This window comes from Pseudomonas sp. TWI628, from assembly GCF_039673865.1.
Taxonomy (GTDB): domain Bacteria; phylum Pseudomonadota; class Gammaproteobacteria; order Pseudomonadales; family Pseudomonadaceae; genus Aquipseudomonas.
Window position 1 is genome coordinate 113465 of the sequence record NZ_JBDJMM010000016.1, and the last position, 40470, is coordinate 153934.

Sequence of the window (40470 nt, forward strand, 5' to 3'; positions counted from 1 at the left end):
TCACCTTTACCCTGGGTGGCGGGGCGGTGGGGGTATGGTGGGGGCTGGCGTTGGGGCTGGCCTGCGCGGCGGTGGCACTGACCATTGGCTTCGAGTGGCGGATGAAGCGGTTGCTGGGCAAGGCCGGGGTTGGGGCTGCTGTTTCGGCCTGACTTGAGGGCCCTTCGCGGCGTCGAACCGCCGCGAAGAGGCCCTAGAGGGCGACTTCGAGGGGGCGGTCAGACGCCTGCAGCAAGTAATCGATCAACTCCCCCACCGGCAGCGGCTTGCTGACCAGGAACCCTTGCACCTGGTCGCAGCCAAACCCGCGCAGCAAGTCCATCTGCTCCTGGCTTTCCACGCCTTCGGCCACCACTTCCAGGTTGAGGTTGTGCGCCAGGTTGATCATGGCGTGCACCAGCTTGCGGTTCTCTTCGCGCATTTCCATCCCGGCGACGAAGCTGCGGTCGACCTTGAGCAAGGTGATCGGCAAGCTGTTCAGGTGCACGAACGACGAGAAGCCGGTACCAAAGTCGTCCAGCGAGAAACGCACCCCCAGCCGCCCGAGGGCATCCATGGTCTGGCGCACCAGTTCGTTGCGGCGCATTACCGCGGTTTCGGTCAGTTCGAATTCCAGCCAACGGGCATCCACACCGTGCTCGATGATCAGCCGGCTCAGGGTGGCCAGCAACTGGCTGTCCTGGAACTGGCGGAAGCTCAGGTTCACCGCCATGTGCAGCGGCGCAAGCCCCTGCTCGCGCAGCGCCTGCATGTCGCGCAGGGCACGGGAAATCACCCAGTAGCCCAGCGGCACGATCAGCCCGCTCTGTTCGGCCAGCGGCACGAACTCGCTGGGCGGCAGCAGGCCGCGCTCGGCATGGCGCCAGCGCACCAGGGCCTCAAGGCCGACGATGCGCCCATCGGCCAGGTTCAGCCGCGGCTGGTAGTGCAGCTCCAGTTCGTCGCGGCGCAGCGCCCGGCGCAGCTCGCTTTCGAGGTCGGCCAGGCTGCGTGCATTGCGGTTGATGCGTTCGTTGAACACGTGGAAGGTGCAGCCCTGGCTACCCTTGGCCTGGCGCATGGCGATGTGCGCATGCCACATCAACGGGTCGGGCCCGCCCTGGGCACGGGCGTGGGCCAGGCCCAGGCTGCAGCCGAGCAACAGGCTTTCGCCATCAATCCAATAGGGTTCGGCCAGCGCCTCGACGATGCGTTCGGCAATCCATTCGGCGCGGTTGGCATCGCGGCGGGTGTCGATCAGCAGGGCGAATTCGTCGCTGCCCAGGCGCGCCAGCTGGTCACCGGCCTCCAGCTGCTGCTTGAGGCGCGCCACCACCTGCAGGATCAGGCGGTCGCCGCACTGATGGCCGAGGGCGTCATTGACATGGCGGAAGTTGTCCAGGTCCAGATGGCCGAGGGCCACGCCGCGGCCTTCGTTCTCTGCCAGGCGCGTGGTCAGCAGGGCCTGGAAACCCTGGCGATTGGCGATGCCGGTCAGTGGGTCCTGCTCGGCCAGGCGCTGCAAGGTGGCCACCAACACACCGCGCTCACGCACATGGCGCAACGAACGGCGCAGGGCATCGACGTTGAGCTGGTCGCGTACCAGCCAGTCACTGACGCCCGTGGGCGAAGTGTCTGGTTCATGGTCGAGCAGCAGGATGGTCGGCAGCTCACAGCGCCCAGGCGCGGGCTGCAACGCCGGCGTTGCCAGCACCACGGCCTGGCGGTCATTGCTGAACAGGGTATCGACCGCCGCCCAGTTCGGCGCGGTCAGCAGTACTGCGGTACCGTCCAGCGGTAGCAGACACTCGCGTAGCAAGGCGGCCCATTCCGGCTCATCAGCCAACAGCAGCAAACGCAGAGGTTCGACAGGCGTGGACAAGCGGGCTCCTTAAAGGCTCGAAAGGTATAGCGTTGGATGTCGGACATGCTACTGCATAAATGAAAATGATTTTCACTTTTAGACATATCCTTTGCCTACAGTGCCTCCCGTCGCATTTTGACGTGCATCCTGCGGGAAAGTCGTCCAACCGGCAATTACGATTTTTTCGGTGAATAGCATTAGTTTCGCTAATGCTTATCCCTGAACAAAAGTCTGACTCAAACGTCAGACGGTCGCGCCACAAGTGGCCCATGCCTGTTAGAATGCGCGGCTATTTTCTGGCGACCCCCGGTTTCTAGCATGTCCCGACTCAATCCCCGGCAACAGGAAGCCCGTGACTACGTCGGCGGCCCTCTATTGGTGCTCGCCGGTGCGGGCTCCGGCAAGACCAGCGTGATCACGCGCAAGATTGCCCACCTTATCCAGAACTGCGGTATCCGTGCTCAGTACATCGTGGCGATGACCTTCACCAACAAGGCCGCCCGCGAGATGAAGGAGCGGGTCGCCACCCTGTTGCGTCCGGGGGAAGGCCGGGGCCTGACGGTGTGCACGTTCCACAACCTGGGCCTGAACATCATCCGCAAGGAGCACCAGCACCTGGGCTACAAGCCAGGCTTCTCGATCTTCGACGAGTCCGACATCAAGGCGCTGCTGTCGGACATCATGCAGAAGGAATACTCCGGCGACGACGGCATCGACGAGATCAAGAACATGATCGGTGCCTGGAAGAACGACCTGATCCTGCCCGCCGAAGCCCTGGAAAAAGCGCGCAACCCGCGCGAGCAGACCGCCTCCATCGTCTACACCCACTACCAGCGCACGCTCAAGGCGTTCAACGCCGTGGACTTCGACGACCTGATTCTGCAACCGGTCAAGCTGTTCCAGGAGCATCCTGAAGTGCTGGAGCGCTGGCAGAACCGCGTGCGCTACCTGCTGGTGGACGAATACCAGGACACCAACGCCAGCCAGTACCTGCTGGTGAAGATGCTGATCGGCATGCGCAACCAGTTCACCGTGGTGGGCGATGACGACCAGTCGATCTACGCCTGGCGTGGCGCGCGCCCCGAGAACCTGATGCTGCTCAAGGAGGACTACCCCTCCCTGAAGATCGTCATGCTCGAACAGAACTACCGCTCCACCAGCCGTATCCTGCGCTGCGCCAACGTGCTGATCGCCAACAACCCGCACGCGTTTGAAAAGCAGCTGTGGAGCGAGATGGGCGTAGGCGACGAGATCCGCGTGATCCGCTGCAAGAACGAGGACGCCGAGGCCGAGCGCGTGGCCATGGAGATCCTCACCCTGCACCTGCGCACCAACCGCCCGTACAGCGACTTCGCCATCCTCTACCGCGGCAACTACCAGGCCAAGCTGATCGAACTGAAGCTGCAGCACCACCAGGTGCCGTATCGCCTGTCGGGCGGCAACAGCTTCTTCGGCCGCCAGGAGGTCAAGGACCTCATGGCCTACCTGCGCCTGCTGGTGAACCCGGACGACGACAACGCCTACCTGCGGGTGATCAACGTGCCGCGCCGGGAAATCGGCTCGACCACCCTGGAAAAGCTCGGCAACTACGCCACCGAGCGTGGCATCTCGATGTACGCCGCCAGCGAGGAGCTGGGCCTGGGCGAGCACCTGGATGCCCGCTACACCGAGCGCCTGCAGCGCTTCAAGCACTGGCTCGACGGGGTGCGCCACAAGGTCGCCCTGGAAGACCCGATTGCCGCGCTGCACGAGATGATCCGCGACATCGACTACGAGAACTGGATCCGCCAGCAGACCGCCAGCGACAAGGCGGCGGAGTTCCGCATCAGCAACGTCTGGTTCCTGGTCGAAGCGCTGAAGAACACCCTCGAGAAGGACGAAGAGGGTGACATGACCATCGAGGACGCCATCGGCAAGCTGGTGCTGCGCGACATGCTGGAGCGCCAGCAGGAAGAGGAAGAAAACGCCGAAGGTGTGCAGATGATGACCCTGCACGCCTCCAAGGGCCTGGAATTCCCTTACGTGTTCATCATGGGCATGGAGGAGGAAATCCTCCCCCACCGCTCCAGCATCGAGGCCGACACCATCGAAGAGGAACGCCGCCTGGCCTACGTGGGCATCACCCGCGCGCGCCAGACCCTGGCCTTCACCTTCGCCGCCAAGCGCAAGCAGTACGGCGAGATCATCGACTGCACGCCAAGCCGGTTCCTCGACGAACTGCCACCGGACGACCTGGCCTGGGAAGGCCTGGACGACGCGCCGGTCGAGGTGAAGGCCGCACGCGGCAACAACGCCCTGGCCGATATCCGGGCGATGCTCAAACGCTGATCAACCATTACTCTTTAACTCTGCCGCTTTTAGCGGCCACCTTTGTTACATCGAGGAATACACAGTGGAAGCACTGCATCAGAAGATTCGCGAAGAAGGCATCGTGCTTTCCGATCAGGTTCTCAAAGTCGACGCGTTTCTCAACCACCAGATCGACCCGGCGCTGATGCAGCTGATCGGTGACGAATTCGCCCGCGTGTTCGCCGATGCCGGCGTGACCAAGATCGTCACCATCGAAGCCTCGGGCATCGCCCCGGCGGTGATGACCGGCCTGAAGCTGGGCGTACCGGTGATCTTCGCGCGCAAGCACCAGTCGCTGACCCTGACCGAGAACCTGCTGACCGCCTCGGTGTACTCCTTCACCAAGCAGACCGAGAACACCGTGGCCATCTCGCCGCGCCATCTCAACAGCAGTGACCGCGTGCTGGTGATCGACGACTTCCTGGCCAACGGCAAGGCGTCGCAGGCGCTGATCTCGATCATCAAGCAGGCCGGTGCGACCGTTGCCGGCCTGGGCATCGTCATCGAGAAGTCGTTCCAGGGCGGCCGTGCCGAGCTGGACAGCCAGGGCTACCGCGTTGAATCGCTGGCCCGGGTGAAGTCGCTGGAAGGCGGTGTGGTCAGCTTCATCGAGTAAGCCCACACGCGATCTCTGTGGGAGCGGGTAAACCCACTCCCACAGAGGACGGTGTGCCTTCAGGTTGGTTTTGCGGCCTGCAAGCCCGCCAGCAACAACCGCTGGTAAAGCTCTTCCTTCAACCCCTTCGGCTTCTCCAGCTGCATCCGCACCAGGTGCGCCTCATACCCCTCCGGCCCCGGCGCTTCCAGTGCCGCCTTGCCAAGCTCCAACACTTCGCCCAGCTTGAACTTGCTCTTCAACCAGTTCAGCGCCCGCAACAGGTCGCGTTCCTCTGCCGTGAAATCCGTACCCAACGGATACTCCGGGAACAACCGCCCATGACGCGCCTTGATCGCTTCCAGCCGCTCAGGCGTATTGTCGGTAAACCGCGCATCCAGCTGAAAGTCGCGCGCCAGCTTGCCGGCACGCTTGGCCTGCTCCATCAATTCACCCTGGAACCGCGAATCACTCACCGCCAACAGCCGCGCAATCACTTCGCTGTCGGTCTGCCCACGCAGGTCGGCGATCCCGTACTCGGTCACCACGATATCGCGCAGGTGCCGGGGAATGGTGCAGTGGCCATAGTTCCAGAACAGGTTGGAAGTCACCTCACCACCCGCCTCACGCCAGCTGCGCAGCAGCAGGATCGAGCGCCCGCCCTCCAGCGCATGGCCCTGGGCGACGAAGTTGTACTGCCCGCCCACCCCGCTGAGCACCCGCCCGTCTTCCAGCTGGTCGGCTACCCCGGCGCCGAGCAGGGTCATGCCGAACACCGTGTTGACGAAGCGCGCATCGCGGCGCTGGCGGCGCTTGAGGTCTTCCTGCCCGTACAGTTCGTTGATGAAGCTGATGCGGGTCATGGCGAAACGGGCACGCTGCTCCAGCGGCATCTCGCGCAAACGCTGGTAGAACGCCTGCGGACCGAGGAAGAAGCCACCATGCACCAGCACACCTTGCTCATCCGCCGGGCGCCGCACCACACCCGCCTCGGCCAGCGCCAACAGGCCGTTGACGAACATTTCGCTGCAGCCGTACAAGCCTTGGGCAAAGGCCTCCAGCCCCCCTTCTCGCTCGATCAGCGCCTGCCAAGGGCCAACCTCCAGCTCGTCGAGCAAAGCCCGGTAGCCCTCGTTGTCGCCCTGGCGCGCCAGCAACGCTGCCGCCAGCGCATCACCCATGGCGCCAATGCCGATCTGCAGGGTGCCGCCATCGCGCACCAGCGAACTTGCATGCAAACCGATGCAGTGGTCCTGGGTGGTGACCGGCATATTCGGGGTAGAAAACAGCCGGCGCTGCTCCGCTTCGTCGATCAACAGGTCGAACGCATCAATCGGCAGCTCCGCATCGCCCGGCATGTAGGGCAACTCGCTGTGAACCTGGCCGAGCATGAGGATGGTTTCCCCTGCCGCACGCCGCTTGGCGATCATCGGCTGCAGGTCGAGGGTGATGTCGGGGTTGCAGGCCAGGCTCAGGTGAACGGGCTTGTCCGGCGTGGCAGCGACCAGCTGGGCGACCAGGTTCAGGCCCTTGGCGTTGATGTCACGCGCGGCGTGGCTGTAGTTGCTGCTGATGTAGTCCTGCTGGGCGGTTTCGCTGTGCAGCAGGCTGCCGGGTTGCATGAAGAACTGCTCGACGCGGATGTTCGGCGGCAGGCTGTCGTTGCGCAGGTCGGCGAGGTAGGTGAGCTCTTCGTAGTCGGCGAACACGCGCTTGACGAAGGGTTCAAGGAAGCGCCGTTGCAGGCCGTCGCCCAGGGGTGGGCAGCCCAGGGACAGGGCGGTATAGATGGTCAGTTGACGCTCAGGGAGTTCGCGGACCCGAGCGTACAATGCGTTGACGAACGCGTTGGGTTTGCCCAGGCCCAACGGCAGGCCCATGTGGATGTGGGCTGGCAGGCGGGAGAGAACATGCTCTACTGCCTGGTCGATGGAGCAGAGGTGCATCGGGGCCTCCTGAATCTTCCATGGGGTCAGGGGTTGGACATGGCCTCAAGGGGGTTGGTTGCTTTAGCCGCGAAAGGGCCGGCACAGGCAACCCAAAAACAAAGCCCGCCAAAGAAGGCGGGCCTTGTGCAATTCATCTGGGGCTCAAAGCCCGGACATCTTCTTGATGGCCCCTTTCAGGTCATCATCCGAGCAGTCCGCGCAGGTGCCCTTTGGCGGCATGGCGTTCAGGCCGGTAATAGCCTTGGCCAGAATCCCGTCCAGGCCGCCCTGATGGTCAGCGCGCTCTTTCCACGCGGCCGTATCGCCAATCTTCGGTGCCCCCAGCAAGCCGGTACCGTGGCAGGCGTTGCAATGCTTGGCAATCACCTCATCCGGGGTCTTGGCCCCACCGCCGCCTGCTGCGGCGGCCACTTCCATGCCCTTGCATTCCTGGCCCTGCACGCATACCTGGCCGACCGGCTCAAGGCGTTTGGCAAGCTCATCGTTGGTCGCTGCGGTTGCGCTCATTGCCCAAAGGGCGAATACGGCTGCTGGTACGGCCAGCATCTTCTTGATTTGGTTCACGCGAACACCCTCATGGTGGCTAATCACGCCCGCGGCCACGGTAATGCGAGCGTTGAAAAGTATAGCGGGAACCCGGAAACCGTGGAACGACCCTACTCAGGAAAGGGGTATTGCCGAAGCAATGCACTGCGCTGGATCAAAAGTTCGAAGGGGTAGCCGCGCTGATCAGCCGCGCAGGCGCGTCGAACGGGTTGCGGAAGCGGTGCGGGCGAGTGCTTTCGAAGTAATAACTGTCGCCCGCTTCGAGGACGAATATCTCGTTGCCCACCACCAGTTCGAGCTTGCCCTCGAGCAGGATGCCGGTTTCTTCACCATCATGGGTGAGCATCTCGGCGCCGGTGTCGGCACCCGGTGGATAGACCTCGGTGAGGAAGGCGATAGCGCGGTTGGGGTGCGACTTGCCGACCAGCTTCATGGTCACTGCGCCGTCGGAGATGTCGATCAGCTCATGGGCCTTGTAGACGATCTGTGCCGGGCTTTCGGCCTCCAGCTCCACCGAAAAGAATTCGACCATCGACATGGGGATGCCGCTAAGCACCTTGCGCAGCGAGCTGATCGAGGGGCTCACGCTGTTCTTCTCGATCATCGAGATGGTGCTGTTGGTCACCCCCGCGCGCTTGGCGAGTTCCCGCTGGGACAGGCCCTTGAGCTTGCGGATGGCTTGCAGTCGTTCGCCGACGTCCAAAGCTTGCGCCTCCTGAAACGGTGAGATGGCGGGGTGAATGTGAACGATATCATGGCAATGCCGTTCAGTATTTACAACACACCGCCCCTCAAGCTGTCCGCTTCGGCGCCTTATTCGCCGTAATAGTCCAGCGGCACGCGTTTCAGGTTGCAGAAGATCTGGTAGGGAATGGTCCCAGCCTGCATGGCCACATCACTGGCCAGCACCTGCTTGCCCCACAGCTCGACCGGGCTGCCGACAGTGGCTTCGGGCACGTCGGTGAGGTCGATGCAGAGCATGTCCATCGACACGCGGCCAATCAGCTGGCTACGCTTGCCGGCGACCATCACCGGCGTGCCAGTGGGCGCGTGGCGCGGGTAGCCGTCGGCATAGCCCATGGCGACCACACCAACGCGGGTCGGGCGCGGGCTGACGAACTTGGCACCGTAGCCTACCGGCTCACCGGTAGGCAACTCGCGCACGCTGATGACGCGCGATTGCAGGGTCATCACCGGCTGCAGGCGTGCGGCCTGGGGCTGGTCGGCTTCGAAAGGGCTGGCGCCGTACAGCATGATGCCTGGGCGCACCCAGTCGCTCGGGGCCTGCGGCCAGGCCAGTACGCCGGGCGAATTACGCAGGCTGCATTCGGCGGCCAGGCCTTCGCGGGCAGCGTTGAACACGGCGATCTGCTGGGCGGTGGCGTCGGCCTCCGGCTCGTCGGCGCGGGCAAAGTGGCTCATCAGCACGATGCGCGAAACCTTGCCGCTGGCCAGCAGGCGCTGGTAGGCGTTGTGGTAGTCCTTGGGGTGCAGGCCGACACGGTGCATGCCGCTGTCGAGCTTGAGCCAGATGGTCAGCGGCTTGTGCACCTGGGTCTGCTCGATGGCTTCGAGCTGCCACAGCGAATGCACCACACACCACAGGTCGTGCTCGGCGATCAGCGCCAGCTCGCTGGCTTCGAAAAAACCTTCAAGCAGCAGCACCGGGGCCTTGATGCCGGCGGCGCGCAACTCCAACGCTTCTTCGATGCAGGCCACAGCAAAGCCGTCGGCTTCGGGCTCCAGGGCCAGGGCACAACGCACGGCACCATGGCCGTAGGCGTCGGCCTTGACCACGGCAAGGGCCTTGGCACCGGACAGTTCACGGGCCAGGCGATAGTTATGGCGGAGGGCTTGCAGGTCGATCAGGGCGCGGGCGGGACGCATGGCGGCTGCCTTATGGTGATTCACAGGTTGAAAACGGTGTTGGGCTCTTCGCGGCTAAAGCCGCTCCTACAGGGATCGCACACACCTGTGGGAGCGGCTTTAGCCGCGAACAGGCCGGTACAGGCGACCTTACTGCTGGTGGGCAGGCGCGGCCTGGCCGTGCTTGGCGACTTCCGGGCTGTTGCCATACCGGGAGATGTCCAGGCCTTCGGCGCTGATCTGCGGCTTCTTGCGCGCAATCAGGTCGGCCAGCAGGCGGCCGGAACCGCACGCCATGGTCCAGCCCAACGTACCGTGACCGGTGTTGAGGAACAGGTTGCGGAACGCGGTGGCACCCACGATCGGCGTACCGTCCGGGGTCGCCGGGCGCAGGCCGGTCCAGAAGCTGGCCTGGCTCAGGTCGCCGCCGCGAGGATAAAGGTCGTTGACGATCATCTCCAGCGTTTCACGTCGACGCGGGTTCAGCGACAGGTCAAAACCGGCGATTTCAGCCATGCCGCCCACGCGGATGCGGTTGTCGAAACGGGTGATCGCAACCTTGTAGGTCTCGTCGAGAATGGTCGAGGTCGGCGCCATGTCGGCATTGGTGATCGGCACGGTCAGCGAGTAACCCTTGAGCGGATACACCGGAGCCTTGATGCCCAGTGGCTTGAGCATCTGCGGCGAGTAGCTGCCCAGGGCAAGCACATAGCGATCGGCGGTTTCCAGCTTGCCGTCGATCCATACGCCGTTGATGCGGTCACCGGCGAAGTCCAGGCGCTGGATGTCCTGACCGAAGCGGAATTCCACACCCAGATTCACGGCCATTTCAGCGAGCTTGGTGGTGAACAGCTGGCAGTCGCCGGTCTGGTCGTTGGGCAGGCGCAGGGCACCAGCAAGGATGTCTTTCACCCCGGCCAGGGCCGGTTCGACACGGGCGATGCCATCGCGGTCGAGCAGCTCGTAAGGCACGCCAGACTGTTCGAGCACGGCGATGTCTTTGGCCGCGGCGTCCACCTGGGCCTGGGTGCGGAACAGCTGGGTAGTACCCAGGCTACGGTTTTCGTAGGCAATACCGGTTTCGGCACGCAGCTCGTCGAGGCAGTCACGGCTGTACTCGGACAGGCGCACCATGCGCTCCTTGTTCACCGCGTAGCGGCTGGCGGTGCAGTTGCGCAGCATCTGCGCCATCCACAGGTACTGGTCGACATCACCGGTCAGCTTGATGGCCAGGGGCGCGTGGCGCTCCAGCAGCCACTTGATGGCTTTCAGCGGCACGCCTGGGGCGGCCCAGGGCGAGGCATAGCCGGGCGAGATCTGGCCTGCGTTGGCGAAGCTGGTTTCCAGGGCCACTGCCGGTTGGCGGTCGACCACGGTCACCTCGAAGCCTTGCCGGGCCAGATAATAGGCACTGGCGGTACCGATCACACCGCTACCAAGTACCAATACTCGCATCGTTCATCCCTCGCACGCGGCGCACCGCTATTTTGTTGATATGGCATTGATGCGCGCAGTATAAGAATCTGAGACCAGTGCAATTCACTATATAAAAGCCTATTATTGGCGAGAATTCTCGGCAAAATCGCCTTTCACGGAGGGGCATCCCCTATGAGAACCCAGCACCAGAGCAAGCGTGAACTGGACAAGATCGACCGCAACATCCTGCGCATCCTGCAGAATGACGGGCGAATTTCCTTCACCGAACTGGGCGAGAAAGTCGGGCTGTCCACCACCCCCTGCACCGAGCGCGTACGCCGCCTGGAGCGCGAGGGCATCATCATGGGCTACAACGCCCGGCTGAATCCGCAGCACCTCAAGGGCAGCCTGTTGGTGTTCGTGGAAATCAGCCTGGACTACAAGTCCGGCGACACCTTCGAGGAGTTCCGCCGTGCGGTGCTCAAGCTGCCCCATGTGCTGGAGTGCCACCTGGTGTCCGGCGACTTCGACTACCTGGTGAAAGCGCGCATTTCGGAAATGGCCTCGTACCGTAAGCTGCTCGGCGACATCCTGCTGAAACTGCCACACGTGCGCGAGTCGAAGAGCTACATCGTGATGGAAGAGGTGAAAGAGAGCCTCTGCCTGCCTATCCCGGACTGAGGCTAGACCAGCACCTGGCGAGTGCTGGCAATGAACTGGTGGACCAGTTGCTCGGCTTCGGGCTCGATCATCGGGTCCGGGCCACGACCGCGCGGGCAGGCCATGCGTGGCGTGGTGCCGAACAGGCGGCAGATCATCGGCCGTTCTTCATAGACGGTGCAGCCGTTGGGGCCCAGGTGCACGCAGTTGAGGTGCTCTAGCGCGGCGTCCTGTTCGGCCTGGGTCTTGCGCGGCAGGCGGGCCATCTCTTCGGACGAAGTGGTGACCGGGCCGCAGCAGTCGTGGCAGCCGGGCTCGCATTCGAATGAAGGAATGAGTTCGCGCAGGAAGTGGATCTTGTGACGGTTGCAGGACATGGCCGGATAAACAAATGAAATTTAAATCAGGCTGAATTATAAGGCCAATTATCAGGCCACGGCTTATTCTGCCACTTTCAACACAGCAACAGGACTTCGCCCATGATCCACAGCGCGCAGCACGCCGCCTCCTATTACGCCGCCAGCAGCGCGCCCCACCCGGACCATTCCTTCCTGCAAGGTGAGCACAGCGCTGACGTGTGTATCGTCGGCGGGGGCTATTCGGGGCTGAACACGGCCATCGAACTGGCCGAGCGCGGCTTCTCGGTGATCCTCCTGGAAGCGCGCAAGCTCGGCTGGGGCGCCAGCGGGCGCAATGGCGGCCAGCTGATTCGCGGCGTCGGCCACGGCCTGGAGCAGTTTGTTCCGGTGATCGGCGAGGAAGGCGTACGCAGCATGAGGCTGATGGGCCTGGAAGCGGTGGAGATCGTCCGCGAACGGGTCGAGCGCCACGCCATCGCCTGCGACCTGACCTGGGGCTACTGTGACCTGGCCAACAAACCCGACGAGCTGAAGGGCTTTGCCGAGGATGCCGATGAACTGCGCAGCCTGGGCTACCGCCACGAACTGCGCCTGGTCGGCAAGGACGACATGCACAGCGTGGTGGGCTCCGATAGCTATGTCGGCGGCCTGATCGACATGGGCTCGGGCCACCTGCACCCACTCAACCTGGCCCTGGGTGAGGCGGCTGTGGCCAGTCGCCTGGGCGTCAAGCTGTTCGAGCAGTCCGAGGTCACGCGCATCGACTACGGCCCTGAAGTGCAGGTGCACACCGCCCAGGGCCGGGTGCGGGCCAAGACCCTGGTGCTGTGCTGCAACGCCTACCACAACGACCTCAACCGCGAGCTGGGCGGCAAGGTGCTGCCAGCCGGCAGCTACATCATTGCCACCGAGCCACTCAGCGAAGAACGCGCCCATCAGTTGCTGCCGCAGAACATGGCCGTGTGCGACCAGCGCGTGGCGCTGGACTACTATCGCCTGTCGGCCGACCGCCGCCTGCTGTTCGGCGGTGCCTGCCACTATTCCGGGCGCGACCCCAAGGACATCGCGGCCTACATGCGGCCGAAGATGCTCAAGGTGTTCCCACAGCTGGCAGACGTGCGCATCGATTATCAGTGGGGCGGCATGATCGGCATTGGCGCCAACCGCCTGCCACAGGTCGGCCGCCTGGCCAGCCAGCCGAATGTCTATTACGCCCAGGCCTACTCGGGCCACGGCCTCAACGCCACCCACCTGGCCGCACGCCTGCTGGGCGAAGCCATCAGCGGCCAGGAAAGCGGGCGTTTCGACCTGTTCGCCAAGGTGCCGCACGTCACCTTCCCCGGCGGCAAGCACCTACGCTCGCCAATATTGGCCCTGGGGATGCTCTGGCATCGGCTCAAAGAGCTGGTTTGAGGCCCCGGATTCCTAGTCTCTCCAGAAGGGTTTGCGCCCCTCGGTACGCGCCTGCTCCCAGCTCAGCCCGATATCCCGCAGCTGCTCATCATCCAGCTGCAGCAGGGCCCGGCGGGTGTGCCAGCGATGCAGCATCAGCCCCCAACGCCCGAGCCCTGCCGGTGCGTTGAAAACCTTGGTCTGCTGCCCGGCGTCCAGTTCCTTGGCCAACAGTTGCAAGCGCACATCGCTCATGCCACCCATCGCTGCTCTCTCCCATTCAGTGTGTAACCGTAGAGAAAGCATGCGCGGCGACAGGCCCGGCAATACAGACCCAATACAGGCTTATTATTCCCATACAGAATTGGCCGTCTGACGCCTGAATGCTGTATTTTCCACGCAACTGTACTGGTCGCTTCCTACAAGAAGCGTAGGAGTATGCCGTGACCCTCTACCTGAACCTCGCCGAACTGCTCGGTGCGCGCATCGAACAAGGCCTCTACCGCCCCGGCCAACGCCTGCCATCGGTACGCGCCCTGAGCGTGGAGCACGGCGTCAGCCTGAGCACCGTACAGCAGGCCTACCGCATGCTCGAAGACAGCGGCATGGTCTCGCCACGCCCCAAGTCCGGCTACTTCGTCAGCGACCACCGCCACCTCCCTGCCCTGCCCGCAGTCAGCCGCCCGGCCCAACGCCCGGTGGATATCTCGCAATGGGAACAGGTACTCGAACTGATACGCAGCACCCCACGCCAGGACGTGATTCAGCTTGGCCGCGGCATGCCCGACATCGACAGCCCGACCCTCAAGCCGCTGCTGCGCAGCCTCGCCCAGCTGAGCCGGCGCCAGGATATGCCGGGCCTGTACTACGACAACATCCACGGCAACCTGGGCCTGCGCGAGCAGATCGCCCGGCTGATGCTCGACTCCGGCTGCCGTCTGGGCCCGGCCGACCTGGTGGTGACCACCGGCTGCCACGAGGCGCTGTCGTGCAGCATCCGCGCAGTGTGCGAGCCGGGCGATATCGTCGCGGTCGACTCGCCGAGCTTCCACGGTGCCATGCAGACCCTCAAGGGCCTGGGCATGAAGGCCCTGGAGATTCCTACCGACCCGGTCAGCGGTATCAGCCTCGAAGCCCTGGAGCTGGCGCTGGAGCAATGGCCGATCAAGCTCATCCAGATCACCCCGAGCTGCAACAACCCGCTCGGCTACATCATGCCCGAGGCGCGCAAGAAGGCCCTGCTGAGCCTGGCCCAGCGCTACGATGTGGCAATCCTCGAAGACGATGTGTATGGCGACCTGGCTTACACCTACCCACGCCCGCGCACCCTCAAGTCGTTCGATGATGACGGCCGCGTGCTGCTGTGCAGTTCGTTTTCCAAGACCCTCGCCCCGGGCCTGCGCATCGGCTGGGTCGCCCCCGGCCGCTACCTGGAACGGGTGCTGCACATGAAGTACATCAGCACTGGCAGCACCGCCAGCCAGCCGCAACTGGCGATCGCCGACTTCATCGCCGCCGGCCACTACCAGCCCCATGTGCGGCGCATGCGCAGCCAGTACCAGCGTGGCCGCGACCTGATGAGCGACTGGGTGACCCGGTATTTCCCGCCCGGCACTCGGGTCAGCCGGCCCCAGGGCGGCTTCATGCTGTGGGTGGAATTGCCCGAACATTTCGATACGCTGCGGCTGAACCGCGCTTTACTGGAGCAGGGTGTGCAGATTGCCGTGGGCAGCATCTTCTCGGCCTCGGGCAAGTTCCGCCATTGCCTGCGCATGAACTTCGCCGCGCGGCCAACGTCGCAGATCGAAGCGGCCGTGCGCAAGGTCGGTGAAACCGCCCTTCGTCTACTGGATGAAGACCACACCGAGGCGTAACTTTGCGCCGCCTTTCGTAGTCCAACCCGTTAGCGCTTTGCCGTACAGGACGATCCACCCTTGAGCCTCCAGCGAGCCTTGCCTCTGCTGCTGATGCTGCTGCTCGGCCTCAATGGCTGCGCCAGCGTCGGCACGCCCCGCGAAACCAGCCAGGCGCTACCCGCCAGCGAATCGGCCTTCGGCCGTTCGGTGCTGCGCCAGGCCGCGCCCTATGACGGGCGCTCAGGCTTTCGCCTGCTGCCCAACAGCAACGAGGCTTTCCGCGCCCGTGCCGAGTTGATCCGCAACGCCCAGGCGAGCATCGACCTGCAGTACTACATCGTCCACGATGGCCTGAGCACCCGCGCCCTGGTGCACGAACTGCTGCGTGCAGCCGACCGCGGCGTACGCGTGCGCATCCTGCTCGACGACACCACCAGTGATGGCCTGGACACCATCATGGGCACCCTCGATGCCCACCCGAATATCCAGATCCGCGTGTTCAACCCGTTGCACCTGGGGCGCAGTACCGGCGCGACACGTGCTGTCGGCCGCCTGTTCAACCTGTCGCGCCAGCACCGGCGCATGCACAACAAGTTGTTCCTGGTGGACAACAGCATGGCCATCGTCGGCGGGCGCAACCTGGGTGACGAGTACTTCGATGCCGAACCCAACCTCAATTTCACCGACATCGACCTGCTCGGTGTCGGCCCGGTGGCCGAGCAACTGGGGCACAGCTTCGACCAGTACTGGAACAGCGCCCTGAGCCGGCCGATCACCGACTTCCTCTGGCAACCCCCGGACGCCGACGACCTGCGCGCCAGCCGCCAGCGCCTGGAAGTATCCCTGGCCCAGGCGCGGGTCCAGCGCCAGGCTTTGTACGACCGGCTCATGTCCTATCAGACGCAGCCGCGCCTGGATGTATGGCGCAACGAGCTGATCTGGGCCCACGCCCAGGCACTATGGGATGCACCGAGCAAGGTGCTGGCCGAAGATGAGCCCGACCCACACTTGCTGCTGAGCCAGCAACTGGCACCGGACCTGGCCAGCGTGCAGCGCGAGCTGATCCTGATGTCGGCGTATTTCGTACCGGGCGAGCCGGGCCTGCTGTACCTGACCGGCCGGGCCGACGCCGGGGCTTCGGTGAAGTTGCTGACCAACTCGCTGGAGGCCACCGACGTGCCCGCGGTGCATGGCGGCTATGCACCCTACCGCCGTGCGCTGCTCGAGCACGGCGTACAGCTGTTCGAATTGCGTCGTCAGCCGGGTGACCCGACGCCAGCACGGTTGAGCTTCCATGGCAGCAGCTCCGACTCGAGCCTGCACACCAAGGCCATCGTGTTCGACCGGCGCAAGACCTTCATCGGCTCGTTCAACTTCGACCCCCGCTCGGTGCTGTGGAACACCGAGGTCGGCGTGCTGGTGGACAGCCCGGAGCTGGCCGAATACACCCGCGAGCTGGCCCAGCAGGGCATGGCGCCGGCGTTGAGCTATCAGGTGAAGCTGGTGGGCGACAAGCTGGTCTGGGCGACCGAGGACAATGGCCAACGGCTCATGCTGACCTCAGAGCCGGGTGGCATCTGGCGGCGGTTCAATGCCTGGATCAGCAAGGCCGTCGGCCTGGAGAAGATGTTGTAGGTTCAGGCCGAGGCTGGCTCGAACGCTCCGCGCCTGCGGGTCAGTACCACCAGGCCGGCCGCCCCCGCCGCCATCAGCCAGAGCAGTGCATGGCCACTGACCCACTGGCTCCCCGCGCCGGCCAGCAATGGGCCGAGCAGGCAACCGATACCCCATAGCTGCGCCACATGCGCATTCGCCCGCACCAAGGCATCATCGCGGTAGCGCTCGCCGATCAAAATCAGCGACAAGGTGAACAGGCCGCCGGCGCTGGCGCCGAACAACACCCACAGAGGCCAGATCACCGGCGTATCGAGCAGCAACGGAATCGCCAGGCTAGAAACCATCAAGGTCACCGCACAACCGGTGAACAGCGATTGCCGCGACATGTGGTCGGCCAGCGCCCCAATCGGCAGCTGCAGCACCGCATCGCCTACCACCACGGTGCTGACCATGAACAAGGCAATTTCGGTAGTGAAGCCCTGCTGCAGGCAATACACCGGCAACAGCGTCAGAATCATTGCCTCAAAGGCGGCGAACAAGGCGACAGCCCAGGCGATCACCGGCAAACGCCGGCAGAAGGCGAACAGGTCGCCGAAGGTCACGCTGCAGGCCTCGGTGCTCGGTGCACCACCGCGGCCCAACAACAGTAACGGCGCCAGCAGCAGCAGGCCGGTCGCGGCCCAGAAGCCGAAGTCATCGGCGGAACCGAGGAAGCCCAGCACCAGTGGCCCGGCCAGCTGGCTCAAGGCGTAGCTGCTACCGTACAGCGCCACCAGGCGACCGCGCCACTGCTCGACCACCAGCTGGTTGATCCAGCTTTCGCCAAGAATGAACACCACGGTCAGCGACATGCCGATGAGCAAACGCAGGGCCAGCCACAGTGGGTAGCTTGGCAGCAGCGCTACCAGGCCAATGGACAGCGCCCCACCCCACAGGCACAGGCGCATCGCCGAGGGTACGCCGACCCAGCCGGCCAGGCGGCTGGCCAGGCTGGCTCCGAGCAGCACGCCCAGCGCCGGCATCGCCGCCATCACACCGATGGCGAACCCACCGTAGCCCCAGGCCTCAAGGCGCAGAGACACCAGCGGCATGCTCACACCGAGCGCGAGCCCGACACTGAGCACCGACGCCAGCACGGCAAAGTAGGTTCCCCAACGCATTGCAGCCTCCCAGGCAGAATTCTTGAATAGCAGAAACGACGAAGCCGGGGCGGTTTGAGCCGCCCCGGCTATTGTTGGGGCCGCAATGCGGCCCCCACTGGATTTACAGCTTGATCCAGGTCGCTTTCAGCTCGGTGTACTTCTCCAGTGCGTGCAGCGACTTGTCACGGCCGTTGCCCGACTGCTTGAAGCCGCCGAACGGTGCGGTCATGTCGCCGCCGTCGTACTGGTTGACCCAGACGCTGCCAGCGCGCACGGCACGGGCGGTCTTGTGGGCCTTGGAGATGTCCGAGGTCCAGATGCCGGCGGCCAGGCCATACGGGGTGTCGTTGGCGATGGCGATGGCTTCTTCGGCGGTGTCGAAGGCGATCACCGACAGCACTGGGCCGAAGATTTCTTCCTGGGCGATGCGCATGGCGTTGGTCACGCCATCGAAGATGGTCGGCTCGACGTAGGTGCCGCCGGTCTCTTCCAGGGTGCGCTTGCCACCGGCCAGCAGCTTGGCGCCGTCCTTGTGGCCGGCGTCGATGTACGACAGTACGGTGTTCATCTGCTGAGTGTCGACCAGAGCACCGACGGTGGTCTGTGGGTCCAGCGGGTTGCCTGGCTTCCAGCCTTTGAGGGCCTCGACCACCATCGGCAGGAACTTGTCCTTGATCGAACGCTCGACCAGCAGACGGGACCCAGCGGTGCACACTTCGCCCTGGTTGAAGGCAATGGCGCTGGCGGCCGCTTCAGCAGCAGCTTGCAGGTCCGGGGCGTCGGCGAAGACGATGTTCGGGCTTTTGCCACCGGCTTCCAGCCAGATGCGCTTCATGTTCGATTCGCCCGCGTAAACCATCAGCTGCTTGGCGATCTTGGTGGAACCGGTGAACACCAGGGTGTCGACGTCCATGTGCAGGGCCAGGGCCTTGCCCACGGTGTGGCCGTAGCCTGGCAGCACGTTCAGCACACCCGCCGGGATACCGGCTTCGATCGCCAGCTGGGCGATGCGGATGGCGGTCAGCGGGGATTTTTCGGACGGTTTGAGCACCACCGAGTTACCGGTGGCAAGGGCCGGGCCGAGCTTCCAGCAGGCCATCAGCAGCGGGAAGTTCCACGGTACGATGGCACCGACCACGCCAACCGGCTCACGGGTGACCAGGCCGAGCTGGTCGTGCGGGGTCGGGGCGACTTCGTCGTAGACTTTGTCGATGGCTTCGGCAGTCCAGTGAATGGCTTGCGCCGCGCCCGGAATGTCGATGCTGGAGGAGTCGCCGATCGGCTTGCCCATGTCCAGGGTTTCCAGCAGCGCCAGCTCTTCCACGTTTTTACGCAGCAGGTCGGCGAAGCGGATCAGCTTGGCCTTGCGCTTGGCCGGGGCCAGCTGCGACCAGACGCCGGAATCGAAAGTAGCACGGGCGTTTTCCACGGCGCGGTTGGCGTCGGCCAGGTCGCAGCTGGCGACCTTGGCCAGGAAGCGTCCGTCGACCGGGCTCAGGCAGTCGAATGTTTCACCGGATGCGGCGTCGGTGTATTCGCCGTTGATGAAGGCGCGGCCTTCGATCTTCAGTTGCTGGGCACGTTGTTCCCAGTCCGCACGGGTCAGGGTGGTCATACGAAACTCCTCCTCTTGTTAGGAGCAGTACCGTACCGAGGAGTTACAGGTACTGCTGAAAATTCTGTCGAGATGAAGGCCAACAGATTGCCGACACCCTAAACCAGCTAGGGTAGACTATCAATATAATTGACGCTAAAAGAGAAAAAAGCTACTTACGTCCATTTTTTTTAACACGCAGGAGCCCGCTATGAGCATCAAGAGCATCATCGATTTCGCCCAGGTTCTCACCGAGGCCGAACGCTACCGCCCGGCGGCGGAAAAAATCCTCAAGGGCGAGCCGGACCAGGCTGTCTACAACCACTATTCCAGCCCATGCGGGCAGTTTGCCGCGGGCGTCTGGGAAGGCGAGGTGGGGCAGTGGACGGTGAACTACACCGAGCACGAATATTGCGAGATCGTGCAGGGCGTTTCGGTACTGCGCGACCAGGATGGCGGAGCCAAGACCCTGCGTACCGGCGATCGGTTTGTCATCCCGGCAGGCTTCAAGGGCACCTGGGAGGTGCTGGAACCGTGCCGCAAGATCTATGTGATGTTCGAGCAAAAATGACCTGAGCCCCGAACAGGCATAAAAAAACCCGCGTCCTCTCGGATGCGGGTTTTTTTCAGGTCGCCGATCAATTACTTGATCTTGGCTTCCTTGTACACCACGTGCTTGCGAACAACCGGATCATATTTCTTGATCTCGATTTTGTCCGGGGTGGTGCGCTTGTTCTTGTCGGTGGTGTAGAAGTGGCCGGTACCGGCACTCGAAACCAGACGGATCAATTCACGCATGATGTTCTCCCTTAAACCTTGGCGCCAGCTTTACGGATATCAACCAGAACGGCGTCGATGCCGCGCTTGTCAATGATACGCATGCCTTTGGCGGATACGCGCAGACGCACGAAACGCTTCTCGGATTCAACCCAGAAACGGTGGTGCTGCAGGTTCGGCAGGAAACGACGACGGGTTTTGTTGTTTGCGTGGGAAATGTTGTTCCCGGTTACTGGACCCTTACCAGTAACTTGACAGACTCTCGACATGACTCAGCCCTCTAAAACCACATGCCCAACCCGGCATGGGTTGGCCGCTTAATCTCTCAGTCTTTGGCGCCAGGCGCCGTGATTCTGGAGGTCTTACCGACCGGATTCGCTGATGCGACAGGCCGAGCCCCTAGAAAAGAGCGCTGCTTTATACCAGAAAGACTACGCCGCAACAACAGAAGATGAGCATTCGTGTGCTGCAAATTGCGCGAGAGCAGCATAGCGACTCGCCCGCCGCACTGTCGACCGCTCGTCGCCAAGCGGCTGAAAAAGAAGGTGGTCATTTCCGAAAACGCGCACTAGGGTAGGACGTTTCCAGACTGCGCCGGCAGATGGGCCATAGACCAGCCAAGGAGCCACGATGCGTGCTGCCGCCCTTTCCTTATTGTTCACCTCCCTGTTCGCCGCGGGCGTTGCCCAGGCCGCCCCGCTGAGCGTCTGCACCGAGGCCAGCCCCGAAGGCTTCGACGTGGTCCAGTACAACTCGCTGACCACCACCAACGCCTCTGCCGACGTGCTGATGAACCGCCTGGTCGAGTTTGACGCGGGCCAGGGCAAGGTGGTGCCGAGCCTGGCGCAGAGCTGGACGGTGTCGCCCGATGGCCTGACCTACGACTTCAAGCTGCGTGACGGGGTGAAGTTCCACACCACGCCATACTTCAAGCCTACCCGCGAACTGAACGCCGACGACGTGCTGTTCAGCTTCCAGCGCATGCTCTACCCCGCCCACGCCTGGCACAAGACTGCCCCGGGCGGCTACCCACATGCCCAGTCGCTGCAGCTGGACAAACTGATCGAGTCGATCGAGGCGCCCGAGCCGAACACCGTGCGCTTTACCCTGTCCCACGCCGACGCCACCTTCCTGGCCACCCTGAGCATGGGCTTCGCCTCGATCTACTCGGCCGAGTACGCCGACAAGCTGATGAAGGATGGCACCCCGGAGAAGCTCAACAGCCAACCGATCGGCACCGGCCCGTTCGTCTTCCAGCGCTTCCAGAAGGATGCCGTGGTGCGTTATCGCGCCAACCCGGATTACTTCGACGGCAAGCCGGCGGTCGACCCGCTGATCTTCGCCATCACCACCGACGCCAACGTGCGCCTGCAGAAGCTCAAGCGCAACGAATGCCAGGTGGCCCTGTCGCCCAAGCCGGTGGACATCGCCGAAGCTGGCAAGGACGGCAATCTCAAGGTCGCCACCACCCCGGCGTTCATGACCGCCTTTGTCGCCATCAACAGCGAGCACCCGCCGCTGGACAAGCCTGAAGTGCGCCAGGCGATCAACCTGGCCTTTGACAAGCAGGGCTACCTCAAGGCGGTGTTCGAAGACACCGCCACCGCCGCCAACGGCCCCTACCCGCCCAATACATGGAGCTACGCCAAGGACCTGCCTGGCTACCCGCTGAACCTGGCCAAGGCCAAGGCGTTGCTGGCCAAGGCCGGCCTGGCTGATGGCTTCAGCACGACCATCTGGACCCGGCCGTCGGGCAGCCTGCTCAACCCCAACCCGAGCCTGGGCGCACAGATGCTCCAGGCCGACCTGGCGAAGATCGGCATCAAGGCCGAGATCCGCGTGATCGAGTGGGGCGAGCTGATCCGCCGGGCCAAAGCTGGCGAGCATGATTTGCTGTTCATGGGCTGGGCCGGCGATAACGGCGACCCGGACAACTTCCTCAGCCCGCAGTTTTCCTGCGCGGCGGTGCAGTCGGGGACCAACTTCGCGCGCTTCTGCGACACCCGCCTGGACCAGCTGATCAGCGCCGGGCGTACCACCAACGACCAGAGCGTGCGCAGCCGGCTGTACCAGCAGGCGCAGACCTTGATCCAGCAGCAGGCGCTGTGGGTGCCGCTGGCGCATCCGACGGCGGCGACGCTGCTGCGCCAAGGGGTCGAGGGGTACCAGGTGAGTCCGTTCGGGCGGTTGGATTTCAGCAAGGTGTCGGCGAGCAAGTAAACCTGTTCCGGCCTCTTCGCGGGTCAACCCGCTCCCACAGGTATCGCGGTCCCTGTGGGAGGGGTTTGACCCGCGAAAGGGCAAATACGAAGACCTAAGCCACAATCCACCCCTGCTCGACCATCGACAGCGGCTCCCCGTCGCCAATGATGATGTGGTCCAGCACCCGCACATCGATCAGCGCCAACCCCCGTTTCAGCGACAGCGTCAGGTGCACATCATCCTGGCTCGGCTCACTGTTGCCCGAAGGGTGGTTGTGACACAGGATCAGCGCCGCCGCGTTGTGTTGCAGCGCCCGACGCACCACTTCTCGCGGGTAGACGCTCGCTCGGTCTATCGTGCCCCTGAACAGGATCTCGAACGCCAGTGGCCGGTGCTTGGAATCCAGAAACAAGCAGCCGAACACCTCACTGGATTCATGACGCAACATGGATTTCAGGTATCGCCGCACTGACGCCGGGCTCTCCAGAACCGGCTTGCGTTCGATGGACTCGTCCAGATAACGCCTGCCAATCTCCAGCAACGCCTGCAACTGCGCATATTTCACCGGCCCCAGCCCTGGCTCAAGCAGCACGGCCTCGCGGTCAGCCTCAAGAAACGGCCGGAGCCCACCAAAGCGCGCCAGAAGCCCCCGAGCCAGATCCAGCACATTGCACCCGGCAACCCCCGAGCCCAGCAATACGGCCAATAACTCGGCATCCGACAGCACCGCCGCCCCACGCCGCAACAATTTCTCCCTCGGCCGCTCTTCAGCCGGCCACTCCCTGATATTCATCCCCGCTCCCCTGCCCCTGCTGCGGCCCGTTTCGGCCCTGTGTTAATCTATTTCGCCTCGTACATGCGACGTTCTGCCGCAGGCATTTGCAAACGTCGCCGCCCGCTCTCACTGGAAAAAGGCAAGCCTATGCAGCGGCTGTATCGCAAGCGCATCGTTCTCGGCGTCGGAGGTGGCATTGCCGCCTACAAAAGTGCCGAGCTGATTCGCCGACTCCTGGAGCACGGCGCGCAGGTGCGCGTCGTCATGACCCGTGGTGGTGCCGAATTCATCACCCCGCTGACCCTGCAGGCGCTGTCCGGCCACCCGGTGCACATGGATCTGCTCGACCCTGCCGCCGAAGCGGCCATGGGCCACATCGAACTGGCCAAGTGGGCCGACCTGGTGCTGATCGCCCCGGCCACCGCCGACCTCATGGCGCGCCTGGCCCAGGGCATGGCCGACGACCTGCTGACCACCCTGGTGCTGGCCACCGACGCCACCGTGGCCGTGGCCCCGGCGATGAACCAGGCGATGTGGCGCGACCCGGCCACCCAGGCCAACCTTGACCTGCTCAAGAGCCGCGGCATCCAGGTGTTCGGCCCGGCCTCCGGCAGCCAGGCCTGTGGCGACGTGGGCCTGGGCCGCATGCTCGAAGCCACCGACCTGGCCTGGTGCGCCGCAGAAAGCTTCAAGCGCCAGGCGCTGACCGGCAAACACGTGCTGATTACCGCCGGCCCGACCCAGGAAAACATCGACCCGGTGCGCTACATCACCAATCATAGCTCCGGCAAGATGGGCTTCGCCCTGGCCGAAGCCGCCGCCGAAGCCGGTGCTCGGGTGACCCTCGTCACCGGCCCTGTGCACCTGCAGACGCCCGATCGCGTTCAGCGTATCGACGTAGTCAGCGCGCGGGACATGCTCGCAGCCTGTGAAGCCGCCATGCCGTGCGACCTGTTCATTGCTTCCGCAGCGGTCGCGGACTACCGCCCGGAGGTGGTCGCCCCGCAAAAGCTCAAGAAGGATCCTACGACCGGCGACGGCATGCTGCTGCAGATGGTGCGCAATCCCGATATCCTTGCCACCCTCGCTGGCCGCGCCGACCGCCCGTTCAGCGTCGGCTTCGCCGCCGAGACCGAACACTTGCTCGATTACGCCACGCGCAAGCTCAAGGACAAGAACCTCGACCTGATCGTCGCCAATGATGTGGCCAACCCCAGCATCGGCTTCAACAGCGAGGAGAACGCCCTGACCGTGATCGACCGCCAGCAGCACCAGACTCTCTTCGCGCAGACCAGCAAGGGCAAGATCGCCCGGCAACTGGTCGCCTTCATCGCCGAACGGCTCAATCAGGTTCAATAAGTTACATGCACGCTCTTCAAGCCAAGATCCTCGACCCACGCCTGGGCAGCGAATTCCCGCTGCCGCAATACGCCACCCCGGGCTCCGCCGGCCTCGACCTGCGCGCCCTGCTGAAAGAGGACACCGTCCTCGAGCCGGGCCAGACCCTGCTGATCCCGACCGGCCTGTCGATCTACATCGGCGACCCGGGCCTGGCGGCCATGATCCTGCCGCGCTCGGGCCTGGGCCACAAACACGGCATCGTGCTTGGCAACCTGGTCGGCCTGATCGACTCGGACTACCAGGGCGAGCTGATGGTGTCGTGCTGGAACCGTGGCAACACGCCGTTCACCATCGCCGTTGGCGAGCGCATCGCTCAACTTGTCCTGGTACCTGTGGTACAAGCACATTTCGACATCGTCGAGACCTTCGACGAGAGCCAGCGCGGCACGGGCGGCTTCGGCCATTCCGGTAGCCACTGAGCCGACCAATAACCGTTCAGGCCAAGGATGGCGAACTCTCTGGCGATTCAACCGTCCAAGCGTTCAGTTTGCGCCTGCCCAGAAAGCCTTTGACTAATGGAGTTTCCCGAGATGAACGACATGGCCCACCTGGTCCCGGCACTGCCGGAAAGCATCTTCCGCGCCTATGACATCCGTGGCGTGGTCGGCAAGACCCTGCACGGCGAAACCGCCTACTGGATCGGCCGCGCCATCGGCGCGCAGACCATCGCCCAGGGCGAACCGCAGATTTCCGTTGGCCGCGATGGCCGCCTGTCCGGCCCGATGCTGGTCGAGCAGTTGATCAAAGGCCTGGTCGATGCCGGTTGCCAGGTCAGCGACGTCGGCCTGGTACCGACCCCTGCCCTGTACTACGCCGCCAACGTGCTGGCCGGCAAGTCAGGCGTGATGCTCACCGGCAGCCACAACCCGTCGGACTACAACGGCTTCAAGATCGTCATCGCGGGTGACACCTTGGCCAACGAGCAGATCCAGGCCCTGCTGACCCGCCTGAAGACCAACGACGTGCCGAGCGGCGAAGGCAGCGTGCAAAAGGTCGAGATCCTTGATCGCTACTTCCAGCAGATCGTTGCCGACGTGAAGCTGGCGAAGAAGCTCAAGGTCGTGGTCGATTGCGGCAACGGCGCCGCCGGTGTGGTCGCGCCGCAGCTGATCGAAGCCCTGGGCTGCGAAGTCATCCCGCTGTTCTGCGAGGTGGACGGCAACTTCCCCAACCACCACCCGGACCCGGGCAAGCCGGAAAACCTCGAAGACCTGATCGCCAAGGTCAAGGAAACCGGTGCCGACATCGGCCTGGCCTTCGACGGCGACGGTGACCGCGTGGGCGTGGTAACCAATACCGGCAACATCGTCTACCCTGATCGCCTGCTGATGCTGTTCGCCCTGGACGTGCTGGAACGCAACCCGGGCGCCGAGATCATCTTCGACGTCAAATGCACTCGCCGCCTGACCCCGCTGATCGAACAGCACGGTGGCCGCGCCCTGATGTGGAAAACCGGCCACTCGCTGATCAAGAAGAAGATGAAACAGACCGGCTCGCTGCTGGCTGGCGAGATGAGCGGGCATATCTTCATCAAGGAACGCTGGTACGGTTTCGACGACGGCATCTACAGCGCCGCACGCCTGCTGGAGATCCTCAGCAAGGCCTCGCAGAACGCCGAAGACCTGTTCGCCGCCTTCCCGAACGATATTTCCACGCCGGAAATCAATATTGATGTGACCGACGAGGGTAAATTCAGCATCATTGATGCACTGCAACGCGACGCCGACTGGGGCGAAGCCAACCTGACCACCATCGACGGTGTGCGGGTCGACTACGCCAGCGGCTGGGGCCTGGTCCGCGCTTCCAACACCACACCGGTGCTGGTGCTGCGTTTCGAGGCTGAAAGCGCCGCCGAGTTGCAACGTATCAAGGATGTTTTCCGTGCCCAGTTGCTGCGGGTAGCCCCTGATCTGCAACTGCCGTTCTGACCGACTATCTGTTCCTTACAGGAGCCCTGCATGACCCTCGATCGCGATGCCGCTTCCCATGTAGCCGAGGTTTTGTCCGAAGCACTGCCTTACATTCGCCGCTTTGTCGGCAAGACCCTGGTGATCAAGTACGGCGGCAACGCGATGGAGAGCGAAGAGCTCAAGACCGGCTTTGCCCGTGACATCGTGCTGATGAAGGCCGTAGGCATCAACCCGGTAGTCGTGCACGGTGGCGGCCCGCAGATCGGCGACCTGCTCAAGCGCCTGTCGATCGAGAGCCACTTCATCGATGGCATGCGCGTCACCGACGCCGCGACCATGGACGTGGTGGAAATGGTCCTCGGCGGCCAGGTCAACAAGGACATCGTCAACCTGATCAACCGCCACGGCGGCAGCGCCATCGGCCTGACTGGCAAGGACGCCGAGCTGATTCGTGCGAAGAAGCTCACCGTCAGCCGCCAGACCCCAGAGATGACCCAGCCGGAAATCATCGACATCGGTCACGTCGGCGAAGTGGTCAGCGTCAACACCGACCTGCTGAACATGCTGGTGAAAGGCGACTTCATCCCGGTGATCGCGCCAATTGGCGTGGGCGCCAACGGTGAGTCGTACAACATCAACGCCGACCTGGTGGCGGGCAAGGTTGCTGAAGCGCTGAAGGCTGAGAAGCTGATGCTGCTGACCAACATCGCCGGCCTGATGGACAAGCAGGGCCAGGTCCTGACCGGCCTGACCACCGAGCAGGTCAATGAGCTGATCGCCGACGGCACCATCTACGGCGGCATGCTGCCGAAAATCAAGTGCGCGCTGGAAGCGGTCCAGGGCGGCGTCAACAGCTCACACATCGTCGACGGCCGCGTGCCGAACGCGGTGCTGCTGGAGATCTTCACCGACAGCGGCGTCGGCACCCTGATCACCAACCGCAAGCGTCACGCTTAATCTGCCCGGCAGCAGAAACGAAAAAGGCGACCCGATGGGTCGCCTTTTTCATTACCAAGCCAGGATCAGATCCCGTATTGCGCCCGGTAAGCCTCGACAGCCGGCAGATGCTGCTTGAGCTGCGGGTCGTCTGCCAGGAACTCCAGCACCTGGGTCAGCGAAACGATGCTGACCACCGGAATGCCAAAGTCGCGCTCCACTTCCTGGATCGCCGACAGCTCGCCATTACCACGCTCTTCGCGGTTCAGCGCGATCAGCACGCCAGCGGCCTTGGCCTGCTGGGCATTGATGATCTGCATCACTTCACGAATCGCGGTACCGGCAGTGATCACGTCGTCGATGATCAGCACATCACCGGCCAGCGGCGCGCCCACCAGGCTACCGCCTTCGCCGTGATCCTTGGCTTCCTTGCGGTTGAAGCACCAAGGCACATCGAGCTGATGCTGATCGGCCAGAGCCACGGCAGTGGTTGCCGCCAGGGGGATCCCCTTGTAGGCCGGGCCGAACAGCACGTCGAACGGGATCTTGCTGTCGACGATGGCTGCCGCGTAGCAACGGCCCAGTTGCGCAAGGGCGGAACCGGTGTTGAACAGGCCGGCATTGAAGAAATACGGGCTGGTACGCCCCGATTTCAGGGTGAATTCACCGAAGCGCAGCACGCCGCGATCGATGGCAAAACGGATGAAGTCGCGCTGATACGGCTGCATGTAAGGTCCCGGACACCACGGATTTAGCTAAATGGGTTGAGCTCGGGTATCATACACGCACGAGATTTTTGGGGCCATTTATGCGGATCATCAGTGTGAACGTGAATGGCATTCAGGCTGCGGCCGAGCGTGGATTGCTCAGCTGGCTGCAAGCCCAGAATGCCGACGTCATCTGCCTTCAGGATACCCGCGCCTCGGCCTTTGAACTCGACGACCCAGCTTTCCAGCTCGATGGCTATTTCCTTTATGCCTGCGACGCGGAGGTACCCGCCCAAGGTGGCGTGGCACTGTACTCGCGCATGCAGCCCAAGGCAGTCATCACCGGCCTGGGTTTCGAGACAGCCGATCGCTACGGGCGTTATCTGCAAGCAGATTTCGACAAAGTCAGTATTGCCAGCCTGCTGCTGCCTTCGGGTATGAACGGTGACGAAGACTTGAACCAGAAGTTCAAGTTGATGGACGACTTCGCCAAGTACCTGGACAAACAGCGTCGCAAGCGTCGTGAGTACATCTATTGCGGCTCGTTCTACGTGGCGCAGCAGAAGCTCGATATCAAGAACTGGCGTGACAGCCAGCAGTCGCCGGGCTTCCTGCCGCCAGAGCGGGCGTGGATGGATGCGATCACCGGCGACATGGGCTATGTCGATGCCTTGCGCGAAGTCAGCCGTGAAGGCGACCAGTACAGCTGGTGGCCGGACAACGAGCAGGCCGAGATGCTCAACCTGGGCTACCGGTTCGACTACCAGATCCTTACCCCGGGCCTGCGCCGCTTCGTGCGCAACGCCCGCCTGCCGCGTCAGCCGCGCTTCTCGCAACATGCGCCGCTGATTGTCGACTATGACTGGACGTTGACCATCTAAGAAAAAGGGCCGCGAAAGCGGCCCTTTTTTATTGGATCGGTCGCCAGATGAAGGGGTAGCGATACGCCTTGCCTTCATTGGCCCTGACCGCCGCCAGGATGATCAGGATCAGTACCGCCAGCATCAGCACCGGGAACAGCACGAAGCCGATGACCACGAACATCAGGGCGCTACAGATGAACCCGGCAATGGTCACGTTGATCTGGAAGTTCAGCGCTTCCTTGCCTTGGGCATCGATGAAGGGGTCCTGCTCGCGCTTGAGGTGCCACAGCACCAACGGGCCCAGCAGGTGCCCGAGGGGCACCACCAGGCCTAGCAGCGCGGAGAGGTGACAGAACATCGCCCATTGCCGGACTTCGGCATTGGGCGGGGTGACCGACAGTTCGGAATCGTTCATGCCCCTCACCTCCCTGGCCGGGATCAGTCGGCCAGTGCGGCCTGCTGCAGTTCGAAAATTTCGTTCATGCCCTTTTGCGCCAGCGCCAGCATGGCGTTGAAGTCTTCAGGCTGGAACGGTGCGCCTTCGGCGGTGCCCTGCACTTCGATGAAACCACCGGCGCTGGTCATGACCACGTTGAGGTCGGTTTCTGCTGCGGAGTCTTCCAGGTAGTCCAGGTCGAGTACCGCTTCGCCCTGGTACATGCCCACCGATACGGCAGCGATCATGTGCTTGAGCGGGTTGCCGGCCTTCAGGCCGCCGCGCTTCTTGATCACCGCCAGGGCATCGCACAGGGCGACCATGGCGCCAGTGATCGATGCGGTGCGGGTACCGCCATCGGCCTGGATCACGTCGCAGTCGATGTACAGGGTAATGTCACCGAGTTTGCTCATGTCCAGTGCGGCGCGCAGCGAACGGCCGATCAGACGCTGGATTTCCAGGGTGCGGCCACCTTGCTTGCCACGGCTGGCTTCGCGCTGGTTACGCTCGCCGGTGGAACGCGGCAGCATGCCGTACTCGGCAGTCAGCCAGCCTTGGCCCTGGCCTTTGAGGAAGCGCGGTACGCCGTTTTCGACGCTGACCGTGCAGATGACCTTGGTGTCACCGAACTCGACCAGTACCGACCCTTCGGCGTGCTTGGTGTAGTTGCGGGTGATGCGGATCGAGCGGAGCTGATCGGCGGCGCGACCACTTGGACGTTTCATCTGGGATACCTGTACTGGGACTTTGAATCTGCCCGCCATTATAGAGCTCGTCGCCCACGGAGGACATGCCTATTGTCGCGCTCCCGGCAGCCTGTCGCCTTTTCCCACTCGCGGGCACGTGCTCTGTAACATGGGCGGATTGGGCGCCACGTGCGCACTGCGCTACAATCGCGCGCCTTCAATTCATTAACGCGAGGTACTTCCCATGGTGCACAGCATGACCGCTTTTGCTCGTGTCGAACGCGCAGGCAGCCAAGGCACCCTGGTCTGGGAACTGCGCTCGGTCAACCACCGTTACCTTGAACCTCACCTGCGCCTGCCAGACGCCCTGCGCGACCTTGAAGGCGCGGTACGTGAGGGCCTGCGCCAGGGCCTCTCACGCGGCAAGGTCGAATGCACCCTGCGCCTGCACGAAGACAGCAATGGCAAGCCGCTCAAGGTCGACCGCGAGCGCGCCGCGCAGCTGGTCGCCGCTGCCGAAGAGGTGGCCGGGCTGATCAAGCAGCCGGCCGCGCTGAACCCGCTGGAAGTGCTGTCCTGGCCGGGCGTGCTGGTGGCCGACGCCACTGACCCCCAGGCCCTGAACGCCGAAGCCGTGGCGCTGTTCGACGAAGCCCTGGCCGAACTCAAGGCCGGGCGCCTGCGCGAAGGCCAGGAGCTGGCCCGGCTGATCAACGAGCGCCTGGACAACATGACCACCGAGGTCACCACCCTGCGCGCCCTGGTGCCGCAGATGCTCGCCACCCAACGGCAGAAAATCATCGACCGTTTCGGTGACCTGAAGGCCGAGCTCGACCCGCAGCGCCTGGAGCAGGAGATGGTACTGTTGGCGCAGAAGAGCGACGTCGCCGAGGAACTCGACCGCCTCAGCACCCACGTCAACGAAGTGCGCCGAGTGCTCAAGTCCGGCGGTGCCGCCGGCCGGCGCCTGGACTTCCTGATGCAGGAACTCAACCGCGAAGCCAACACCTTGGGCTCCAAGGCCTTCGACCCACGCAGCACGCAAGCGGCGGTCAACCTCAAGGTGTTGATCGAACAGATGCGTGAACAAGTACAGAACATCGAGTAAGGCCACCCCGACCATGAATCAAAGCAGCGGCACCCTCTACATCGTTTCGGCCCCGTCCGGCGCTGGCAAGACCAGCCTGGTCACCGCCCTGATCAAGGCCGACCCACGCGTCAGCGTCTCGGTCTCGCACACCACCCGCGCCATGCGCCCGGGTGAAGAGCACGGCGTGAACTACCACTTCGTCAGCCATGACGACTTCAAGGGGCTGATCACCAAGGGTGACTTCCTCGAGCACGCCGAAGTGTTCGGCAATTTCTACGGGACTTCGCGCAGCACGCTGCAAGAGGTGCTGGACCGGGGCAATGACCTGATCCTGGAAATCGACTGGCAAGGCGCCCAGCAGGTGCGCAAGTTGATGCCCGAGGCACGCTCGGTGTTCATCCTGCCGCCGAGCCGGCAGGCCCTGCGCGAGCGTCTGGATGGCCGTGGCCAGGACAGCGAAGCGATCATCGCCGGGCGCATGAAGGAAGCCGTCAGCGAGATGGAGCACTACGACGAGTACGAGTACGTCATCATCAACGACGACTTCGACGTGGCGCTGGAAGAATTGAAGGCGGTGTTCGTGGCCAACCGCTTGCGGCTGAAGAAGCAGCAGCAGCGCTACAGCGGGTTGCTGCAAGAACTGCTCGCCTGACAGACCGAACGGGGCCGCTTTGCGGCCCCTTTGCATTACTCCTGCAGTGGCAGGGTGGCCTGCTGACGCAGGGTCGCCCCCAGGAAGTAAGCCGGCGCACGCATCCGCGAAATCATCATCAGCACGATCCCCAGTGCCGAAATGATCGCCGCAATCACGAACACCAACCCCAGCCCCGCCACATGCGAGCCACTGCCGAAGTCCGGCGAGGCACTGTCGATGGCTGTGCGCACAAAGATCACCGACAGGATCACCCCACCCACCAGCGGGCACAGGCCACGCATGAAGAAGTGGCGCACGCTGCCGAACAGGCTGTCGCGGAAGTACCAGACACAGGCGAACGCCGTCAGCGAATAGTAGAAGCAGATCATCATGCCCAGCGCCGTGATGGTGTCAGCCAGCACGTTCTCGCTGAGGGTACGCATGGTCACGTAGAACAGGCCCGCCGCCACACCGGCGCAGATGGTCGCGTAACGCGGGGTCTGCGAACGTGGGCAGACGCTGGCGAATTTCTGCGGCACCGCGCCGTAGTAACCCATGGCCAACAGTGTGCGCGCCGGCGACACGAAGGTCGACTGCAGCGACGCTGCTGTGCTCGCCAGCACGGCGATCGACATCAGGATCGCCAACGGCCCCATCACCGGACCGGCCAGGTGGGCGAACACGTTTTCCTGGATGCGCGGGTTGTTCAGCCCCAGGCCTTGCTCGCTGATGCCGGCGAACTGCAGGGTGGCGATGGCAGTGACCAGGTACAGGCCAAGGATCAGCAGCACGGTCCAGGTGGCCGCCTTGCCCGGCACCTCGTCACTGCCGATCGACTCTTCACTGACGGTCAGGCAAACGTCCCAGCCCCAGAAGATGAAGATCGATAGCGAAAGCCCCGCAGCAAAGGCCGAGAACGACTCGACACCGAACGGGTTGAACCAGGCGAAATCGAACTCCAGTGGCGGTGGAGCGGTGGTGCTGCCAAAGGCCGCGAAGGCAAAGCCAAGCAGTACCAACAGCTGCAGCGCCACCAGCCCGTACTGCACGGTCATGGTGGTAGCCATGCCACGGCAGCAGATCCACACCGCCATGGCGATGAACACGCAACAGGTGGTGATGTTGATCAACAGGTTGTCGGCCAGCGCCGCCAGCTCATGCTGGCCGGTGATCTGACTGAGGAACAGATAGAAGAAGTCGACGGCAACGCCCGCCAGGTTGGACAGCACGATGGTGGTGGCAACCACCAGCCCCCAGCCGCCGATCCAGCCGATCATCGGGCCGAAGGCACGGGCCGACCAGGTAAACGAAGTGCCGCTGTCCGGCTCGGCCGAATTCAGCTCGCGGTAGCCCAGGGCAACCAGCAACATCGGCAGGAAGCCGACGATGAACACGGCGGGAAGATGAGCACCGACCTCACGTACGGTCGGGCCAAGGGCACCGGTCAGGGTGTAGACCGGGGCAATGGTGGAAATGCCCAGCACCACGCTGGCCAGCAGGCCAAGACGGCCCTTGGCCAGGCCTTTGCTGCGCTGAGTGCTGCCCGAGTCGGCCACGTCGGGTGGGCGGCCGGCTTCTGTGTAATTGCTCATGAGTTTTTGCCGTAACTATTGGAATTGTTTTCACAGGCCCTGTCCCCAGGGCCTGCTTCCACTCATTGAAAGCGCGCTGCCGGGGTGAGTCATCCCGTACTTTTGGCTGACTTGCGGTCAGGCCTCCCGTGCAGCATGGGCAATGCAGGCCTCGCGGAACGCCTGGAAAAGGCTCCGGGAGACCGGGTTGTCGGCGAAACGCCATTCCGGGTGCCACTGCACACCAAGCACAAAGCCCGGCGCGTCAGGCATCGACACCGCTTCGATCAGGCCATCAGGGGCCCGTGCCTCGACCCGCAGGCCTGGGGCCAGGCGGTCGATGCCCTGGCTGTGCAGCGAGTTGACCTCAAACTGCGCAGCCAGGCCCAGGCGCTCGAACAACCCGCCAGGCGCAACGCTGACGGGATGGCGAGGGCCATATTGCACCTCAAGGGGTGCATCCTCGGGTTCACGATGATCCATGTAGCCGGGCAGTTCCTGCACACGCTGGTGCAGGCTGCCGCCCAGGGCCACGTTCAGTTCCTGGAAACCTCGGCAGATGCAGAACACCGGCACACCGGCGGCAATCGCCGCCTGCAGCAGCGGCAGGGTCAGCCGGTCGCGGGCAAGGTCGTGCCGGGTCCCTTCGGCGCTGGCGGCGCCATTGTAATGATGCGGCTCGATATTTGAAGGCGAGCCGGTAAAAACAATGCCGTCAAGCTGGGCCAGCAGCGCCTGCGTGTCGCTGCCGCCGTCGCGGGCCGGCAGAATCAGTGGCAATCCGGCGAAACCGGCGGCCTCCACATACTTGTCGCCCACCGTGTGCGACGAGTTCTTCCCCACCTGCTGGCGGCAGGCGCTGATACCGATCAAGGGGACCGCAATTGCGCTCATGGGCTTACACCGTGTGCAGGTACCAGTTGTACTCGAGGTCGGAAATCGAAACTTCGAATTCGGCCAGCTCACTTTCCTTGCAGGCCACGAAGATATCGATGTAGTCCGGGCTGATGTATTGGTTGAGGACTTCGCTGTCATCCAGCGCACGCAGGGCGTCGCGCAGGTTGTTCGGCAAGCTTTGCTCCAGCTGCTCGTACGAGTTGCCTTCGATCGGTGCACCCGGCTCGATCTTGCTGGTCAGGCCGTGGTGAATACCGGCCAGGATGGCCGCCAGCATCAGGTACGGGTTGGCATCGGCACCGGCCACGCGGTGCTCGATACGCACGTTGTCGCTGCTGTCGGTCGGTACGCGCACGGCTACGGTGCGGTTGTCCAGGCCCCAGCTCGGCGCGTTCGGCACATAGAACTGCGCACCGAAGCGGCGGTAGGAGTTGATGTTCGGGCACAGGAAGGCCATCGACGCCGGCATGGTCTCCAGCACACCGCCGATGGCGTGGCGCAGGGCGTCGCTTTGCAGCGGGTCTTCATGGGCAAAGATGTTCTTGCCGGTTTTCTTGTCCAGCAGCGAAATGTGCACGTGCAGGCCGTTACCCGCCTGGCCCGGATAGGGCTTGGCCATGAACGTGGTGTCCATTTCATGGTCGTAGGCGACGTTCTTGATCAGGCGCTTGAGCAGGATCGCGTAGTCGCAGGCCTTCATCGGGTCGGCAACGTGGTGCAGGTTGACTTCGAACTGCGCCGGGGCGCTTTCCTTGACGATGGCATCGGCTGGCAGGCCTTGCTCCTTGGCCGCTTCGAGCATGTCCTGCAGGCAGTCGGCGTATTCGTCGAGGTCGTCGATCAGGTACACCTGGGTCGACTGCGGGCGCTTGCCGGAAATCGGCGAACGCGGCGGTTGCGGCCGGCCGTTGAGGTTGTCCTGATCGATCAGGTAGAACTCCAGCTCGAACGCGGCGCAGATATCCAGGCCCATGGCGTCGAACTTGCTCACCACTTGGCGCAGCACTTCGCGCGGGTCGGCGAAGAACGGCTCACCGTCGAGCTCGTGCATGGTCATCAGCAGTTGCGCGGTCGGGCGCTTCTGCCACGGCTCGTCGGACAGCGTACCGGCAATCGGGTAGCAGATGCGGTCGGCGTCGCCGATATCGAGGCCCAGGCCGGTGCTTTCCACGGTCGAGCCGTTGATGTCCAGGGCGAAGAGGGAGGCCGGCAGGTTGATGCCTTTTTCGTAGACCTTGTGCAGGCTGGCGCGCTCGATGCGCTTGCCGCGTACCACGCCGTTCATATCGGAAATCAGCAGATCGACGTACTGCGTATCCGGATGGGCCTGAAGGAAGTCATTCATCTCGCTGGAAGTACTGGCGCACGGGGTGACCGACGTCATGGCTTACATCCTATGATTTGCTGCGGCGATGTGGGGATACGGCTGGCGCCTCACGGGCGACGATGGTTGCAGCTGTTGTTCTTTTCACTTTCCCATCGTGGGGATTGGTTACCCGACCGGGCGCATTGATTCCCGGGGGCCGTTTCACTATAAAATGGCCCTGACGCAACAGACATTGGCAATTTGGCAAGCAGAGCGTGCACCAATGCAATATCAGATTACCCACGCCGACCTTTCTCTGGTCCTGGCACTGGAACGCGGGCGCTCACTGGCCAAGGCCGCCGAACTGCTCAAGGTCGACGTCTCGACCGTATTCCGCTCGATTCGCCGGCTGGAGTCGGCGCTGGGCACCGCGCTATTCGTTAAAAGTCGCAAAGGCTACCTGCCGACCGACACGGCCCAGGCCTTGGCAGAACAGGCCGAGCGTGCCGAGCAGGCGCTGGAGGCCGCACGCATCGCCATGACCAGCGGTGAGCAGGTGGTCAGCGGCACCGTGCGCGTGACCTGCACCGAAGCCGTGATGCACAGCCTGCTGCTGCCGGCCTTGGCCGCGTTCATGCCGAACTACCCAGCGCTGTCGCTGGAGATGGGTACGTCCAATACCTTCGCCAACCTCAGCCGGCGCGATGCCGACATCGCCCTGCGCCTGACCAACACCCCGCCGGAGCATCTGGTGGGGCGTTGCCTGGGCTCCACCTCCTATGTGATCTGCGGTCAGCCGCAGTGGCGCGAGCGCCTGAACGAATCGGCCAGCAGCGTGCCGTGGATCGCCCCGGACGACTCGATGCAGGACCACCCCACCGTGGTCTGGCGCAACCAGCAGTACCCGGGGTTGAGCCCGCGCTACCAGTGCAGCAGCATGTCGACCATCGCCCAACTGGTGAGCACCGGGCTGGGCGTGGCGGCACTGCCGGACTATATGGTCGATGCCTTGCCGGGGGTGGATGCGTTGAGCGGGCCGTTGCCCGGATGCGATACCCAGTTGTGGCTGCTGACCCGGCCCGATTGCCGGGCGCTGCGTTCGGTGCAGACCTTGTTCGAGGAGCTGACGCCGCGGTTGCGGGATGCGATGCTCTGAGGTTATCGTCAGGAGCATGCATCGAGGGTGTCTGCTGCGGCCCTTTCGCGGCTGAAGCCGCTCCCACAGGGCAGGCCTGGCGAAGCAGCCGACAAAACAGCGCTTCCCTATTGGCTGGTGATTTTTTAAACTATCGAGTCCGCCTGCCCATATTGGGCTGCACGCCCACCGCATTTGCTACTGAGGAAGACCATGGCCCGCGTAACTGTTGAAGACTGCCTGGAACACGTGGATAACCGTTTTGAGCTGGTCATGCTCTCGACCAAGCGCGCCCGCCAGCTGGCCACCGGTGGCAAAGAGCCGCGCGTTGCATGGGAAAACGACAAACCAACCGTCGTTGCCCTGCGTGAAATCGCCGAAGGCATCGTCACCAACGAATTCATCGCCGCTGAAGAGATCGTCACCGAGGATCCGGTCTTCGCCGCGTTCGAGGACGAGTCCAACGAGGCTGTCTGATTGATGCCTGGTCGACGTCGCACGGCGCAAGGCCCTTATCCTCGGCAGGAGGTAACCCCATGCCGGGCATAGAAGCCTTAGCCGAACGGCTGTCGACCTATCTGGGCCCTGAACAGGTCAACCTGGTTCGGCGCGCCTATTTCTATGCCGAGCAGGCACACGATGGGCAGCGCCGCCGCAGCGGCGAGCCCTACGTGACCCATCCGCTGGCCGTGGCCAGCATCCTCGCCGACATGCACATGGACCATCAGAGCCTGATGGCGGCCATGCTGCACGACGTGATCGAAGACACCGGCATCGCCAAGGAAGCCCTCTGCCAGCAGTTTGGCGAGACCGTGGCCGAACTGGTCGACGGGGTCAGCAAGCTGACCCAGATGAACTTCGAGACCAAGGCCGAGGCGCAGGCCGAAAACTTCCAGAAGATGGCCATGGCCATGGCCCGCGATATCCGCGTGATCCTGGTCAAGCTGGCCGACCGCCTGCACAACATGCGTACCCTTGAAGTGCTGTCTGGCGAAAAACGCCGGCGCATCGCCAAGGAAACCCTCGAGATCTACGCCCCCATCGCCAACCGCCTTGGCATGCACACCGTGCGCGTGGAGTTCGAGGACCTCGGTTTCAAGGCCATGCACCCGATGCGTTCGTCGCTGATCCACCGGGCCGTCAAGAGCGCACGCGGCAACCGCAAAGAGATCGTCGCCAAGATCGAACACTCGCTGGCCAACTGCCTGGCCGCCGACGGCATCGAGGGCGAGGTCAGCGGCCGGCAGAAACACCTCTATGGCATCTACAAGAAGATGCGTGGCAAGCGCCGCGCCTTCAACGAGATCATGGACGTATACGCCTTCCGCATCATCGTCGACAAGGTCGACACCTGCTACCGCGTGCTCGGCGCCGTGCACAACCTGTACAAGCCGCTGCCCGGTCGCTTCAAGGATTACATCGCGATCCCCAAGGCCAACGGCTACCAGTCGTTGCACACCACGCTGTTCGGTATGCACGGCGTACCCATCGAGATCCAGATCCGCACCCGCGAGATGGAAGAGATGGCCAACAACGGCATCGCCGCGCACTGGCTGTACAAGTCCAACGAGGACGAGCAGCCCAAGGGCAGCCATGCCCGGGCGCGCCAGTGGGTCAAGGGTATCCTCGAGCTGCAGCAGCGTGCTGGCAACTCGCTGGAGTTCATCGAGAGCGTGAAGATCGACCTGTTCCCGGACGAGGTCTACGTGTTCACGCCCAAAGGCCGGATCATGGAGCTGCCCAAAGGCTCCACCGCCGTCGACTTCGCCTATGCGGTGCACACCGACGTCGGCAACAGCTGCATCGCCTGCCGGATCAACCGCCGCCTGGCACCGCTGTCCGAACCACTGCAAAGCGGCTCGACGGTGGAAATCGTCAGCGCCCCGGGCGCACGGCCAAACCCGGCCTGGCTCAATTTCGTGGTCACCGGCAAAGCGCGCACGCACATTCGCCACGCCCTCAAGCAGCAGCGTCGCTCCGAGTCGATCAGCCTCGGCGAACGCCTGCTGAACAAGGTGCTGACCGGCTTCGACAGTAGCCTCGAGAAGATCCCTCAAGAGCGTATCCAGGCGATTCTCGCCGAGTACCGCCTGGAGCTGATCGAAGACCTGCTCGAAGACATCGGGCTGGGCAACCGCATGGCCTACGTGGTCGCCCGCCGCCTGCTGTCGGCCGAAGGCGAACAACTGCCGGCGCCGGAAGGCCCGCTGGCGATCCGCGGCACCGAAGGCCTGGTACTGAGCTACGCCAAGTGCTGCACACCAATCCCGGGCGACCCGATCGTCGGCCACCTGTCGGCGGGCAAGGGCATGGTCGTGCACCTGGAAAACTGCCGCAACATCAGCGAAATCCGCCACAACCCAGAGAAATGCGTACAACTCTCGTGGGCCAAGGACATCGCTGGCGAATTCAACGTCGAGCTGCGTGTCGAGCTTGAACACCAGCGCGGCCTCATCGCCTTGCTGGCCAGCAGCGTCAACGCTGCCGACGGCAACATCGAGAAGATCAGCATGGACGAACGCGACGGCCGTATCAGCGTGGTCCAACTGGTGGTCAGCGTGCACGACCGTGTGCACCTGGCGCGTGTGATCAAGAAGCTGCGTACCTTGACCGGCGTGGTCCGCATCACCCGCATGCGTACGTAGTCCGCCAACCGCAAGGAGTCATCATGAGCAAGACCGTAATCAACAGCGACAAGGCCCCTGCCGCTATCGGCACCTACTCCCAGGCGATCAAGGCCGGCAACACCGTCTACATGTCGGGCCAGATCCCGCTGGACCCGAAGACCATGGAACTGGTCGAAGGCTTCGAAGCCCAGACCGTACAGGTGTTCGAGAACCTCAAGGCCGTGGCTGAAGCGGCTGGCGGTTCGTTCAAGGATATCGTCAAGCTGAACATCTTCCTCACCGACCTGAGCCACTTCGCCAAGGTCAACGAGGTGATGGGCCGCTACTTCGAGCAGCCATACCCAGCCCGCGCTGCCATCGGCGTTGCTGCACTGCCGAAAGGCTCCCAGGTCGAAATGGACGCCATCCTGGTCATCGAATGATGCCCCTGGTGACGGGCGCCCTGCCCGTCACCCTTCTCTGCAAGGTTATCCCGTCATGCGTCAAGCACTGCCCCTCGCGCTGGCAGCCCTGCTTCTGGGCGGCTGCGCCAGCCACAAACCCGAAGATTTCAACGGCACCTGGATCAACCAGGCCGCCATCAAAGCCGCCAGCAAAGGCGGCAGCCTGCGCCAGGCCCTGAACGAGCATGGCCCGGTGTTCGAGTGGAAGCTCGATGTCGCCAACCAGCAGGCCAGCTTCAGCAATGGTTTCGAGGCTGCCGACGGCCAGCTGAGCGCCAACCAGAAACAATGGCAGGCCAGTTTCGCGGGTGGCCAGACCGAACAGCTCGCACTCGATGGCGATGAGCTGAAAGCCACCACCCAGAGCGGTGCCGAGCAGACCTTCGTGCGCGCCAAGCAGCCGGGCAATGCTCCATTGGGCGGCAGCTTCGAGAAGGCGCTGTACCAGGCTTATCTCGGTGGCGACTGGAAGATCATCGAGGGCCAGGGTAAAGGCGGAACCGTGCGCTTCAGCGATACCGGCAACGTCACCGGCCTGCCAGGCCCGGACCGTTTCGCCCTGTGCCTGGCCGGCGACTGCGCCAGCATGGGTGGCAACAACGACAGCCTGTGGCTGGAGCGTAACCAGCGTGGCGCGCCGTTCATCTTCAAGCGTGATGGCGACAAGATGGCGATCTACCAGGCGGTGAACACTGCTCAGGCAGATGAAATTCCGCAATTGGCGGCCGGTACTCAGCAGTGGGTGCTGGAGCGGGACTGAAGCCCGCTCCCAGGGGATTATCACCGGCTTCCAGGCCTGCGCTGTACTTGTGGGAGCCGCGCTTGCCGGCGATGGGCCGCGAAGCGGCCCCACAATTTCAAGGTTGTTGCTTAAATTGCCGGGGCCGCTT

39 protein-coding genes and 1 pseudogene (1 of these 40 running past the window's edge) are annotated in these 40470 nt (G+C 63.4%); 21 read left to right on the forward strand and 19 right to left on the reverse strand.

The genetic code is table 11. From position 1 onward, the window contains the following. Positions 1-152 carry the end of a NorM family multidrug efflux MATE transporter gene (locus tag ABE528_RS14510; RefSeq protein ID WP_346653327.1) on the forward strand. 1231 nt of this gene lie to the left of the window's left edge, so 152 of the gene's 1383 nt are visible here — the last part of the coding sequence; the start codon falls outside the window, past its left edge; it ends in the stop codon at positions 150-152. A 41-nt stretch (positions 153-193) separates the two neighbouring features. Here ABE528_RS14510 and ABE528_RS14515 read toward each other — a convergent pair whose 3' ends face one another. Then, positions 194-1861, reverse strand: a complete 1668-nt coding sequence (locus ABE528_RS14515; protein ID WP_152959050.1) for a bifunctional diguanylate cyclase/phosphodiesterase — start codon at positions 1859-1861, stop codon at positions 194-196. 300 nt (positions 1862-2161) lie between these two features. On the opposite strand from ABE528_RS14515, the gene rep reads away from it, so the two are divergent. Beyond that, positions 2162-4171, forward strand: coding sequence for a DNA helicase Rep (rep, locus tag ABE528_RS14520; protein ID WP_346653328.1), 2010 nt, complete (start codon positions 2162-2164; stop codon positions 4169-4171). Between the two features lie 64 nt (positions 4172-4235). Continuing rightward, the gene (locus tag ABE528_RS14525) at positions 4236-4808 is read left to right on the forward strand and encodes a xanthine phosphoribosyltransferase (protein WP_346653329.1); all 573 of its coding nucleotides are present in this window, start codon (positions 4236-4238) and stop codon (positions 4806-4808) included. 59 nt (positions 4809-4867) lie between these two features. On the opposite strand, the gene ABE528_RS14530 is transcribed toward ABE528_RS14525, so the two are convergent. The 5 genes from ABE528_RS14530 to dadA all read right to left on the reverse strand — a co-directional run bounded on the left by ABE528_RS14530 (position 4868) and on the right by dadA (position 10603). Next, a complete protein-coding gene (locus ABE528_RS14530; protein WP_346653330.1) occupies positions 4868-6733 on the reverse strand; it encodes an acetyl-CoA hydrolase/transferase C-terminal domain-containing protein in 1866 nt (621 codons plus the stop codon). A 144-nt stretch (positions 6734-6877) separates the two neighbouring features. Further along, positions 6878-7282, reverse strand: a complete 405-nt coding sequence (locus tag ABE528_RS14535; protein ID WP_152959102.1) for a c-type cytochrome — start codon at positions 7280-7282, stop codon at positions 6878-6880. A gap of 154 nt (positions 7283-7436) precedes the next feature. Continuing rightward, on the reverse strand, positions 7437-7985 hold the full coding sequence (locus tag ABE528_RS14540) for a cupin domain-containing protein (RefSeq protein WP_152959047.1): 549 nt from the start codon (positions 7983-7985) through the stop codon (positions 7437-7439). Positions 7986-8095: 110 nt separating this feature from the next. Further along, the gene (gene alr, locus ABE528_RS14545; protein WP_346653331.1) at positions 8096-9169 is read right to left on the reverse strand and encodes an alanine racemase; all 1074 of its coding nucleotides are present in this window, start codon (positions 9167-9169) and stop codon (positions 8096-8098) included. 129 nt (positions 9170-9298) lie between these two features. Then, positions 9299-10603, reverse strand: a complete 1305-nt coding sequence (gene dadA, locus ABE528_RS14550; RefSeq protein ID WP_346653332.1) for a D-amino acid dehydrogenase — start codon at positions 10601-10603, stop codon at positions 9299-9301. Positions 10604-10756: 153 nt separating this feature from the next. On the opposite strand from dadA, the gene dadR reads away from it, so the two are divergent. Continuing rightward, positions 10757-11245, forward strand: coding sequence for a transcriptional regulator DadR (gene dadR, locus ABE528_RS14555; protein ID WP_003258963.1), 489 nt, complete (start codon positions 10757-10759; stop codon positions 11243-11245). A gap of 2 nt (positions 11246-11247) precedes the next feature. On the opposite strand, the gene ABE528_RS14560 is transcribed toward dadR, so the two are convergent. Then, entirely contained in the window at positions 11248-11601 is a 354-nt protein-coding gene (locus ABE528_RS14560) for a YkgJ family cysteine cluster protein (protein ID WP_110639854.1), read from the reverse strand. 102 nt (positions 11602-11703) lie between these two features. Here ABE528_RS14560 and ABE528_RS14565 point away from each other — a divergent pair, with 102 nt between their 5' ends. Further along, the gene (locus tag ABE528_RS14565) at positions 11704-12996 is read left to right on the forward strand and encodes an FAD-binding oxidoreductase (RefSeq protein WP_346653333.1); all 1293 of its coding nucleotides are present in this window, start codon (positions 11704-11706) and stop codon (positions 12994-12996) included. Positions 12997-13008: 12 nt separating this feature from the next. Here the strand turns inward: ABE528_RS14565 and ABE528_RS14570 are convergent, their stop codons facing one another. After that, positions 13009-13239: a DUF1127 domain-containing protein gene (locus tag ABE528_RS14570; protein WP_152959043.1), complete on the reverse strand. Its 231-nt coding sequence runs from the start codon at positions 13237-13239 to the stop codon at positions 13009-13011. Between the two features lie 179 nt (positions 13240-13418). Here ABE528_RS14570 and ABE528_RS14575 point away from each other — a divergent pair, with 179 nt between their 5' ends. Further along, entirely contained in the window at positions 13419-14849 is a 1431-nt protein-coding gene (locus ABE528_RS14575) for a PLP-dependent aminotransferase family protein (protein ID WP_346653334.1), read from the forward strand. Positions 14850-14909: 60 nt separating this feature from the next. Beyond that, a complete protein-coding gene (locus ABE528_RS14580) occupies positions 14910-16466 on the forward strand; it encodes a phospholipase D family protein (protein WP_346653335.1) in 1557 nt (518 codons plus the stop codon). A 2-nt stretch (positions 16467-16468) separates the two neighbouring features. Here the strand turns inward: ABE528_RS14580 and ABE528_RS14585 are convergent, their stop codons facing one another. Both ABE528_RS14585 and ABE528_RS14590 read right to left on the reverse strand, forming a co-directional pair. Then, positions 16469-17608: an MFS transporter gene (locus tag ABE528_RS14585; protein ID WP_346653336.1), complete on the reverse strand. Its 1140-nt coding sequence runs from the start codon at positions 17606-17608 to the stop codon at positions 16469-16471. Positions 17609-17711: 103 nt separating this feature from the next. Next, on the reverse strand, positions 17712-19205 hold the full coding sequence (locus ABE528_RS14590; RefSeq protein ID WP_060507675.1) for an aldehyde dehydrogenase: 1494 nt from the start codon (positions 19203-19205) through the stop codon (positions 17712-17714). 190 nt (positions 19206-19395) lie between these two features. Between ABE528_RS14590 and ABE528_RS14595 the strand changes: the two genes are divergently transcribed. Next, positions 19396-19755 carry a cupin domain-containing protein gene (locus ABE528_RS14595; RefSeq protein WP_152959040.1) on the forward strand — a complete coding sequence of 120 codons (360 nt, stop codon included), beginning with the start codon at positions 19396-19398 and terminating at the stop codon, positions 19753-19755. A gap of 71 nt (positions 19756-19826) precedes the next feature. Here the strand turns inward: ABE528_RS14595 and rpmG are convergent, their stop codons facing one another. Together rpmG and rpmB are read right to left on the reverse strand one after the other, a co-directional pair. Next, entirely contained in the window at positions 19827-19982 is a 156-nt protein-coding gene (gene rpmG / locus ABE528_RS14600; protein ID WP_003253507.1) for a 50S ribosomal protein L33, read from the reverse strand. Positions 19983-19993: 11 nt separating this feature from the next. Beyond that, on the reverse strand, positions 19994-20230 hold the full coding sequence (rpmB, locus tag ABE528_RS14605) for a 50S ribosomal protein L28 (RefSeq protein ID WP_003253504.1): 237 nt from the start codon (positions 20228-20230) through the stop codon (positions 19994-19996). Positions 20231-20591: 361 nt separating this feature from the next. Here rpmB and ABE528_RS14610 point away from each other — a divergent pair, with 361 nt between their 5' ends. After that, complete coding sequence (locus tag ABE528_RS14610; protein WP_346653337.1) at positions 20592-22181, forward strand: ABC transporter substrate-binding protein; 1590 nt, start codon at positions 20592-20594, stop codon at positions 22179-22181. A gap of 94 nt (positions 22182-22275) precedes the next feature. Here ABE528_RS14610 and radC read toward each other — a convergent pair whose 3' ends face one another. Next, positions 22276-22956, reverse strand: a complete 681-nt coding sequence (gene radC, locus ABE528_RS14615; RefSeq protein WP_346653338.1) for a DNA repair protein RadC — start codon at positions 22954-22956, stop codon at positions 22276-22278. A gap of 129 nt (positions 22957-23085) precedes the next feature. Between radC and coaBC the strand changes: the two genes are divergently transcribed. The 4 genes and pseudogenes from coaBC to argB all read left to right on the forward strand — a co-directional run bounded on the left by coaBC (position 23086) and on the right by argB (position 27206). Continuing rightward, positions 23086-24297, forward strand: a complete 1212-nt coding sequence (gene coaBC, locus ABE528_RS14620; protein ID WP_054886763.1) for a bifunctional phosphopantothenoylcysteine decarboxylase/phosphopantothenate--cysteine ligase CoaBC — start codon at positions 23086-23088, stop codon at positions 24295-24297. Positions 24298-24302: 5 nt separating this feature from the next. Next, positions 24303-24758, forward strand: a complete 456-nt coding sequence (gene dut, locus ABE528_RS14625) for a dUTP diphosphatase (protein ID WP_152959037.1) — start codon at positions 24303-24305, stop codon at positions 24756-24758. Positions 24759-24899: 141 nt separating this feature from the next. Further along, a pseudogene (locus ABE528_RS14630) lies at positions 24900-26267 on the forward strand (phosphomannomutase/phosphoglucomutase); the annotation flags it as partial. A 30-nt stretch (positions 26268-26297) separates the two neighbouring features. Then, positions 26298-27206: an acetylglutamate kinase gene (argB, locus tag ABE528_RS14635; RefSeq protein WP_103448477.1), complete on the forward strand. Its 909-nt coding sequence runs from the start codon at positions 26298-26300 to the stop codon at positions 27204-27206. A 65-nt stretch (positions 27207-27271) separates the two neighbouring features. On the opposite strand, the gene pyrE is transcribed toward argB, so the two are convergent. Further along, positions 27272-27913: an orotate phosphoribosyltransferase gene (gene pyrE, locus ABE528_RS14640; RefSeq protein ID WP_008091580.1), complete on the reverse strand. Its 642-nt coding sequence runs from the start codon at positions 27911-27913 to the stop codon at positions 27272-27274. An 80-nt stretch (positions 27914-27993) separates the two neighbouring features. On the opposite strand from pyrE, the gene ABE528_RS14645 reads away from it, so the two are divergent. After that, the gene (locus ABE528_RS14645) at positions 27994-28773 is read left to right on the forward strand and encodes an exodeoxyribonuclease III (protein WP_008091582.1); all 780 of its coding nucleotides are present in this window, start codon (positions 27994-27996) and stop codon (positions 28771-28773) included. A 28-nt stretch (positions 28774-28801) separates the two neighbouring features. Here ABE528_RS14645 and ABE528_RS14650 read toward each other — a convergent pair whose 3' ends face one another. Continuing rightward, complete coding sequence (locus ABE528_RS14650; RefSeq protein WP_152959035.1) at positions 28802-29170, reverse strand: DUF4870 domain-containing protein; 369 nt, start codon at positions 29168-29170, stop codon at positions 28802-28804. Positions 29171-29193: 23 nt separating this feature from the next. Then, the gene (rph, locus tag ABE528_RS14655; RefSeq protein ID WP_085621521.1) at positions 29194-29916 is read right to left on the reverse strand and encodes a ribonuclease PH; all 723 of its coding nucleotides are present in this window, start codon (positions 29914-29916) and stop codon (positions 29194-29196) included. 205 nt (positions 29917-30121) lie between these two features. Here rph and ABE528_RS14660 point away from each other — a divergent pair, with 205 nt between their 5' ends. Both ABE528_RS14660 and gmk read left to right on the forward strand, forming a co-directional pair. Continuing rightward, positions 30122-30985: a YicC/YloC family endoribonuclease gene (locus ABE528_RS14660; RefSeq protein WP_152959034.1), complete on the forward strand. Its 864-nt coding sequence runs from the start codon at positions 30122-30124 to the stop codon at positions 30983-30985. A gap of 13 nt (positions 30986-30998) precedes the next feature. Next, positions 30999-31619, forward strand: coding sequence for a guanylate kinase (gene gmk, locus ABE528_RS14665; RefSeq protein WP_346653339.1), 621 nt, complete (start codon positions 30999-31001; stop codon positions 31617-31619). Positions 31620-31654: 35 nt separating this feature from the next. On the opposite strand, the gene ABE528_RS14670 is transcribed toward gmk, so the two are convergent. The 3 genes from ABE528_RS14670 to ABE528_RS14680 all read right to left on the reverse strand — a co-directional run bounded on the left by ABE528_RS14670 (position 31655) and on the right by ABE528_RS14680 (position 35453). Then, entirely contained in the window at positions 31655-33193 is a 1539-nt protein-coding gene (locus ABE528_RS14670; protein WP_346653340.1) for an APC family permease, read from the reverse strand. 117 nt (positions 33194-33310) lie between these two features. Beyond that, on the reverse strand, positions 33311-34066 hold the full coding sequence (locus tag ABE528_RS14675; RefSeq protein ID WP_152959031.1) for a gamma-glutamyl-gamma-aminobutyrate hydrolase family protein: 756 nt from the start codon (positions 34064-34066) through the stop codon (positions 33311-33313). 4 nt (positions 34067-34070) lie between these two features. Next, on the reverse strand, positions 34071-35453 hold the full coding sequence (locus ABE528_RS14680) for a glutamine synthetase family protein (protein ID WP_152959030.1): 1383 nt from the start codon (positions 35451-35453) through the stop codon (positions 34071-34073). A 205-nt stretch (positions 35454-35658) separates the two neighbouring features. Between ABE528_RS14680 and ABE528_RS14685 the strand changes: the two genes are divergently transcribed. The 5 genes from ABE528_RS14685 to ABE528_RS14705 all read left to right on the forward strand — a co-directional run bounded on the left by ABE528_RS14685 (position 35659) and on the right by ABE528_RS14705 (position 40340). After that, complete coding sequence (locus tag ABE528_RS14685; protein ID WP_060507695.1) at positions 35659-36531, forward strand: LysR family transcriptional regulator; 873 nt, start codon at positions 35659-35661, stop codon at positions 36529-36531. 192 nt (positions 36532-36723) lie between these two features. Next, on the forward strand, positions 36724-36987 hold the full coding sequence (gene rpoZ, locus ABE528_RS14690; protein ID WP_012312123.1) for a DNA-directed RNA polymerase subunit omega: 264 nt from the start codon (positions 36724-36726) through the stop codon (positions 36985-36987). Positions 36988-37046: 59 nt separating this feature from the next. After that, positions 37047-39155, forward strand: coding sequence for a bifunctional GTP diphosphokinase/guanosine-3',5'-bis pyrophosphate 3'-pyrophosphohydrolase (spoT, locus tag ABE528_RS14695; RefSeq protein ID WP_103448468.1), 2109 nt, complete (start codon positions 37047-37049; stop codon positions 39153-39155). A gap of 23 nt (positions 39156-39178) precedes the next feature. Continuing rightward, a complete protein-coding gene (locus tag ABE528_RS14700) occupies positions 39179-39559 on the forward strand; it encodes a RidA family protein (RefSeq protein WP_003253379.1) in 381 nt (126 codons plus the stop codon). Positions 39560-39614: 55 nt separating this feature from the next. Further along, on the forward strand, positions 39615-40340 hold the full coding sequence (locus ABE528_RS14705; protein WP_152959029.1) for a hypothetical protein: 726 nt from the start codon (positions 39615-39617) through the stop codon (positions 40338-40340). Positions 40341-40470: the final 130 nt, after the last annotated feature.

Coding starts and splice junctions, on each gene's coding strand:
- rep (WP_346653328.1), top strand. CDS start 2,162: ATGTCCCGACTCAATCCCCGGCAACAGGAAGCCCGTGACTACGTCGGC.
- ABE528_RS14530 (WP_346653330.1), bottom strand. CDS start 6,733: ATGCACCTCTGCTCCATCGACCAGGCAGTAGAGCATGTTCTCTCCCGC.
- ABE528_RS14535 (WP_152959102.1), bottom strand. CDS start 7,282: ATGCTGGCCGTACCAGCAGCCGTATTCGCCCTTTGGGCAATGAGCGCA.
- alr (WP_346653331.1), bottom strand. CDS start 9,169: ATGCGTCCCGCCCGCGCCCTGATCGACCTGCAAGCCCTCCGCCATAAC.
- dadA (WP_346653332.1), bottom strand. CDS start 10,603: ATGCGAGTATTGGTACTTGGTAGCGGTGTGATCGGTACCGCCAGTGCC.
- dadR (WP_003258963.1), top strand. CDS start 10,757: ATGAGAACCCAGCACCAGAGCAAGCGTGAACTGGACAAGATCGACCGC.
- ABE528_RS14560 (WP_110639854.1), bottom strand. CDS start 11,601: ATGTCCTGCAACCGTCACAAGATCCACTTCCTGCGCGAACTCATTCCT.
- ABE528_RS14565 (WP_346653333.1), top strand. CDS start 11,704: ATGATCCACAGCGCGCAGCACGCCGCCTCCTATTACGCCGCCAGCAGC.
- ABE528_RS14570 (WP_152959043.1), bottom strand. CDS start 13,239: ATGGGTGGCATGAGCGATGTGCGCTTGCAACTGTTGGCCAAGGAACTG.
- ABE528_RS14585 (WP_346653336.1), bottom strand. CDS start 17,608: ATGCGTTGGGGAACCTACTTTGCCGTGCTGGCGTCGGTGCTCAGTGTC.
- ABE528_RS14590 (WP_060507675.1), bottom strand. CDS start 19,205: ATGACCACCCTGACCCGTGCGGACTGGGAACAACGTGCCCAGCAACTG.
- ABE528_RS14595 (WP_152959040.1), top strand. CDS start 19,396: ATGAGCATCAAGAGCATCATCGATTTCGCCCAGGTTCTCACCGAGGCC.
- rpmG (WP_003253507.1), bottom strand. CDS start 19,982: ATGCGTGAATTGATCCGTCTGGTTTCGAGTGCCGGTACCGGCCACTTC.
- rpmB (WP_003253504.1), bottom strand. CDS start 20,230: ATGTCGAGAGTCTGTCAAGTTACTGGTAAGGGTCCAGTAACCGGGAAC.
- ABE528_RS14610 (WP_346653337.1), top strand. CDS start 20,592: ATGCGTGCTGCCGCCCTTTCCTTATTGTTCACCTCCCTGTTCGCCGCG.
- radC (WP_346653338.1), bottom strand. CDS start 22,956: ATGAATATCAGGGAGTGGCCGGCTGAAGAGCGGCCGAGGGAGAAATTG.
- coaBC (WP_054886763.1), top strand. CDS start 23,086: ATGCAGCGGCTGTATCGCAAGCGCATCGTTCTCGGCGTCGGAGGTGGC.
- dut (WP_152959037.1), top strand. CDS start 24,303: ATGCACGCTCTTCAAGCCAAGATCCTCGACCCACGCCTGGGCAGCGAA.
- argB (WP_103448477.1), top strand. CDS start 26,298: ATGACCCTCGATCGCGATGCCGCTTCCCATGTAGCCGAGGTTTTGTCC.
- pyrE (WP_008091580.1), bottom strand. CDS start 27,913: ATGCAGCCGTATCAGCGCGACTTCATCCGTTTTGCCATCGATCGCGGC.
- ABE528_RS14645 (WP_008091582.1), top strand. CDS start 27,994: ATGCGGATCATCAGTGTGAACGTGAATGGCATTCAGGCTGCGGCCGAG.
- ABE528_RS14650 (WP_152959035.1), bottom strand. CDS start 29,170: ATGAACGATTCCGAACTGTCGGTCACCCCGCCCAATGCCGAAGTCCGG.
- rph (WP_085621521.1), bottom strand. CDS start 29,916: ATGAAACGTCCAAGTGGTCGCGCCGCCGATCAGCTCCGCTCGATCCGC.
- ABE528_RS14660 (WP_152959034.1), top strand. CDS start 30,122: ATGGTGCACAGCATGACCGCTTTTGCTCGTGTCGAACGCGCAGGCAGC.
- gmk (WP_346653339.1), top strand. CDS start 30,999: ATGAATCAAAGCAGCGGCACCCTCTACATCGTTTCGGCCCCGTCCGGC.
- ABE528_RS14670 (WP_346653340.1), bottom strand. CDS start 33,193: ATGAGCAATTACACAGAAGCCGGCCGCCCACCCGACGTGGCCGACTCG.
- ABE528_RS14675 (WP_152959031.1), bottom strand. CDS start 34,066: ATGAGCGCAATTGCGGTCCCCTTGATCGGTATCAGCGCCTGCCGCCAG.
- ABE528_RS14680 (WP_152959030.1), bottom strand. CDS start 35,453: ATGACGTCGGTCACCCCGTGCGCCAGTACTTCCAGCGAGATGAATGAC.
- ABE528_RS14685 (WP_060507695.1), top strand. CDS start 35,659: ATGCAATATCAGATTACCCACGCCGACCTTTCTCTGGTCCTGGCACTG.
- rpoZ (WP_012312123.1), top strand. CDS start 36,724: ATGGCCCGCGTAACTGTTGAAGACTGCCTGGAACACGTGGATAACCGT.
- spoT (WP_103448468.1), top strand. CDS start 37,047: ATGCCGGGCATAGAAGCCTTAGCCGAACGGCTGTCGACCTATCTGGGC.
- ABE528_RS14700 (WP_003253379.1), top strand. CDS start 39,179: ATGAGCAAGACCGTAATCAACAGCGACAAGGCCCCTGCCGCTATCGGC.
- ABE528_RS14705 (WP_152959029.1), top strand. CDS start 39,615: ATGCGTCAAGCACTGCCCCTCGCGCTGGCAGCCCTGCTTCTGGGCGGC.